General features: G+C 72.6%; 46 protein-coding genes and 4 pseudogenes (1 of these 50 running past the window's edge). 29 read left to right on the top strand and 21 right to left on the bottom strand.

Annotated elements, in window-relative coordinates; translation table 11 throughout:
- The 3 genes from ABZ154_RS22810 to ABZ154_RS22800 all read right to left on the bottom strand — a co-directional run.
- Positions 1-730 carry the start of a protein meaA gene (locus ABZ154_RS22810; protein WP_356835359.1) on the bottom strand. The gene continues 1,283 nt to the left of window position 1, outside the view, so 730 of the gene's 2,013 nt are visible here — the first part of the coding sequence; the start codon lies at positions 728-730; its stop codon lies off the left edge, out of view.
- A 9-nt stretch (positions 731-739) separates the two neighbouring features.
- Complete coding sequence (gene ccrA, locus ABZ154_RS22805; RefSeq protein WP_356835357.1) at positions 740-2,077, bottom strand: crotonyl-CoA carboxylase/reductase; 1,338 nt, start codon at positions 2,075-2,077, stop codon at positions 740-742.
- 357 nt (positions 2,078-2,434) lie between these two features.
- Positions 2,435-3,241: a GNAT family N-acetyltransferase gene (locus ABZ154_RS22800; RefSeq protein WP_356835355.1), complete on the bottom strand. Its 807-nt coding sequence runs from the start codon at positions 3,239-3,241 to the stop codon at positions 2,435-2,437.
- A 157-nt stretch (positions 3,242-3,398) separates the two neighbouring features.
- Here ABZ154_RS22800 and ABZ154_RS22795 point away from each other — a divergent pair, with 157 nt between their 5' ends.
- Positions 3,399-4,160 (top strand): restriction endonuclease, encoded by a 762-nt coding sequence (locus ABZ154_RS22795; protein WP_356835353.1) that lies wholly within the window; start codon positions 3,399-3,401, stop codon positions 4,158-4,160.
- Here ABZ154_RS22795 and ABZ154_RS22790 read toward each other — a convergent pair.
- Together ABZ154_RS22790 and ABZ154_RS22785 are read right to left on the bottom strand one after the other, a co-directional pair.
- Positions 4,147-4,962, bottom strand: a complete 816-nt coding sequence (locus ABZ154_RS22790; protein WP_356835351.1) for a TetR family transcriptional regulator — start codon at positions 4,960-4,962, stop codon at positions 4,147-4,149. The two genes, ABZ154_RS22795 and ABZ154_RS22790, sit on opposite strands and share 14 nt — an antisense overlap.
- Positions 4,963-5,053: 91 nt before the next feature.
- Positions 5,054-6,835 carry a 3-hydroxybutyryl-CoA dehydrogenase gene (locus ABZ154_RS22785; RefSeq protein ID WP_356835405.1) on the bottom strand — a complete coding sequence of 594 codons (1,782 nt, stop codon included), beginning with the start codon at positions 6,833-6,835 and terminating at the stop codon, positions 5,054-5,056.
- Between the two features lie 335 nt (positions 6,836-7,170).
- On the opposite strand from ABZ154_RS22785, the gene ABZ154_RS22780 reads away from it, so the two are divergent.
- Positions 7,171-7,761, top strand: coding sequence for an adenylosuccinate lyase (locus ABZ154_RS22780; RefSeq protein WP_356835349.1), 591 nt, complete (start codon positions 7,171-7,173; stop codon positions 7,759-7,761).
- A 26-nt stretch (positions 7,762-7,787) separates the two neighbouring features.
- On the opposite strand, the gene ABZ154_RS22775 is transcribed toward ABZ154_RS22780, so the two are convergent.
- Both ABZ154_RS22775 and ABZ154_RS22770 read right to left on the bottom strand, forming a co-directional pair.
- Positions 7,788-9,383 carry an alpha/beta hydrolase gene (locus ABZ154_RS22775; RefSeq protein ID WP_356835347.1) on the bottom strand — a complete coding sequence of 532 codons (1,596 nt, stop codon included), beginning with the start codon at positions 9,381-9,383 and terminating at the stop codon, positions 7,788-7,790.
- Between the two features lie 146 nt (positions 9,384-9,529).
- Complete coding sequence (locus ABZ154_RS22770) at positions 9,530-10,564, bottom strand: Rv2578c family radical SAM protein (RefSeq protein WP_356835345.1); 1,035 nt, start codon at positions 10,562-10,564, stop codon at positions 9,530-9,532.
- A 182-nt stretch (positions 10,565-10,746) separates the two neighbouring features.
- Between ABZ154_RS22770 and ABZ154_RS22765 the strand changes: the two genes are divergently transcribed.
- Together ABZ154_RS22765 and ABZ154_RS22760 are read left to right on the top strand one after the other, a co-directional pair.
- The gene (locus tag ABZ154_RS22765; RefSeq protein WP_015612512.1) at positions 10,747-11,190 is read left to right on the top strand and encodes an SRPBCC family protein; all 444 of its coding nucleotides are present in this window, start codon (positions 10,747-10,749) and stop codon (positions 11,188-11,190) included.
- 220 nt (positions 11,191-11,410) lie between these two features.
- Positions 11,411-13,828, top strand: a complete 2,418-nt coding sequence (locus ABZ154_RS22760; RefSeq protein WP_356835343.1) for an MFS transporter — start codon at positions 11,411-11,413, stop codon at positions 13,826-13,828.
- Positions 13,829-13,867: 39 nt separating this feature from the next.
- On the opposite strand, the gene ABZ154_RS22755 is transcribed toward ABZ154_RS22760, so the two are convergent.
- Entirely contained in the window at positions 13,868-14,791 is a 924-nt protein-coding gene (locus tag ABZ154_RS22755) for a LysR family transcriptional regulator (RefSeq protein ID WP_356835341.1), read from the bottom strand.
- A 111-nt stretch (positions 14,792-14,902) separates the two neighbouring features.
- Between ABZ154_RS22755 and ABZ154_RS22750 the strand changes: the two genes are divergently transcribed.
- From ABZ154_RS22750 to ABZ154_RS22705, 10 genes and pseudogenes are all read left to right on the top strand, one after another.
- Positions 14,903-15,904: an aldo/keto reductase gene (locus ABZ154_RS22750; RefSeq protein WP_356835339.1), complete on the top strand. Its 1,002-nt coding sequence runs from the start codon at positions 14,903-14,905 to the stop codon at positions 15,902-15,904.
- 335 nt (positions 15,905-16,239) lie between these two features.
- Positions 16,240-17,073: a M55 family metallopeptidase gene (locus tag ABZ154_RS22745; protein WP_356835337.1), complete on the top strand. Its 834-nt coding sequence runs from the start codon at positions 16,240-16,242 to the stop codon at positions 17,071-17,073.
- Positions 17,066-18,409: a M20/M25/M40 family metallo-hydrolase gene (locus ABZ154_RS22740; protein ID WP_356835335.1), complete on the top strand. Its 1,344-nt coding sequence runs from the start codon at positions 17,066-17,068 to the stop codon at positions 18,407-18,409. The genes ABZ154_RS22745 and ABZ154_RS22740 overlap by 8 nt, the downstream gene beginning before the upstream one ends.
- 66 nt (positions 18,410-18,475) lie before the next feature.
- Positions 18,476-20,491 (top strand): prolyl oligopeptidase family serine peptidase, encoded by a 2,016-nt coding sequence (locus ABZ154_RS22735; RefSeq protein WP_356835333.1) that lies wholly within the window; start codon positions 18,476-18,478, stop codon positions 20,489-20,491.
- Between the two features lie 17 nt (positions 20,492-20,508).
- Positions 20,509-21,447 (top strand): LD-carboxypeptidase, encoded by a 939-nt coding sequence (locus ABZ154_RS22730; RefSeq protein ID WP_356835331.1) that lies wholly within the window; start codon positions 20,509-20,511, stop codon positions 21,445-21,447.
- 175 nt (positions 21,448-21,622) lie between these two features.
- A complete protein-coding gene (locus tag ABZ154_RS22725; RefSeq protein ID WP_356835403.1) occupies positions 21,623-23,380 on the top strand; it encodes a CocE/NonD family hydrolase in 1,758 nt (585 codons plus the stop codon).
- A gap of 99 nt (positions 23,381-23,479) precedes the next feature.
- Positions 23,480-23,719 (top strand): LapA family protein, encoded by a 240-nt coding sequence (locus ABZ154_RS22720; protein ID WP_356835329.1) that lies wholly within the window; start codon positions 23,480-23,482, stop codon positions 23,717-23,719.
- 62 nt (positions 23,720-23,781) lie between these two features.
- A complete protein-coding gene (locus ABZ154_RS22715; RefSeq protein ID WP_356835327.1) occupies positions 23,782-24,399 on the top strand; it encodes a GNAT family protein in 618 nt (205 codons plus the stop codon).
- A 64-nt stretch (positions 24,400-24,463) separates the two neighbouring features.
- Positions 24,464-24,650, top strand: a pseudogene (locus ABZ154_RS22710) (arginase family protein); the annotation flags it as partial.
- Positions 24,641-24,769 carry a hypothetical protein gene (locus tag ABZ154_RS22705; RefSeq protein WP_356835325.1) on the top strand — a complete coding sequence of 43 codons (129 nt, stop codon included), beginning with the start codon at positions 24,641-24,643 and terminating at the stop codon, positions 24,767-24,769. The pseudogene ABZ154_RS22710 and the gene ABZ154_RS22705, both read left to right, overlap by 10 nt.
- A gap of 24 nt (positions 24,770-24,793) precedes the next feature.
- Here the strand turns inward: ABZ154_RS22705 and ABZ154_RS22700 are convergent, their stop codons facing one another.
- From ABZ154_RS22700 to ABZ154_RS22690, 3 genes are all read right to left on the bottom strand, one after another.
- Positions 24,794-25,147, bottom strand: a complete 354-nt coding sequence (locus ABZ154_RS22700) for a VOC family protein (RefSeq protein WP_356835323.1) — start codon at positions 25,145-25,147, stop codon at positions 24,794-24,796.
- Positions 25,148-25,271: 124 nt separating this feature from the next.
- Positions 25,272-26,081: a class I SAM-dependent methyltransferase gene (locus tag ABZ154_RS22695; protein WP_356835321.1), complete on the bottom strand. Its 810-nt coding sequence runs from the start codon at positions 26,079-26,081 to the stop codon at positions 25,272-25,274.
- A gap of 105 nt (positions 26,082-26,186) precedes the next feature.
- A complete protein-coding gene (locus tag ABZ154_RS22690; RefSeq protein ID WP_356835319.1) occupies positions 26,187-27,692 on the bottom strand; it encodes a phosphatase PAP2 family protein in 1,506 nt (501 codons plus the stop codon).
- 218 nt (positions 27,693-27,910) lie between these two features.
- On the opposite strand from ABZ154_RS22690, the gene ABZ154_RS22685 reads away from it, so the two are divergent.
- Positions 27,911-29,116 (top strand): aminotransferase class I/II-fold pyridoxal phosphate-dependent enzyme, encoded by a 1,206-nt coding sequence (locus ABZ154_RS22685; RefSeq protein WP_356835400.1) that lies wholly within the window; start codon positions 27,911-27,913, stop codon positions 29,114-29,116.
- An 18-nt stretch (positions 29,117-29,134) separates the two neighbouring features.
- Here ABZ154_RS22685 and ABZ154_RS22680 read toward each other — a convergent pair whose 3' ends face one another.
- Together ABZ154_RS22680 and ABZ154_RS22675 are read right to left on the bottom strand one after the other, a co-directional pair.
- Positions 29,135-29,785: a VTT domain-containing protein gene (locus ABZ154_RS22680; protein ID WP_356835317.1), complete on the bottom strand. Its 651-nt coding sequence runs from the start codon at positions 29,783-29,785 to the stop codon at positions 29,135-29,137.
- A complete protein-coding gene (locus ABZ154_RS22675) occupies positions 29,782-30,564 on the bottom strand; it encodes an MBL fold metallo-hydrolase (RefSeq protein WP_356835315.1) in 783 nt (260 codons plus the stop codon). Before ABZ154_RS22675 ends, ABZ154_RS22680 begins: the two co-directional genes overlap by 4 nt.
- Before the next feature lie 274 nt (positions 30,565-30,838).
- On the opposite strand from ABZ154_RS22675, the gene ABZ154_RS22670 reads away from it, so the two are divergent.
- Positions 30,839-33,043: a phage holin family protein gene (locus ABZ154_RS22670; protein ID WP_356835398.1), complete on the top strand. Its 2,205-nt coding sequence runs from the start codon at positions 30,839-30,841 to the stop codon at positions 33,041-33,043.
- Between the two features lie 19 nt (positions 33,044-33,062).
- Here ABZ154_RS22670 and ABZ154_RS22665 read toward each other — a convergent pair whose 3' ends face one another.
- A complete protein-coding gene (locus tag ABZ154_RS22665) occupies positions 33,063-34,112 on the bottom strand; it encodes a LacI family DNA-binding transcriptional regulator (RefSeq protein ID WP_356835313.1) in 1,050 nt (349 codons plus the stop codon).
- A 128-nt stretch (positions 34,113-34,240) separates the two neighbouring features.
- Between ABZ154_RS22665 and ligA the strand changes: the two genes are divergently transcribed.
- The 4 genes from ligA to secD all read left to right on the top strand — a co-directional run bounded on the left by ligA (position 34,241) and on the right by secD (position 40,727).
- The gene (gene ligA / locus ABZ154_RS22660; protein ID WP_356835310.1) at positions 34,241-36,487 is read left to right on the top strand and encodes an NAD-dependent DNA ligase LigA; all 2,247 of its coding nucleotides are present in this window, start codon (positions 34,241-34,243) and stop codon (positions 36,485-36,487) included.
- 441 nt (positions 36,488-36,928) lie between these two features.
- The gene (locus ABZ154_RS22655) at positions 36,929-37,690 is read left to right on the top strand and encodes a rod shape-determining protein (protein ID WP_356835396.1); all 762 of its coding nucleotides are present in this window, start codon (positions 36,929-36,931) and stop codon (positions 37,688-37,690) included.
- A gap of 38 nt (positions 37,691-37,728) precedes the next feature.
- Positions 37,729-38,373, top strand: a complete 645-nt coding sequence (locus tag ABZ154_RS22650) for a hypothetical protein (RefSeq protein ID WP_356835308.1) — start codon at positions 37,729-37,731, stop codon at positions 38,371-38,373.
- 35 nt (positions 38,374-38,408) lie between these two features.
- Complete coding sequence (secD, locus tag ABZ154_RS22645) at positions 38,409-40,727, top strand: protein translocase subunit SecD (protein ID WP_356835306.1); 2,319 nt, start codon at positions 38,409-38,411, stop codon at positions 40,725-40,727.
- Positions 40,728-40,787: 60 nt separating this feature from the next.
- Here secD and ABZ154_RS22640 read toward each other — a convergent pair whose 3' ends face one another.
- On the bottom strand, positions 40,788-41,612 hold the full coding sequence (locus ABZ154_RS22640) for a helix-turn-helix transcriptional regulator (RefSeq protein WP_356835304.1): 825 nt from the start codon (positions 41,610-41,612) through the stop codon (positions 40,788-40,790).
- A gap of 126 nt (positions 41,613-41,738) precedes the next feature.
- On the opposite strand from ABZ154_RS22640, the gene ABZ154_RS22635 reads away from it, so the two are divergent.
- Positions 41,739-42,044, top strand: a complete 306-nt coding sequence (locus ABZ154_RS22635; RefSeq protein ID WP_356835302.1) for a 4a-hydroxytetrahydrobiopterin dehydratase — start codon at positions 41,739-41,741, stop codon at positions 42,042-42,044.
- Between the two features lie 15 nt (positions 42,045-42,059).
- Here the strand turns inward: ABZ154_RS22635 and ABZ154_RS22630 are convergent, their stop codons facing one another.
- A complete protein-coding gene (locus ABZ154_RS22630; protein WP_356835300.1) occupies positions 42,060-43,022 on the bottom strand; it encodes a LysR family transcriptional regulator in 963 nt (320 codons plus the stop codon).
- A 198-nt stretch (positions 43,023-43,220) separates the two neighbouring features.
- On the opposite strand from ABZ154_RS22630, the gene ABZ154_RS22625 reads away from it, so the two are divergent.
- Positions 43,221-44,150: a class I SAM-dependent methyltransferase gene (locus ABZ154_RS22625; protein WP_356835298.1), complete on the top strand. Its 930-nt coding sequence runs from the start codon at positions 43,221-43,223 to the stop codon at positions 44,148-44,150.
- Positions 44,151-44,167: 17 nt separating this feature from the next.
- Here the strand turns inward: ABZ154_RS22625 and ABZ154_RS22620 are convergent, their stop codons facing one another.
- From ABZ154_RS22620 to ABZ154_RS22605, 4 genes and pseudogenes are all read right to left on the bottom strand, one after another.
- The gene (locus ABZ154_RS22620) at positions 44,168-44,638 is read right to left on the bottom strand and encodes an RICIN domain-containing protein (RefSeq protein ID WP_356835296.1); all 471 of its coding nucleotides are present in this window, start codon (positions 44,636-44,638) and stop codon (positions 44,168-44,170) included.
- Positions 44,639-44,776: 138 nt separating this feature from the next.
- Positions 44,777-45,613, bottom strand: a complete 837-nt coding sequence (locus ABZ154_RS22615) for an aldo/keto reductase (protein WP_356835294.1) — start codon at positions 45,611-45,613, stop codon at positions 44,777-44,779.
- A gap of 121 nt (positions 45,614-45,734) precedes the next feature.
- The gene (locus ABZ154_RS22610) at positions 45,735-47,534 is read right to left on the bottom strand and encodes a long-chain fatty acid--CoA ligase (protein ID WP_356835292.1); all 1,800 of its coding nucleotides are present in this window, start codon (positions 47,532-47,534) and stop codon (positions 45,735-45,737) included.
- Between the two features lie 307 nt (positions 47,535-47,841).
- A pseudogene (locus tag ABZ154_RS22605) lies at positions 47,842-48,415 on the bottom strand (LysR substrate-binding domain-containing protein); the annotation flags it as partial.
- Between ABZ154_RS22605 and ABZ154_RS22600 the strand changes: the two are divergent.
- Positions 48,415-49,235: pseudogene (locus ABZ154_RS22600) on the top strand (bile acid:sodium symporter family protein); the annotation flags it as partial. The pseudogenes ABZ154_RS22605 and ABZ154_RS22600 sit on opposite strands and share 1 nt — an antisense overlap.
- A 14-nt stretch (positions 49,236-49,249) precedes the next feature.
- Here ABZ154_RS22600 and fdhD read toward each other — a convergent pair.
- Positions 49,250-50,098, bottom strand: a complete 849-nt coding sequence (gene fdhD / locus ABZ154_RS22595; protein WP_356835290.1) for a formate dehydrogenase accessory sulfurtransferase FdhD — start codon at positions 50,096-50,098, stop codon at positions 49,250-49,252.
- A gap of 264 nt (positions 50,099-50,362) precedes the next feature.
- Here fdhD and ABZ154_RS22590 point away from each other — a divergent pair, with 264 nt between their 5' ends.
- The 6 genes and pseudogenes from ABZ154_RS22590 to ABZ154_RS22565 form a co-directional block, all read left to right on the top strand.
- The gene (locus tag ABZ154_RS22590; protein WP_356835288.1) at positions 50,363-51,322 is read left to right on the top strand and encodes a beta-ketoacyl-ACP synthase III; all 960 of its coding nucleotides are present in this window, start codon (positions 50,363-50,365) and stop codon (positions 51,320-51,322) included.
- A gap of 159 nt (positions 51,323-51,481) precedes the next feature.
- Positions 51,482-52,663 carry an ROK family transcriptional regulator gene (locus ABZ154_RS22585; RefSeq protein ID WP_356835286.1) on the top strand — a complete coding sequence of 394 codons (1,182 nt, stop codon included), beginning with the start codon at positions 51,482-51,484 and terminating at the stop codon, positions 52,661-52,663.
- 235 nt (positions 52,664-52,898) lie between these two features.
- Positions 52,899-54,422 (top strand): sugar ABC transporter ATP-binding protein, encoded by a 1,524-nt coding sequence (locus tag ABZ154_RS22580; protein ID WP_356835284.1) that lies wholly within the window; start codon positions 52,899-52,901, stop codon positions 54,420-54,422.
- Complete coding sequence (locus ABZ154_RS22575) at positions 54,419-55,474, top strand: ABC transporter permease (RefSeq protein WP_356835282.1); 1,056 nt, start codon at positions 54,419-54,421, stop codon at positions 55,472-55,474. Before ABZ154_RS22580 ends, ABZ154_RS22575 begins: the two co-directional genes overlap by 4 nt.
- 83 nt (positions 55,475-55,557) lie before the next feature.
- The gene (locus ABZ154_RS22570; protein ID WP_356835280.1) at positions 55,558-56,595 is read left to right on the top strand and encodes a substrate-binding domain-containing protein; all 1,038 of its coding nucleotides are present in this window, start codon (positions 55,558-55,560) and stop codon (positions 56,593-56,595) included.
- 71 nt (positions 56,596-56,666) lie between these two features.
- Positions 56,667-56,918 (top strand): annotated as a pseudogene (locus ABZ154_RS22565) (gfo/Idh/MocA family oxidoreductase); the annotation flags it as partial.
- Positions 56,919-56,990 lie beyond the last annotated feature (72 nt).

Genomic DNA, 56,990 nt, shown 5'->3' with positions numbered 1-56,990 from the left:
CACGGGTGACGCGGTCCCAGATGCGGCCGAAGGCGCGCATCTTGCACATCTCCTCGATGAAGCGGACGCCCGCGTTCACGAAGAACGAGATCCGGGCGACCACATCACCGAACTTCTCCTCCGGCACCTGCCCCGAGTCGCGGACCGCGTCGAGCACCGCGATGGCGGTCGACATGGCGTACGCGATCTCCTGGACCGGGGTGGCCCCCGCCTCCTGGAGGTGGTAGCTGCAGATGTTGATCGGGTTCCACTTGGGGATGCGGTTGACCGTGTACGTGATCATGTCGGTGGTCAGCCGCAGCGAGGGCACCGGCGGGAAGACGTGCGTCCCGCGCGACAGGTACTCCTTCACGATGTCGTTCTGCGTGGTTCCCTGGAGCTTGTCGGGGTCGGCCCCCTGCTCCTCCGCGACCACCTGGTAGAGCGCCAGCAGCCACATGGCGGTCGCGTTGATCGTCATCGAGGTGTTCATCTGCTCCAAGGGGATGTCCTGGAACAGCCGGCGCATGTCACCGAGGTGCGAGACGGGCACACCGACACGGCCCACCTCGCCGCGGGCGAGAATGTGGTCCGGGTCGTATCCGGTCTGCGTCGGCAGATCGAAGGCGACCGAGAGCCCCGTCTGGCCCTTGGCGAGGTTGCGGCGGTACAGCTCGTTGGACGCCTCTGCGGTCGAGTGACCGGCGTACGTCCGCATGAGCCAGGGCCGGTCCTTCTGACGTTCGGTCATGGGAGAACCTCAGACGTTGCGGAAGCGGTTGATGGCGTCGATGTGCTGCTCGCGCATTTCCTGGTTGCGCACGCCCAGACCCTCGCGGGGCGCCAGTGCCAGGACGCCGACCTTGCCCTGGTGGGCGTTGCGGTGGACGTCGTGGGCGGCCTGGCCGGTGTCCTCCAGGGAGTAGACCTTGGAGAGCGTCGGGTGGATCTTGCCCTTGGCGATGAGGCGGTTGGCCTCCCACGCCTCGCGGTAGTTGGCGAAGTGGGAGCCGATGATCCGCTTGAGCGACATCCACAGGTAGCGGTTGTCGTACTCGTGCATGTAACCCGAGGTGGAGGCGCAGGTGGTGATGGTGCCGCCCTTGCGGGTGACGTAGACCGATGCGCCGAAGGTCTCGCGGCCGGGGTGCTCGAAGACGATGTCGATGTCCTCGCCGCCGGTGAACTCGCGGATGCGCTTGCCGAAGCGCTTCCACTCCTTCGGGTCCTGGGTGCGCTCGTCCTTCCAGAACCTGTAGCCCTCCGCGTTGCGGTCGATGACCGCCTCGGCGCCCATCGCCCGGCAGATGTCGGCCTTCTCCGGGCTGGAGACGACACAGATCGGGTTGGCGCCGCCGGCCAGCGCGAACTGGGTGGCGTAACTGCCGAGGCCGCCGCTGGCGCCCCAGATCAGCACGTTGTCGCCCTGCTTCATGCCCGCGCCGTTGCGCGAGACGAGCTGGCGGTACGCGGTCGAGTTGACCAGGCCCGGGGATGCGGCCTCCTCCCAGCTGAGGTGCTGGGGCTTGGGCATCAGCTGGTTGGACTTGACCAGCGCGATCTCGGCGAGCCCGCCGAAGTTGGTCTCGAAGCCCCAGATGCGCTGCTCGGGGTCGAGCATCGTGTCGTTGTGGCCGTCGGAGGACTCCAGCTCCACGGAGAGGCAGTGCGCGACGACCTCGTCACCCGGGTTCCAGGCGTTCACGCCGGGGCCGGTGCGCAGGACGACGCCCGCCAGGTCGGAGCCGATGACGTGGTACGGCAGGTCGTGGCGCTTGGTGAGCTCGCTGAGCCTTCCGTACCGCTCCAGGAAGCTGAACGTCGACACCGGCTCGAAGATCGAGGTCCAGACGGAGTTGTAGTTCACCGAGCTGGCCATCACGGCGACGAGGGCCTCGCCGGGGCCGAGTTCGGGGACCGGGACCTCGTCCAGGTGGAGCGACTTGCGGGGGTCCTTGTCGCGGGATTCGAGCCCCGCGAACATCTCCGCCTCGTCCTTGTGCACGGTGATCGCGCGGTAGGACTCGGGGAGGGACAGGGCCGCGAAGTCCGCGGCCGTGCTGTCCTGCGATTGGATCGCGTCCAGGATTTCCTTCACGGTGTTGCCTCCGGTGATGCGGCGTCGAGGGAACGCTTGAGGGGCCCTGCTGGCAGGGGAGCGGTGCGGTGTGGAGGTGTATTGCCGTCGGTTCGGCGGGTGGAGCTTCGGCTTTGCTCGGGTGGAGCAGAAGGGTGCCTGTGACGCAGGCGTCCGGGCGCGCAGCACGGTGGTTGCGGGGACAGCCGGCGTACGTGAGATCCCAGCACGCCGGCCGCCCGGACACCTTCAACGTATGGCACTCCGTGACACCTGACAAGGCACCGAGTGCCAACAATTTCTCTCACTTGTCATCTCGTAGGCACGCATGAGCAACACGATGGGCGTTACGAGACGTTCTGTCCTGCTGGCATGCGGTTACCGCACCGGTCGGTACACATACGGCGTCGTCGTCCCGAGCTCGGTGAAGCCGAGCCGGCCCAGGATCGGGGCGGACATGTCGGTCGCGTCGACCTGGAGATAGCGGTAGCCGCGCTCGGCGGCGATCCGCGCCCGGTGGGCGACCAGGGCCCGGTAGATGCCCTTCCCGCGCCAGGCGGCCACCGTCCCGCCGCCCCAGAGCCCCGCGAAGCCCGTGCCCGGGTACAGCTCCATCCGCCCGGAGCACACCGGTTCCCCGCCGGCGTCCACCGCCATCACCGCCACGAAGTCCTCGGGGGCCTCCTCCAGCCGCCTCACCACCTGCTGGAGGAGCCGGGTCCCGTCGGTCCCGAACGCCCGCTCATGGGCCCGGGCCATCAGCTCCGCCCCCGCCGCGTCGGTCACCGGACGCAGGGTGACCCCCTCGGGCAGCTCGACCGGCCCGGCCGGCAGGGCGGCCGGCGCCACCAGCAGGGTCTCCGGCGGATCCGGCACGAATCCGGCCGCCAGCAGCCGTTCCCCCAGGTCGGCGGGGTGGTCGTGCGCGTACAGCTTCCACTCGAACTCCGGCAGGCCGAGAGCCGTGCAGTGCTCGATCTGGGCGGCGATCGCCGCGTCCGCCCCTGCCGCGTCCAGCTCCGGGTCCGACCACACCACCCCGTTCCAGTCGTCCGGGCCGCCCACCTGACGTACGACGGGACCGGTGCGCTCGACGCGTACGCCGGGCCCGTCCGGGCGGGCGTGTTCCCGCATCTCGCGGTCGAACAGGGCGCGGGTCTCGATGACGTTCTCACTTGATCGCATCCGCGCACCTCAGCACAGCGGTGATCGGTAGACCAGCGGATTTCGGCCGACGCCCGCACGGAACGGCTCGGCCCGCACGCGTCGAAGGCCCAGCTCGGGGCAGGTGTGCGGGACCAAGTGATCTTGAAGTGGTCAGGAAGACAGGGGTGGGGCACCGATGGGCATACCGATCCGCGGCGGGAGCATGCAGAAGCGCCGGCGTCCCTTCGACCTCCGCCGCACCAGCTTCGGCTTCGCCCTGATCGCGCTGGTCCTCGCGGGCGGCGGGATGGCCCTGCGGGCCGCCTGGCGGAGCGCCGCGAACCACCCGGTCGCCGCCGCGGCGCTGACCGTCCTGGCCTTCGCAGCCGTCTTCGCGGTGCTGCGCCGCCGCCGTCGGGCCCGGCGGCTCGCGGAGACCGTCACGGATGCCGCGTACGGGATCGTCGACGCCGGGCTCGCGGAGCTGGACGCCGCCGAAGCAGCCCGCCCGGAGAAGCGCCCGGAGCCCCCGGAGGCCGCCCCGGTCGACCACGCGGAGCTGGACCCGTACGCCTTCGAGGAGGCCGTGGCCGAACTGTGCCGACGGGACGGGTGCGCGGACGCCGAGGTGGTGGGCGGCGCCGGAGACCTGGGCGCCGACGTCCTGGCGACCACTCCGGACGGCCGCCGCCTGGTCGTCCAGTGCAAGCGGTACGGGCCCGGCAACCGGGCGGGCTCCCAGGAACTCCAGCGCTTCGGCGGCACCTGCTACGCGGTGCACGAGGCGGACGTCGCGCTCGTCGTGAGCACGGGCGGCTTCACCGAACCCGCGCTCGACTACGCGGAGCAGTGCGGCATCCTCTGCCACGGCCCCGAGGAGCTGGCCGCCTGGAGCGAGGGCGGTGCGCCGCCGTGGGCCCCCGCAGAAGAGCGGGCCCCCGGGCTCAGCGCTCCTTGAGGGCTTGCTGGATCGTCCGCATGACCTCGTCCAGCGGGGCGTCCGTACGCGCCACCGCGACGAGCACCTCGCCCTCCGTGGCCACCGTCGCCGCCGGGGCCTTGGCGGGCTCGGACTGCGCGGTCCGGCCCGCCCCGATGCCGGAGCCGAAGGTGTCGCGCACGATGGCGAAGGCCCGGTCGAGCTGGGCCTCCACATCGCCCTGGCCGTCCGCCCGGAGCCAGCGGCGCAGTACGTGGTTGTGCGCGGTGACCACGGCGGACGCGGCCACCTCCGCCAGCAGCGGGTCGTCGTTGCCCACGTGGTGGTCGCGCTCGTCGAAGTGGCCCAGCAGATAACGGGTGAACAGCCGCTCGTAGCGGGCCACCGACGCGATCTCGGCCTCGCGGAGGGTCGGCACCTCGCGGGTGAGCTGGTAACGGGCCACGGAGACGGCGGGCTTGGCCGCGTACATCTTCATGACTTCCTTGATGCCGCGGCAGACCGTGTCGAGGGGGTGCTCGTGCGCGGGCGCGGCGTTCAGGACGGCCTCGGCCCTGACGAGGGTGTCGTCGTGGTCCGGGAAGATGGCCTCTTCCTTGGAGCGGAAGTGCCGGAAGAAGGTCCGGCGGGCCACGCCCGCGGCGCCCGCGATCTCGTCGACGGTCGTCGCCTCGTACCCCTTCGTGGCGAAGAGCTCCATCGCCGCCGCGGCCAGTTCACGGCGCATCTTGAGCCGTTGGGCCGCGGCGCGCGTTCCCGCGGGGGTCTCCTGGGCGTCGGACGCGGCGGTGGCACGGGGTGACCTGGCGGGCTGGGACATGGCATGAACGTAACGCATCCGTGCAGGAGAGCGCGCCTTCGGGGGCGGGGAGCCGGAGGGTCCCAGCAGCCCGCCCCACCCGGCTCCCGGATCAGCGACGGGCATATTCGCGGAAGCCCCGGCCCGTCTTGCGGCCGAGGCAGCCCGCGGCCACCAGGTGCTCCAGCAGCGGTGCCGGAGCGAGCCCCGGGTCACGGAACTCCTTGTGCAGCACCTTCTCGATGGCGAGGGAGACGTCCAGCCCCACGACGTCCAGCAGTTCGAAAGGCCCCATCGGGTAGCCGCCGCCCAGCTTCATCGCCGCGTCGATGTCGTCCAGCGAGGCGTAGTGCTCCTCGACCATCTTGATCGCGTTGTTGAGGTACGGGAACAGCAGCGCGTTCACGATGAACCCGGCCCGGTCCCCGCAGTCCACGGGGTGCTTGCGGATCTTGGTACAGATCCCGCGGACCGTGGCGTGGACGTCGTCGGCGGTCAGGACCGTCCGGACGACCTCGACCAGCTTCATCGCGGGCGCCGGGTTGAAGAAGTGCATCCCGATGACGTCCTCGGGCCGCCCGGTCGCCCGGGCGATGGCGATGACCGGCAGGGACGAGGTCGTGGTGGCGAGGACCGCGCCCGAGCGGCAGACCTTGTCCAGGGTGGCGAAGAGCTGCTGCTTGATCTCCAGGTCCTCGGCGACCGCCTCGACGGCCAGGTCGACCTCGGCGAACGCGTCCAGCGACCCGGCGGCCGTGATCCGCGCCAGCGTCTCGTCCCGCGCCTCGGCGGTGAGCCGCCCCTTGCTGACCGAACGCTCAAGCGACTTCGCGATACGGGCCTTGGCGAGGTCCGCCTTCTCCTGGCCCCGCGCGGCCAGGACCACGGTGTACCCGGCCTTGGCGAAGACCTCGGCGATGCCGGAGGCCATGGTGCCGGAGCCCGCGACTCCGACGGAGGCGATCTCGCGCCCGGTACCGGCGGCCGCTTCCGGCGAAGGGGTCAGGGCGTCGGGCACGACACTCTGACCGCCCGGGGCGTCGTACGTGTAGAAGCCGCGCCCGGCCTTGCGCCCGGTCAGGCCCGCCTCGCTGAGCTGGCCGAGGACGGGGGCGGGGGCGTGGAGGCGGTCGTGGGAGGCGGAGTACATGGCCTCCAGGACCGTGCGGGCGGTGTCGATCCCGATCAGGTCCAGCAACGCCAACGGCCCCATGGGCAGTCCGCAGCCCAGCGTCATCGCGGCGTCGATGTCCTCGCGGGAGGCGTAGTTCGCCTCGTACATCGCGGCGGCCTGGTTCAGATAGCCGAAGAGCAGACCGTCCGCGACGAACCCGGGCCGGTCGCCGACCGCGACGGGCTCCTTGCCGAGCTCCCGGGCCAGCCTGGTGACGGTCTCGACGGCGGGCGGCGCGGTGAGCACCGAGGAGACCACCTCGACCAGCTTCATCGCGGGGGCGGGGTTGAAGAAGTGCAGGCCGAGTACGCGCTCGGGGTGCTGCGACTCGGCGGCGAGACGGGTCACCGACAGGGCGTTCGTCCCGGTGGCGAGGATCGCGGTGGGGGAGACGACGGCGTCCAGCTCCCGGAACACCTGCTGCTTGATCTCGTACGTCTCCGGCACGACCTCGATGACCAGCTCCGCCCCGGCGGCGGCCTGGACGGTGTCGTACGTACGGAACCGGGCGAGCGCGTCGGCCCGCTCCTGCTCGGTGATCCGCCCGCGCCCGACGGCCCGTGCGGTGGAGGCTTCGAGGGAGGTGACGGCCTGCCGGGCGGCCGCCTCGCTGATGTCGATGCCGATGACCTCGCGGCCCGCGAGAGCCAGGACCTCGGCGATGCCGGTGCCCATGGTGCCGAGGCCGACGACGGCAATGGTGGAGAGCGGGGTGTCCATCACGGGACTCCAGGGTGAGTGACGACTGTGGGAGCAGGCGCGCGCGGCGATGAGGGAGCGGCGCGTGTGCATGCGCGGATGCGTGTCGTGAAGCGCGGTGGCGGGGCGCTGGAAGCGCGCCCGGCCGTGAGGGGTGAGCGACTCTGTCCCGGAGTCGCGTCGCACGGAAACTGCCGAACCGACAAGCACTCCGGGTGGCTGCGTCACCAGGCCACCGGAGCCGCGGGGAGTGTGTTCCCGCTCAGATGAGATTAACCGGCGAGTAACGAGCGCGCCACCCCTGGGTCTTTGTGTGCTGGACCACATCACCTCTCCCGGCCCGTCCCGCACGCAGCGTGTTCGTGGATACGCTGAGCGTCATGGATGAGGAACTCCGTTCGCTCCTGGACCGGCTACGGGACGAGGCGGCCGGGTCCGCCGCGTACGACCTGCTCGTGGCGACCGACGACAACGAGGTGCTGGCCCGGGTCCTGGTGGAGCCCGGACGCCCCCTGTGGGCCCGCGAGATCGCCGCCTTCCGGCTCGGCTGCGCGGGCGACCGGCGGGCGTTCGAGGCGCTGGTGCTCCTGCTCAACCACCGCGACCCCGAGCGCTGTGTCTCCGCCGCCCACGCCCTGGCCGAGCTGGACGACCCCCGCACCCCCCGCGCCGCCGCCGCGCTCGCCACCAACACCCTGCGCACCGCGTACGCCCTGCACCCGGTCCGCCTGCTCACCACCCTGCGGGCCCCGGAGGCCGTCCCCGCCCTGGTGGCCACCCTCCACCGCCTGCTGGTGCCCGGGGAGCCGCACTGGAGGGTGGCGCTCGCCTGCGTCGAGGGCCTCGGCCGGCTCGGCGACGGCCGGGCCCGCCCGGTCCTCACGGCGGCCCTCCCGCATCCACGGCTGGGGGCGGCGGCGGAGGAGGCGCTGGGGCGGCTGCCGTAGAGGGTCCGGGGCCCGTCTTCCCGCGACTAGTGGCGCGGCCCCAGCAGTCCGTGCAGGCGGCTGCCCGCGCTGTTGTCCACCGACTGGGCCGCCGCCTTCGCGGCCGGCAGCGGCTTCGGGTCCGGGAGGGCCGCGCAGACCGCGTCCGCCTCGCCCTCGCCCCGGCCGCGCGGGACGGTCCCGTCGGTCAGATAGGCCGTCAGGTGCCGGTCCAGGCAGGCGTTGCCGCTCAGCGTGATGCCGTGGTTGCCGCCGCCCTGCTCCACCACGAAGCTGGAGCCCTTCAGCTTGCGGTGCATGCTGACCGCGCCCGCGTACGGGGTCGCCGCGTCGCCGGTGGCCTGGAGGATCAGCGTCGCCGGGAGGCGGTCGTTGGTCACCCGGACCGGGGCGAGCGGTGCCACCGGCCAGTTGGCGCACGGCGCGTTGTACCAGGTGTTGTTCCACGCCATGAAGGGCGCCTTGTCGTGGATGCGGCGTGTGTCGTTGCGCCAGGTGCTCCAGTGCCGGGGCCAGCCGGCGTCGCGGCACTGGACGGCGGCGTAGACGGAATAGCTGTTGTCGCCGCCCGTGCCGGTGGCGCCGAAGTTCTCGTACGCCTCGACCAGCGCCTCGGTGTCCTGGTCGTTCACGTACGCGGCGAACGCCTCGGCGAGGTAGGGCCAGTAGCCGTTGTAGTACCCGCCGGGCAGGAACGTGTCCTCCAGCTCGCTCGCCCCGACCTTGCCGTCCACCGGCTCGGCGGCGACGGCCGCCCGCATCCGGTACCAGGCGGCCTCGACCCCGGCCGGGTCGGTGCCGAGCCCGTACGTCGCGTCGTGCTGCGCCACCCAGGCCGCGAAGGCCTTGTGGCGGTCGTCGAAGGCGTAGTCCTGGTTGAGGTTGCCCTTGTACCAGACGTCGTCCGGGCCGACCACCGAGTCCAGGACCAGGCGCCGCACCCGCTCCGGGTACAGCTTCGCGTAGACGGCGCCCAGATAGGTGCCGTACGAGTAACCGAAGTAGTTGATCTGCTCCGAGCCCAGCGCCCGGCGGATCACATCGAGGTCCCTGGCGGCGCTGACGGTGTCCATGTACGGCAGCACGTCGCCGTGCTTCTCGCCGCAGGCGCGGGCGAAGGCGGCGGCCCGGTCGCGGTTGATCCGCTCGTCGCGGTAGGAGGCGGGCACCGAGTCCGGGCGCACCGGGTCGGAGTGGCCGGGCAGACAGTTCAGCTTCGGGGTGCTCTTCCCGACGCCGCGCGGGTCGAACCCGATCACGTCGTACTGGGACGCCACCTTCTTCGGCAGCGCCGACGCCACGAACCCGGCCATCGACAGGCCGCTGCCGCCCGGCCCGCCCGGATTGACCAGCAGCGGGCCCTGGAAGGTCTTCGCGGTGTGCGGGATCCGGGACAGGGCGAGGGTGACCCGGCGGCCCGAGGGGTCGGTGTGGTCCAGCGGGGCGTCGATCTTCGCGCACTGGAGCGTCGGATGGTTCTCCGTCGGACAGTCGGTCCACGCGACCTCCGGGGCGGCCGGCGCGCCCGCCCCGGCGGTGGCGGCGGCCGGGGCCGGAGCGGCGGCCAGCAGACCTGCGACCGTCGCGCCGGCGGCGACCAGAATTCCTGCACGTTTCGTCATGGGGCCTCCCGAGGTGGAGGGGACACGGCGGCGATCGGCCGGTCCCCGCCGCATGCTCCCCGAGATCCACGGGCCGGGGGCCGGTTCCGCGCGGAGTTGACCCGTACGGTCACGCGATCGGGCCTACGGGAGGTACCAGGGGGGTGTCAGAGCAGGGTGAGCTGCGTGGGCCCCGGCTCCGGCTCGTCCGGTGTCCGTACCGGCGTGATCCGGCGGGCCTCGCCCCGGTGTGCCGGGCCGATCCCGAACTCGTCCGCCAGCTCGTGCACCTGACGGGTGATCCGGCGCTGGTACCAGGTGGGGGCGTACGCCCCGTCCGCGTACATCCGCTCGTACCGCGGAACCAGGTGCGGATGGTGGAGCCCGAGCCACTGCAGGTACCACTCGCGCGCGCCGGGGCGCAGATGCAGGACCAGCGGGGTCACCGAGTTCGCCCCGGCCGCCGCGATGGCGGAGACGGTGGCGCGCAGTTGCTCGGGGCTGTCCCCGAGGAAGGGGATCACCGGGGCCATCAGGACCGAGCAGCCGATCCCGCTCTCCGTCAGGGCGTGTACGACGTCCAGGCGGCGCGCGGGGGAGGGGGTGCCGGGTTCGACCGTGCGCCACAGCTCGCGGTCCGTGAAGCCGACGGAGACCGAGACGCCGACCTCGGTGACCTCGGCGGCCTGCCGCAGCAGCTCCAGGTCGCGCAGTATCAGGGTGCCCTTGGTCAGGATCGAGAAGGGGTTCGCCCGGTCGCGCAGGGTGCTGATGATGCCGGGCATGAGCCGGTACCGTCCCTCCGCCCGCTGGTAGCAGTCGACATTGGTGCCCATCGCGATGTGCTCGCCCTGCCAGTGCCGGGAGGCCAGCTCCCGCTGGAGGAGTTCGGCTGCGTTGATCTTGACGACGATCTGGGAGTCGAACCCGATGCCGGTGTCCAGGTCCAGATAGCTGTGGGTCTTGCGGGCGAAGCAGTAGACGCAGGCGTGCGAGCAGCCCCGGTAGGGGTTCACCGTCCATTCGAACGGCATCCGCGAGGCCCCGGGCACCCGGTTCAGGATCGAACGGGCCCGGATCTCGTGGAACGTGATGCCCCGGAATTCCGGGGTGTCGAAGGTGCGCGTGGTCACCGCGTCCGCGGCGAAGAGCGCGCTGTTGCCGGTCATAGGACTGTTTTCGACCAGATTGTCCCAGCGCATGGACGCCTCCTCGGTAGCACTGGCCACAGAATAGAACACTTGTTCCCTTGATCGTGCGGGCCGCACCCCGGGTGACCCGTGGACCCCGATTTTGAGCGGCTGTACGGGAGGTGGTTGGCTCAGCCCAGGACACCCCCCAACCCCGGATCACCCCGAACAACCGAAGTGCTGGAGGAACAGCCATGGCGCAGGTCGAGGCCACCACGGAGCGGATCATCGCGGCGGACGCAGAGGCGGTGTTCGACGCGCTGGCCGACTACAAGGACGTCCGCGGCAAGGTGCTGACCGCGCACTTCAGCGAGTACGAGGTCCGGGAGGGCGGCGACGGCGAGGGCACCCTCGTCCACTGGAAGCTCCAGGCGACCAGCAAGCGGGTCCGCGACTGCCTGCTGGAGGTCACCGAGCCGACCGACGGGCAGCTCGTCGAGAAGGACCGCAACTCCTCCATGGTCACCACCTGGACCGTCACGCCGGCCGGTGAGGGGAAGTCCAAGGCCGTCGTCACCACCGTCTGGGACGGCGCGGGCGGCATCGGCGGCTTCTTCGAGCGGACCTTCGCCCCCAAGGGCCTCGGCCGGATCTACGACGAGCTGCTCCAGAACCTCGCCACCGAGGTCGAGAAGTAGGTCCCGTACGTACGCCGGGCCTTCGAACGGCCCGGCTCCCGCGGGTCGGCCGGCCTCACCGGAACGGGTGGTCTTCCGGGGCGGCCGGTCGTGCGCCGTAGCGGCTCCCACCGGCGCATAAGCCCTTCGTGCGCGCCCTGCGCTCCCCTCATCCCGTTTGCCCCGCCTTGCCGCGCGATGCGAGAAAGGGCGGCGCAGGTGCGACGGAGGGGAGCGTTACGTGGTGGGCGGTATCACGCTGGTGAAGGACGAGCCGGACGGTACGGCAGCTCTCGGGGGGGAGCCGCCACCACCGGCCGGCCCCGGCCCGCTCCCGGTGGCCGAGGAGATCAGCCCCCGCCGGGTCCGTTTGGTCTTCCTCGGGCTGATGCTCACCCTGCTGCTCGCGGCGCTCGACCAGATGATCGTCGCCACCGCCCTGCCCAAGATCGTCGGCGAGCTGCACGGCCTGGAGAAGATGTCCTGGGCGGTCACCGCCTACCTCCTCGCCTCCACCATCGTCCTGCCGCTCTACGGCAAGCTCGGCGACCTCTTCGGCCGCAAGGGCGTCTTCCAGTTCGCGATCGTCGTCTTCGTCATCGGCTCCGCGCTGTCCGGCTGGTCGCGGACCATGGACGAGCTGATCGCCTTCCGCGCGATCCAGGGCATCGGCGGCGGCGGTCTCATGATCGGCGTCCAGGCGATCATCGCGGACATCGTCCCGCCCCGGGAGCGCGGCCGCTACATGGGCCTGATCGGCGCGGTCTTCGGCCTCGCCTCGGTGGCCGGACCGCTCCTCGGCGGCTTCTTCACCGACCACGCCTCCTGGCGCTGGTGCTTCTACATCAACGTGCCGTTCGGGCTGGTCACGTTCGCCGTGATCGCCGTCGTGCTCAACCTGCCCAAGCCCGCCGCGCGGCCCCGGCTCGACGTCCTGGGCGCCGTGTTGCTGGCCGTCGCCTCCACCTGCCTGGTACTGGTGACCAGTTGGGGCGGCACCGAGTACGCCTGGAGCTCGCGCACCATCCTCGGCCTGTCGGCGGGGGCCGTCGTCACGACGCTCCTCTTCGTCGCGGTGGAGCACCGCGCGGCCGAGCCGATCATCCCGCTACGGCTGTTCCGTGACTCGGTCTTCAACATCACCGGCCTGGTCGGCGCGGTCATCGGCGTCGCGCTCTTCGGCGCCGCCAGTTATCTGCCCACCTATCTCCAGATGGTGGACGGGGCCAGCGCCACCGAGTCCGGGCTCCTGATGCTCCCGATGATGCTCGGCATCGTCGGCGGCTCCATCGTCTCCGGCCAGCTCATCACCCGAACCGGCCGCTACCGCGTCTACCCCATCGTCGGCGGCGCCGTCTCCGTCGTCGGCATGTGGCTGCTCTCGAATCTCGAGAGGGGCACCTCCCGCCTGGAGTACAGCCTCTGGCAGGCCGTCCTCGGCACCGGCATCGGCCTGGTCATGTCGGTCCTCGTGCTCGCCGTGCAGAACTCCGTACGTCCCGCCGACCTCGGCACCGCCACCAGCGCCAACAACTACTTCCGGCAGATCGGCGGCAGCGTCGGCGCCGCGATCTTCGGCACGCTGTTCGCCGGGAGGCTCTCCGACGCCCTCGACATCCGCCTGCCCACCGGCGTGGAGCTGCCCGCGCCCGAGTCGATCACCCCGCAGATCGTCCACGCGATGGAGCCCGCGCTGCGCGACGCCTACATCCAGGCGTACGTCGACGCGATGCCGCGCATCTTCCTCTACCTCGTGCCGGTGCTGGTCCTCGGCCTGATCCTCGCCTTCTTCCTCAAGGAGAAACCGCTGGTGTCCCACCACAGCCCCGAAGCGGCCACCGAGCCCTCGCCGATCCCCGCCGCCCGCACCGACTCCCCGCGGCCCTCCGCCGGTCACCTTTCCGGCCTGCCCGTGCGCGGCAGCGTCCAGCACCCCGACGGTACGAAGGTGGCACGGGCCGCCCTCACGCTCATCGACGTCCAGGGGCAGCAGGTCGGGCGCGGGGCCAGCGGTGAGGACGGCCGGTACGCGCTGAGCGTCCCGGGCGCCGGCAGTTACGTCCTCATCGCCGCGGCGGGCGGCCACCAGCCGCAGGCGGTCAGCGTCACCGTCGGCGAGCGCCCTGTCGAACTGGACGTGGTCCTCGGCGGCGCCGGCCGGCTCGCCGGGTCCGTCCTGACCGCCGACGGCGTGGCGGTCCGGGACGCGGCCGTCACCCTCACCGACGTACGCGGCGAGGTCGTGGCCTCCACCCGCACCGGGCGTGAGGGCGGCTACGTCATCAGCGAGCTGGTCGCGGGCGAGTACACCCTCGCCGCCAGCGCCCCCGCCCACCGCCCCGCCGCCCTCCCGGTCAGCGTCCAGGCGGCCCGCGAGACCCGGCAGGACATCGAGCTGGCGGGCGGGGCCGTGCTGCGCGGTGTCGTCCGGGCCACCGGCGGCCGGCCGGTGGAGGACGCCCGGGTCACCCTGCTGGACGCGGCGGGCAATGTGGTGGACACCCTCACCACCGGGCCGGACGGTTCGTTCCGGTTCGTGGACCTGTCGTCCGGGGAGTACACGGTGATCGCCGCCGGGTACCCGCCGGTCGCGACGGTGCTCCAGGTGGCGGGCGGGGGCCGCACGGAGCGGGACCTCCAGCTGGGGCACGAGGACTGAGGCGTACGGGGGTGAGCTGACCCTCCAACGGGGCTCAGCTCATTCCCGCGTCCTCTGCACCCCCGCCCCACGTCCCGCGTCCTCCCGCACCAGCCGCATCAGCGCTCGCGCCCCCGGGCTCAGGCTCCGCGCCGCCGGGAGCACCACCACGCTCTCGTACACCGCCTGCCGCCCGCCCGTCGGCTCCACCTCAACCGCCACCAGCCGGGCCGCCTCCGGCTTGCGGGAGAAGTGGTGCGGCACCACCGCGATCCCCAGCCCCTCCTGCACCAGCTCGAGCAGGCTGTGCACGTCGTTGACCTCAAGGCCCACCGTCCGCCGGGCCCCCGCCGCCGCGAACGCCTCGTCCGCCGCGCGCCGCGGCCCCCAGTCCGGGTGGAAGTCGATGAACGACTCACCCGGCAGCTCCTCCCACGCCACCCCGGCCCGCCCGGCGAACCGGTGGCCCGCCGCGCACAGCACCACCATCGGCTCGCGCGCCAGGGGCATCAGCTCCCCGCGCCACTCCGCCGGGCTGACCGTGGCGGCGAACGCGAGGTCCAGGCGCCCTCCGGCCACCCCGTCCAGCAGACTGCTCGTCCCCTCCTGGCGCAGCCGCAGCTCCATCTGCGGGTGCTCGCGGTGGAAGGCGGCCAGCAGCCGGGCGGGGCTCACCCCCGCCACGCACTGCTCGACGCCCAGGGTCAGCGTCCCGCGCAGCAGCCCCCGTACGGCATCGACAGCGTCCCGCGCCGCCCGCGCCCCCGCCAGCGTGCGCTCCGCCTCCACCAGCAGCGCCCGCCCCGCTTCGGTGAGCCGGACCGTTCGCGTGGTGCGGCTGAACAACGGGGTCCGCAGTTCCTGCTCCAGGGCCCGTACGGAGGCGGAGAGCCCGGACTGGGAGACGGCGAGGCGCTCGGCGGCGCGGGTGAAGTGCTGCTCCTCGGCGACGGCGACGAAGTGCTCCAGCTGACGCAGTTCCATGATTGAGGACTGTAAGTGATGAATCCGAGCGGAATCTCCTGTTGGACTGCTGGATCGATCTGCGGAAGCCTGAGGCCGTCCCCCGGCCCTTCTTCCCGCGGAGCCTTTCGCATGTACCTGCCGTCCGCCGACCGCTACTCCGCCATGCCCTACCGGCGCACCGGCCGCAGCGGCCTGCTGCTGCCCGCGCTCTCCCTCGGTCTCTGGCACAACTTCGGAGGAGACCGGACCCCCGACGAGCAGGGCCGCATCCTGCGCCGCGCCTTCGACCTGGGCATCACCCACTTCGACCTGGCCAACAACTACGGCCCGCCGCCCGGCTCCGCCGAACTCACCCTGGGCCGCGCGCTCGCCGGCGACTTCGCGAAGCTGCGCGACGAGATCGTCATCTCCACCAAGGCCGGCTACCACATGTGGGACGGTCCGTACGGGGAGTGGGGCTCGCGGAAGTATCTGCGCTCGTCCCTCGACCAGAGCCTGAAGCGCCTGGGCGTCGAGTACGTCGACATCTTCTACTCCCACCGCCCCGACCCCGGCACCCCGCTCGAAGAGACGATGGGCGCGCTCGACACCGCCGTACGCCAGGGCAAGGCCCTCTACGCCGGCCTCTCCAACTACTCCGCCGAGCAGACCCGCGAGGCCGCCGCGATCCTCAAGGACCTGGGCACGCCCCTGCTCATCCACCAGCCCCGTTACTCGATGCTGGACCGCCGGCCCGAGGACGGGCTGCTCGCCGCGCTGGACGAGCTGGGCGTCGGCTCCATCGCCTACTCCCCGCTGGAGCAGGGCATCCTCACCGACCGCTATCTGCACGGCATCCCGGCCGGCTCCCGGGCGGCGGGCGACAGTCCCTTCCTGACGTCCGACGCCCTCACGCCCCAGCTGGTGGAGCGGCTGCGGGCCCTGGACACCCTGGCGAAGGAGCGCGGCCAGTCCCTCGCCCAGCTGGCCCTGGCGTGGGTGCTGCGCGGCGGCCGTCTCACCTCGGCCGTGGTCGGCGCGAGCAGCGTCACCCAGCTGGAGAACAGCGTCGAGGCCGTCCGGAACCTGGAGTTCACCGAGGACGAGCTGACCCGGATCGAGGAGCTGCTGACCGAAGCCCCGACCGGCTGACGCCCCCGGCCCGACCGCACCGGCCGTCGCGCTCTTCTGAAGTGCGGTGCTCAACGGTCTGTCCGTCCAGTCCCGTGACGGCGTCCCGCTCCCGGGACTCCAGCAGACGGTGGCCGCCGCCATGGCCGCACGGGACAGCCTGGCCGCCCCCGACGACACGCCCTGAACCGGCAGATCAGCTCCTCCCATGTCAGGAGGCCATGTCAGGAGCTAATGTCGGGAGCCCTCGGCCGGAGCCCACGCAGAGCCCACTGGAGGGACCTTCGGCGGGCCGGAGCGGTGACAGGGGCACCCTCCCTGGCTCAGCCCGCCGCCGGGGCGTACGGTGTGGCGGCATGAAGATCCTCATCAGCGCCGACATGGAGGGCGCCACCGGAGTGACCTGGCCGGCCGACGTGCTGCCGGGCACCCCGCAGTGGGAGCGCTGCCGGCCGATGTTCACCTCCGACGTGAACGCGGCCGCCCTCGGCTTCTACGACGGCGGCGTTGACGAGGTCCTCGTCAACGAGGCCCACTGGTCGATGCGGAACCTGCTGCTGGAGCAGATGGACGAACGCGTCCAGATGCTGACCGGCAGGCACAAGTCGCTCTCGATGGTGGAGGGGATCCAGCACGGCGACGTGGACGGTATCGCCTTCGTCGGCTACCACACCGGTGCCGGGACCGAGGGGGTCCTCGCCCACACCTACCTCGCCAACTCCATCACCGGCGTCTGGCTCAACGGGGCCCGCGCCAGTGAGGGCCTTCTGAACGCCCATGTAGCCGCCGAGTACGGCGTCCCCGTCGTCCTCGTCACCGGCGACGATCTGACCTGCGTGGACGCCGAGGGGTACGCCCCCGACTCCCGCAAGGTCGCCGTGAAGGACCACGTATCGCGGTACGCGGCCGTGTGCCGCACCCCCGCCCGTACCGCCGCGGACATCCGGACGGCCGCGCGTGATGCCACCGCGCTCGCCGTCCGTCAGACCCCCGTCACCGGCGGGACGTACACCGTGGAGCTGGAGTTCGACGCCGAGCATCTGGCGGCCGCGGCGACCGTGGTGCCCGGCGTCGCGCCCAGCGGTGAGAGGCGCGTCGCCTACACCAGCGGGACGATGTACGAAGCTATCCGCACGTTCAAGGCGGTGACGACCATCGCGTCGTCCGCCGTGGAGGAACAATATGGCTGACGCCCTCGGCCCGCTCGGCCCCGTGGACGAGCAGGCCCTCGACGAAGTGGTCACGTTCACGTCCGAACTGATCCGCATCGACACGACCAACCGGGGCGGCGGCGACTGCCGGGAGCGCCCGGCCGCCGAGTACACCGCCGAGCGGCTGGCCGGGGCCGGTCTGGACCCGGTGCTCCTGGAGCGCAGCCCGGGCCGGACCAACGTCGTCGCCCGGATCCCCGGCACCGACCCGTCGGCCGACGCGCTGCTCGTCCACGGCCACCTGGACGTGGTGCCCGCCGAGCCCTCCGACTGGTCCGTGCACCCCTTCTCCGGCGAAGTCCGCGACGGGGTGGTGTGGGGGCGCGGGGCCGTCGACATGAAGAACATGGACGCGATGGTCCTCGCCGTCGTACGGGGGTGGGCGCGCGAGGGTTTCCGCCCCCGCCGCGACATCGTCATCGCGTACACCGCCGACGAGGAGGCCAGCGCCGAGGACGGCTCCGGATTCCTCACCGACCGGCACGCGGACCTCTTCGAGGGGTGCACGGAGGGCATCAGCGAGTCCGGCGCGTTCACCTTCCACGCCGGGCACGGCCTCTCCCTCTACCCGATCGCGGCCGGCGAGCGCGGCACCGGCTGGCTGAAGCTGACCGCCGAGGGCCGGGCCGGGCACGGGTCCAAGGTCAACCGGGCCAACGCGGTGAGCTCGCTGGCCGCCGCCGTCGCCCGCATCGGTCAGCACGAGTGGCCGATCCGGATCACCCCGACCGTACGCGCCGCGATCACCGAGATCGCCGCCCTGCACGGCATCACCGTCGACCTGGACGAGCCCGGCTTCGATGTCGCCCAGCTCCTGGCCAAGCTCGGCCCGGCCGCCGCCCTCGTCGAGAACACCGTACGCAACAGCAGCAACCCGACGATGCTGGCAGCCGGTTACAAGGTCAACGTGATCCCCGGCCACGCCACCGCCTACATCGACGGACGTACGGTGCCCGGTGGCGAGGACGAGTTCCGCGAGACCCTGGACCGGCTCACCGGGCCCGATGTCTCCTGGGAGTACGACCACCGGGAGGTCGCCCTCCAGGCCCCGGTCGACTCACCCACGTACGCCAAACTCCGGTCGGCCATCGAGAAGTTCGATCCCGACGGGCACACCGTCCCGTACTGCATGTCGGGCGGCACCGACGCCAAGCAGTTCTCCCGGCTCGGCATCACCGGCTACGGCTTCTCGCCGCTCAAGCTGCCCCCGGGCTTCGACTACCAGGCGCTTTTCCACGGCGTCGACGAGCGCGTCCCCGTCGACGCCCTCCACTTCGGCGTCCGCGTCCTCGACCACTACCTGCGCACCGCCTGACCAGCACCGCCGGACCAGCACTGTCCGACCGGTATCGTTCGACCGGACCCCGGGGGGATCTCCGCCGTGAACACCGTGCCCCAAGCCCCGTACGGCTCCTGGCCGTCGCCGATCGACGCGGCCCTCGCCGCCTCGCACGACGGCCGCCCCGACCACCTCGGCACCGTCGGCGACGAGGTGTGGTGGACCGAGCCGCGCCCGGCCGAGGGCGGCCGCCGCGTCCTGATGCGCCGCCGCCCGGACGGCACCACCGCACCCGCGCTGCCCGCCCCGTGGAACCCGCGCAGCCGGGTGATCGAGTACGGCGGACAGCCCTGGGCGGGCGCGGTGCGCGAGGAGGGCGGGCCGCTTGTCGTCTTCGTCCACTTCGCCGACCAGCGGCTGTACGTGTACGCCCCCGACGGGCCGGACGCGCCCCGGCCGCTCACCCCGCTCTCGGACGTCGGCGGCGGGCTGCGCTGGGTGGACCCCCAGCTGCACCTGGACCGCGGCGGCCAGGGCGAAGTCTGGTGCGTGCTGGAGGAGTTCACCGGACCCGGGCCGACCGACGTACGCCGGGTGGTCGCCGCCGTACCGCTGGACGGTTCCGCGGCCGAGGACCGCTCCGCCGTACGGGAACTCTCCGACGGAAGTCACCGGTTCGTCACCGGGCCCCGCGTCTCGCACGACGGGCGACGGGCCGCCTGGATCGCCTGGGACCACCCCCGGATGCCCTGGGACGGCACGGTGGTGATGCTGGCGGAGATCACGGAGAGCGGTGAACTCACCGGCGTACGGCCCCTGGTGGGCGATGTCGACGAGTCGGTCTGCCAGATCGAATGGGACCGCGACGGCAGCCTTCTATTCGTCTCCGACCTCGCCGACTGGTGGGAACTCCAGCGCATCCGCCCCCACGCCGTGGCCGGAAGCGTGGTACCCAGCAGCCGTCTTCTGCCGCCCCGCGGCGAGGAGTTCGGCGGGCCGCTGTGGAAGATCGGGCTGCGCTGGTTCCATCCGCTGGAGAACGGGCTGATCGCCGTCCTGCACGGCCGGGGCTCCCAGCGGCTGGGCATCCTCGACCCGGAGACGGGCGAACTCGCCGACGTGCCGGGCCACTGGGACACCTGGGCCGACACCCTCGCCGTGCACGGCAGCCGGGTCGTCGGCGTCGCGGCGAGCCCGCGCACCGGCTACGAGGTCGTGGAGCTGGACACGGCGACCGGGCGTACCCGCGTCATCGGATCGGCCCACCGGGACGCCGTCGACCCGGCCTACCTCCCCGCACCGCAGGACCGGACGTTCACGGGCTTGGACGGCCGCGAGATCCACGCCCACATCTGTCCGCCGCACCACCCCGGGCTCACCGGGGCCGAGGGCGAACTGCCCCCGTACATCGTGGCGGCGCACGGGGGCCCCACCGGCCACGCACCGCTCGTTCTCGACCTGGAGATCGCCTACTTCACCTCGCGTGGCATCGGGGTCGCCGTAGTGAACTACGGCGGCTCCACCGGCTACGGCCGCCGCTACCGCGAACGGCTCCGCGAACAGTGGGGGGTCGTCGACGTGGCGGACTGCGCGGCCGTCGCCGACGCCCTGGTCGCGGAGGGCGCGGCCGACCCCCGCCGGCTCGCCGTCCGGGGCGGCAGCGCGGGCGGCTGGACCGCCGCGGCCTCGCTCATCGGCACCGACCGCTACGCCTGCGGCACGATCCTGTACCCGGTCCTGGACCTGGACGGCTGGTCGACGGAGGGCACGCACGACTTCGAGTCGCAGTATCTGGAGTCCCTGATCGGACCGGCCGCCGAGGTGCCCGAGCGCTACCGGGAGCGTGCGCCGATCAACGGCACCGACCGGCTCACCGCACCGTTCCTGCTGCTCCAGGGGCTGGACGACCTGGTCTGCCCGCCCGCCCAGTGCGACCGGTTCCTCGCCGCCGTCGCGGGCCAGGGTGTGCCGCACGCGTACATCGCCTTCGAGGGGGAGGGGCACGGGTTCCGGCGGGCGGAGACCCTGATCCGGGCGCTGGAGGCCGAACTCTCCCTCTACGTACAGACATTCGGTATCGACCGGAGTGACGTGCCGCCGCTGGAGCTGAAGAAGTGACGCCGGCTCCTTCGCGGGTGGCCCCATCGGCCCGTCCGCCCCGACTGCGCCCGGGCGCGCGCGTCGCCGTCGTCGCTCCCAGTGGTCCCGTCCCCGCCGACCGGTTGGAGGAGGGGCTCGGTGTGCTGCGCGGCTGGGGGCTGGAACCGGCCGTGGCCTCCCATGTCGCTGACGTACATCCGGCATTGGACTACCTGGCGGGGGCGGACGCGGACCGGGCGGCCGACCTCCAGGCGGCCTGGTGCGATCCGTCCGTGGACGCCGTGTTCTGCGCCCGGGGCGGGTACGGCGCGCACCGGATGGTGGACCTGATGGACTGGGCGGCGATCCGGGCGGCCGGGCCCAAGGTGTTCGTCGGCTACAGCGACATCACCGTGCTGCACGAGGCGTTCGCTCTACGGGCCGGATTCTCCACTCTGCACGGCCCGATGGTGGCCACCGAGGCGTTCCTGGAGGACGCGGTCACCCGTGAGCACCTGCGCGCCACGCTCTTCGAGCCGGAGACGACCTCGACCCTCGGTCTGGACGCGGCCGCCGCCCTGGTACCCGGACGGGCCCGGGGAGTCCTGTACGGGGGCTGCGTCAGCCTGCTCGCCGCCACCGCCGGCACTCCGCACGCCCGGACCGGCGCCCGGGACGGCCTGCTCGTCATCGAGGACACCGGGGAGGAGCCCTACCGGCTGGACGGCATCCTCACCCGGCTGCTGCGCTCCGGCGTCCTGGAGGGGCTGTCCGGGGTGGTCTGCGGCTCCTGGCAGGAGTGCGGACCGTACGAGAAGATCCGCGCGGTGCTGGCCGACCGGTTCGGCCCGCTGGGCATACCGGTGATCGAGGAGCTGGGGTTCGGTCACGGTCCGACCGCGCTGACGGTCCCGCTGGGAGTGCCCGCGGTGCTAGACGCCCCTGCGGACGGCGGCCGGTGCACGCTGACCGTCGAGGTCCCCGCGCTCCTCTAGGCCCGGGCGCTGCGGGTCCGCCCCCGGGCATCCTCATGTGAAGGTCCGTCAACAACCGCTGTCCTGAGCGTTGACACGGCTATGACACGTGTCACAGCATGAGCGCGGCCAAGTGCTTACCGGTCGGTAAGGTGTCCTCGGTGTGGAGGTCTTCGTGTCAGGTGCTGTTTCCAGCTTGCGCCACCCGCTCGTCGCGGTCGCGGGCGCTGCCCTCGCCGCCCCCCTCGCCCTCTCCGGCCCGGCCCACGCCGAAGCCGCCCCGTACACCGTCACCCCGCTCAAGTTCACCGTCCAGGCGGGCGGCCGCTCCTGCGTGGTCGACGCCGACCTGTACCGCCCCGCCGGTGTCGACGCGGACCGCCCCGCCCCCGCTGTCCTCGCCACCAACGGCTTCGGCGGCAGCAAGTCCGACGGGTCGACCGACGCCATCGGCAAGGCCGTCGCCTCCCGCGGCTATGTCGGCCTCGTCTACTCCGGCCTCGGCTTCGGCAAGTCCGGCTGCCTGATCACCCTGGACGACCCCGCCATCGACGGAAAGGCCGCGAGCGGGCTCCTCGACTTCCTCGGCGGCATCCGGGCGGCGGACGACGGCACCCGCGCGGACTACGTCGTCCGCGACGGCGGGGGCGACCCGCGCGTCGGCATGATCGGCGGCTCGTACGGCGGCGCCATCCAGCTCGCCACCGCCTCCACCGACCCCCGCGTGGACGCCCTCGTCCCGCTCATCACCTGGAACGACCTCGCCTACGCGCTCGCCCCCAACAACACCGGGGCGGCCGCCGGCGTCACCTCCGACACCCTCGGCGTCTTCAAGTGGCAGTGGACCAACGGGTTCTACCTGATCGGCGAGGGCCAGCCGCTCCTCAACCCGAGCCTGGACCCCTCCCGCTTCAACCGGCTGGACTGCCTGCACTTCGCCGCCCAGGCCTGCGAGACCGTCCGGCTCCTCAACTCCGGCCGCTACCCGGCCGACAAGGCCGAGGCGATGCTCGCCTACGCCCGCAGCGTCTCGCCCGTCTCCTATCTCGACCGGGTCAAGGCCCCGACCCTGATCGTCCAGGGCCAGGCCGACAGCCTGTTCAACCTCAACGAGGCCACCGCCACCTACAAGACCCTCAAAGCGCGGGGCACCACCGCCAAGATGATCTGGCAGTCCTGGGGCCACAGCGGCGGCCAGGTGCCCGGCGAACTCGACCTGAGCGAAGGCAACCTGGAGACCAGCTACGTCGGCCGGCGGGTGCTCGCCTGGTTCGACCGGTACCTTCGGAAGAGGACGGACGCCGACACCGGACCCGAGTTCGCCTACTACCGCTCCTGGCAGAGCGGTTACGGGACCGCCGCGGCCGTGCCCGCCCTGTCGCAGAAGATGTACCTCTCCGGCGACGGCAAGCTCGTCGACAACCGCTCCAAGGTGATCCGCGGCAGCCGCCGGTACACCAACTGGCCAGTGCCGACCAGCCATTCGGAGAGCTCGATCGCCCCGCTGATCGGGCTGCCCGACCCCAAGCCGTACGACACGAAGGGCACCTACCTCGGCTGGCGCAGCGCCCCGCTCACCGCACCCCTCGACGTCGTCGGCGCCCCGAAGGCCACGCTGAAGGTCCTCTCACCGAAGGCGGAGCGGGTCCAGAACAGCGGGGACGCCTCCGACAAGCTCGTTCTCTTCGCCAAGGTGTACGACGTGGCCCCCGACGGCACCAGGAAGCTGGTGAACCGCCTCGTCTCACCGGTCAGGGTCCCCGATGTCACCCGGCCCTTCACGGTGGAGCTGCCCGGCATCGTCCACCGGTACGAGAAGGGGCACCGGCTCGAGTTCGTGATCGCCGCCAGCGACACCGCGTACTTCGGCAACCGGGGCATCAAGCCCGTCACCGTGGTCAGCGCCCCCGAGGACACGGGTGTGCTGGAGCTGCCCGTGGTCCCGGCCGGCTGAGACCGCTCTCTTCACCCGAACGGCGGAACACCACCGCCCCCCGGACCTGGCAGCGAGCCATGCTGGGGACCCCCCGGGGGGCGGCGAAAGGACCGGACCATGAGTCCCAAGGACGCGAGGAGCGACGGCAGGCGCAGCACCGGGCTGTGGACTCCGGGGCGCATCGCCGTCGGCGTGCTGGTCGTACTCGTCCTGGTGTTCATCTGCGTGAACACCGGGAAGGTCACCATCCGGGTGCTGATCCCCGAAGTGACCATGCCGCTCTGGCTGGCCCTGCTCGCCATGTTCCTGATCGGGCTGGTGTGCGGCGGCTACCTGTTCCGCCGGAAGGGCAAGTGACGCCGGGAGGCCGGCGGGAACGTCTCCCCGCCGGCCGCCCGTACCCGTCGTACGCTGGGACGGTGCCCGAACCGAACGGTCACCGGACACCGACCGCCCCGTACCTCGCCGAGGGCCGGAGAACGGCCCTGCGTCGCTTCACCGAGGCCGACGCGGCGGAGTTCACGGCCCGCGCCCGGGAGAGCCGCGCCCACCAACGCCCCTGGCTCTTCCCGCCGGAGCGGGCCGACACCTATGCCGCGTACGCCGACGCCCTCGCCCGGGACCCGGCCCGTGAGGGCTTCCTCGTCTGCGAGCGCGGCGACGGCGGCGACGGCGGGGCGGGCGGCGAGAGCGGCACGGGCGGCGCGGACGGGGCCATCGCCGGGTTCATCAACATCAACAACATCGTCCTCGGCGGCTTCCGCAGCGGCGCCCTCGGTTACGGGGCCTTCGCGCACGCGGCCGGGCGCGGACTGATGGGCGAGGCGCTCGGCCTCGTCATGGACCTGGCCTTCGGGCCGCTCGGTCTGCACCGCCTGGAGGCCAACATCCAGCCCGGCAACGCGGCCTCCATCGCCCTGGTCCGGCGGGCCGGGTTCCGCCTGGAGGGGTTCTCGCCCGACTTCCTCCACATCGACGGCGCCTGGCGCGACCATGAGCGCTGGGCGATCACGGCACCGGCCGCCGAAGCCTCGTGAGCCCCTCTCCGCGGCCCGCCGAAACCTCTTGAGGCTGCGCGGAGCGGCGGCGAGGATGAGTCGCATGCGTTCCATCGTGGTTCTCGAAGCCCCCTCCAACCTGGGCCTCCGGCCCCCCGCCCCCCGGCGCCGTCCCCGGCTGCTACGAGCTGGCGGGAGCCCTGCGTGAGCAGCGGATCGTGCAGCGGACCGGCGCGCTGGAAGGCGGAGTCGTGGTCCCGCCGCGCTACGACCTCGGCGAGTGGCAGGAGTCTCCTCCCCGCGCTGCGTCGGGCTCAACGTCACCATCTACGACCCGGACCTCGACCCGGACGGCACCGCGGGCGCCCTGCTCGCCGACCTCGTCGTCAAAGCGCTCGCGCCGGTCTGACACGCCTGTCCCGGGCCTGGCACGTCAGACCGTCACGTTGCGGTCCACGTACTCGAAGACCGAGCCGTCCGGGTGCAGCGCGATCAGGTTGCGCCCCGCCGGGGTCGGCACCGGCCCCGCGACGATCCTGGCGCCCGCCCGGGTCAGCGCTGCGTTCGCCTCGTCGACGTCCTTCACGGCGATGGTCGCGCTCACCTTGCGCAGCACCTCCAGCTCCGCCTCGGGCCCGCTCATCAGCAGGAAGCAGCCGATGGCGGCGACCGACACCCCGCCGCGCTCGAAGCGGTGGGCCGGGGTGCCCGTCAGCCCCTGGTAGAAGGCGACCGCGGCCTCCAGGTCGTCGACGCAGATACGCAGCGTGGTTCCGAGGATCTCCATGCGTACGAGGGTAGTCGGCGTCCGCCGTGCGTGTGATCGATTCGGGCCTGCTCCGGTCCGCCGGAATCCGGTAGCCGGAATACGATCCCCCGGCGCTGGCGCGGTGCGAGGGCCCGCCCGGACGTCACCCCCGGCAGAGCACCTCGCCGTGCGGGACCATGAACCAGCCGTCGCCCTCCTCGCCCCAGCCGCGCCACGTGGCCGCGATGGCCGTCAGCTGCCCGGCGCTCGCATGGCCGCCCCGGACCGCCAGTTCGGCGTAGACCGAGGCCGTCGTACGGTCCGCCCACAGCCCGCTCCACCAGGCGCGGGTCTCCGGGGTGGCGAAGCACCAGGCGGCGGCGGTCGGGGTGATGTCGGTGAACCCGGCCTGCCGCGCCCAGGAGAGCAGCATCCGCCCGGCGTCCGGCTCGCCGCCGTTGGCGCGGGCCACCCGTCGGTACACCTCCTGCCACTCGGACAGCCCCGGCGTCTTCGGGTACCAGGCCATCGCCGCGTAATCGCTGTCGCGCGCCGCGACCACCCCTCCCGGCCGGCAGACGCGCCGCATCTCGCGCAGCGCCTGGACCGGGTCGCCCACATGCTGCAGGACCTGGTGGGCGTGGACGATGTCGAAGGAGTCGTCGGGGAAGTCCAGTGCGTGGACGTCGGCGACCGTGAACGCGACGTTCTCCACGCCGCGTTCGGCGGCCACCGCAGCCGCCTGCTCCAGGATGCCGGGGCCGGTGTCGACGGCGGTCACCCGGCCCGGCGCGACCAGGGCGGCGAGGTCGGCGGTGATGGTGCCGGGGCCGCAGCCGATGTCCAGCACCGCCATGCCGGGCCGGAGTTCACCGAGCAGGTAGCCCGCCGAGTTGGCGGCGGTCCGCCAGCGGTGCGAGCGCAGCACCGACTCGTGGTGGCCGTGGGTGTAGACGGCGGTCTCTTTCGGCATGCAGCGTCCCTTCTCGGTACGGCGGTTGCGCGCTGCGACCACCGTACGCCGCCATGTCGTATGGTGAGATGGGTGTCTTGGTATGCGGACAGCTCCGGACGGCCGCTACACGGGCATCGGGCAGTAGACCGTCAGCGCCTCCGGCAGCTTGTCGATCAGCAACTCGGTTCCGGAGTGGGCCACTTCACCGTCGTACGCATACGGAGTCCCCGGCGCCAGCCCGGCGATCCGCACCCGGCGCCGCCGCACCGCCGCATGCGCGGGGGAGCGGGTCAGAGGTCCGGCCACCGCCGCCGCCAGCATGCGCAGCCCCGGGCTCCGGCCGCCGTGCACCACCCGGACGTCCAGCAGCCCGTCCGCCAGGTTGTGGCGCCGGCCGGGCGCCGGGCCGACCCGCTGGAAAAGGCCGTTGCCGACGAACAGCAGCCACAACGGGCGCCTGCGGCCCTGGAGTTCTGCCTCCAGGGGGCGCTGGCCGCGCAGCACGTGCAGGGCGGCGAGCACCCCCGCCGGCCAGCCGCCGATCCGGGGCGACCAGTGCTCCCGGGCCCGTACGAGATCCGGATAGGCGCCCAGGCTGAAGGCGTTGAGGAAGTAGCCGTCCGCCCCCTCGGGGCCCTTCGGGCCCGGGCGGAACCGGCCCAGGTCGACCTTTATGGCATCGCCCGCCGTGAGCGCCGCCGCCGTTTCCTGGACCGTCTCGATGCCCAGGTCGTAGGCGAAGTGGTTGAGCGTCCCGCCGGGGAAGACGGCCAGCGGCATCCCGTGCGTCGCCGCGACGGAGGCCGCCAGGTTCACCGTGCCGTCGCCTCCGCAGACGCCCAGGGCCTCGCCCCGGCCGGCCGCCTTCTCCATGGCGGTGGACAGGCCGGCGGGCGCGCACTCGACCACCTCGGCGAGCGGCAGTGCCTCGCGCACCATCGCCGCGGTCGCGGTCGCCGTGCCGGACGCCTGGTTCACCACCACCACGAGACCCTTGCCGCCGGGCAGTGCGGGCGCCTCACCGGGCGGCCGGCCGGGCGCCGGGAGCTGGCCCCGGGTGGGGACGACCCCGCGCAGGGCGAACGCGGCTCCTATGCCGAGGGCGGCCCCGGCCAGGACATCGCTCGGATAGTGGACTCCCGTGTAGACGCGGGAGGCGGCCACCGCCACCGCCACGGGGGCGACGACCGCGCCCCACCCCTTCGACTCCAGAGCCACCCCGGTGGCGAAGGCCGCGGCCGAGGCCGCGTGGCCGGAGGGGAAGGACGTGGTCACCGGCTGTCGCTTCAGCTGCCGCATGGCCGGCACATGATCGAGTATCGGCCGCTGCCGGCGGACCGCACCCTTGCCGACGGTGTTGATCGCCGCCGACGCCACGGCCAGCGACGCGACCCCGCGCAGGGCGGCCCGGCGGGAGCGCGCGCTGGAGCCGAGGGCCGCGATGCCGACCGCCGTCCCGAACCAGAGCAGCCCGTGGTTGGCGCTCCGGCTCATCTTGGGCAGCAGGGGATCGGCACCCGGCCAGTGCCGGCCCGCAACGCTCTGGAAGACGGCGAGGTCCCGTCCTTGCAGCCAGTTCCGCACCCGTCCGGCGGCGGAGGAGGCGGATGAGATGTTCGGTGACGACATGGGCGACATGGCTCAGCGAATACCCGTCCGCCCGCCGATGAACCAGCAGGCGCGCTGAGAGCCTCACCACGTGGCGCCGACCAACCGGCACAACGGCCCAAGGCTCGCCCCGCCGCGCAATTGGGCGGGCGGCCCGGCCCGAACCTCCGTATAAAGGGCCCAGAGAGCGCCCCGGAGCCGTGGAAGGGGCGGTGGCGGTGACAGCGGAGGAGGCCGGGATGCACGAGGACCACGGGCCCGTACGCTACGGGCCGCCCGCCCCCGACCCCGGCCTCCCGGTCCTGCCCGAGCTGGCCGCCGTCCTGGCCGCCGCTGCGGACCGCACCCGCCCCGAGCCGCCCGGCGGCGGCCGCGGCCTGCGCGAGGCGGCCTGCGCCTACTGGGCGCGGCGCGGGCTGCACGGCGGGCCGGAGAACATCGTGGCCGCCCCCGGCGACCAGCCGCTCCTCCTCGCGCTGATCGCCGCACAGGGCGGCGACGTCCTCATGCCCCGCCCCTGCCCGGCCACCTGGATGCCGCAGGCCCGGCTGCTCGGCAGGCCCGCCTACCAGGTGCCGACGCCGGCCGAGTGCGGGGGCGTGCCCGACCCGTACGCGCTGCTGGAGACCGTGCGCCGGGTACGGGCCGAGGGCGGCCGGCCGAAACTGCTGGTGCTCTCCGTCGCAGACGACCCCACCGCCACCGTCGCCCCGCCCGAGCTGGTGCGGGAGGCCTGCGAGGCAGCGGTCGGCGAGGGGATGCACATCATCAGTGACGAGACCTGGCGCGACACCGTGCACCGGCCGCGCGACACCGTCCTGCTCAGCCCCGCCGAGATGTGTCCCGACGACGTCACCGTCATCAGCGACCTCTGCGGCGCCTTCACCCCCGCCGCCTGGCCGGTCGCCGTCGCCCGCTTCCCCGAGACCGCGCGGGCAGCCGTACGCCGGGCCCGCACGCTGGACATCCTGACCGCCCTGGGCGCCCTGGTCGCCGGCCCGCTCGCGCCCGCCGCCGCCCACGCCCTCGGCGAGCCGGAGGCCGTACGGGAACGGATCCGGCAGGCCGCCGGGCTCCAGGCCCAGGTCGCCGCCGCAGCCCACCGCGCGGTCCTCAGCTCCGGCGCCCTGGCCCGCCCTCCGCAGGCGGGCCGCCACCTCTACGCGGACCTCGGCCCGCTCCGCCCCCGGCTGGCGGACCTCGGCGTCACGGACTCCATGGAGCTGGAGGAGTACCTCACCGACCGGCTCGGCGCCCCCACCCCGGGCGGCCACCGCTTCGGCGACGAGCTGGGCGCCCTGCGCGTACGCCTGGGCACCGGGCCGCTGCTGGGGGCGACGCCCGAGGACCAGCGGGCGTCCCTGACGGCGGCGGAGCCGCTGGAGCTGCCGCATGTGGAGCGGGCACTGAGCACGTTCGCGGCAGCCTTCGGCGAGCTGAGGTGAGCCGCGGGAGATGAGGCTTCAGACCGTCGCGCCGCCCGTCCCGTGCCCGAACCGCGCGCGCAGCCTCCGCCACACCGCCGGAGCCCCGCTGATCACCACGGTCAGCGTCACCGCCGCGACCACGCCCTGCCACGGCTCCGGGAAGAGCGACCCGCCCAGGATCCCGATCAGCTGGTACGTCGCCGCCCACGCCAGGCACGCCGGCACATCGCCCCGGGCGAACGTCTTCAGCTCCATCTTCCCCAGCAGGCAGGCCAGCATCACCGGGATCCGCCCGGCCGGCACCAGCCGGGACAGGATCAGCACCGTCCCGCCGTGCTCGTCCAGCTTCTCCTGGGCCTGCGCGAGCCGCTCCGGCGCGGCCCGGCGGGTGAGCGCCGCCAGCCACTTCGAACCGTTTCTCGAGCGCACCCCGCGCTGCCCCAGCCAGTACAGGCAGACATCGCCCAGGAACGCCGCTCCCGAGGCCACCGCGAAGACGAACAGCAGCGAGAACGGTGACGACTGGTGGAGCGCCACCACCGCCGCCGAACTCACCAGCGCCCCCGTCGGAATCACCGGGACCAACGACCCCAGCGCCACCAGGAGGAACAGCGTCGGATAGCCCACGGCCTGCTGGGTCGACTCGGTGGGCAGCGCCCCCACCACCGACTGGAGCTCCGGGATCACCGGCGGGCCTCCGGCCGGATGCGCTCGCCGTGGGACAGCAGGTGCACCGCCACCTCCGGCGCCCGGATGCCCGCCTGCCGGACGAACTCGTCGCCCGGCCCGTGGAACTCGTGCGGCCGCACCCCGTCAAGACCGATCGGCCAGTACGTGCCGAAGTGCACGGGCACCGCCGAGCGCGGCTCCAGGAGCGTCAGCGCCTCGGCGGCACGGGACGGGTCCAGATGGCCCTGCCCGAGGTACGGGCCCCAGCCGCCCACCGGCAGCAGCGCCACATCCACCGCGCCCACCGCCTCCGCCATCTCGTCGTAGAGCCCGGTGTCCCCGGCGAAGTAGGTCCGCGCCTCGCCCTCGACCACGTAACCGAGCGCGGGCACCTTGCGCGGCCCGACCGGCAGCCGCCGCCCGTCGTGGAGCGCCGGTACCGCCCGCACCCGCACCTCGCCGACCCGGACCTCGTCGCCCGCACGGACCTCGGTGACGGCCAGCTCCCGCCTCCGGAGCAGCGTGCGCAGCCCGGGCACGGCCGCGACCGCTCCGTTCGGCACGACCAGCCGGGTGCCGGGGGCCAGCCGGGACAGCGACGGCAGATGCAGATGGTCGGAGTGCAGATGCGAGACCAGCACCACCTCGGCGAGCGCGGCCTGCGGCGGCGGCACCTCACCCCGGCGGCGGCGCAGATGCGCGAAGCGCCGTACGAAGAGGGGGTCGGTCAACACGCGTACCCCGGAGTCCTCGATCGTGCAGGTGGCATGACCCCACCAGGTGACCTCCACCGGCACGTCCCGCCTCCTCGTTCGGCCTCCGCGACCCCGTGCCCCGGAGCGGCCCGCCCACACCCGCACAGGGCAAGCGCTGCCGGTACGAGCCTATGCGCCCCCGGGCCTCCACCACGACGGCCCCTGACCGGGCCCGACGCTGTGAAAAGCTGGGGAGCGGACTCCTGACGTACGGGTCCGCAGCCAAGAAGGCGTGAGGTGGACCGGCGTGGACGAGCGGAGACGGCGTACGCCGGGGTGGCGTACGGCGCGATGGCGTACGGCCGGCGGCGCGCTGATGCGGGTCGTCGCGGTCTGGGCGGTCTCCACCCTCACCATGCTCGCGCTCGCCGGCATCCTGCCCGACTTCCAGCTCCAGTCCGACGACGGCGACACCATCACCCGCACCGCGTTCACGGCGGCCTGGGGCGCGGGGGCGTTCGGCCTGCTCTCCGCGCTGGTGTGGCCCGTCCTCGTCCGGGCCCTGCTCATCGTCCCCGCGCTCGTCCTCGGCGCTCTTGTCTTCTTCCTCAACGGTTCGCTGCTGCTGATCGCGCTGCGCCTCATCCCGGACGGGCGCGGGGACGCCGCCCCGGAGACCGCGGTCGTCGTCGCCGCCGTGATGTCCGCCGTCGCCTCCGCCACCTCCACCGCGCTCGCCGTCCGCGACGACGAGGCCTACCGCCGCAGGCTCTCCCGCCTCGCCGACCGGCGCCGCCGACGCGGCTCCCCGGACGTGCTGGGACCCGACCGCGACGGACCGCCCGGCACCGTCTTCCTCCAGCTCGACGGAGTCGGCCACGACGTCCTGGTGAGGGCGGCCGCCGACGGGCTCATGCCGACCGTCGCCGACTGGCTCGCCGACTCCTCCGGACACCGCCTCACACCCTGGCGCACCGACTGGTCCAGCCAGACCGGCGCCAGCCAGCTCGCCATCCTGCACGGCTCCAACCACGACGTCCCCGCCTTCCGCTGGTACGAGAAGGAGACCGGCACCCTCATGGTCTCCAGCCGCCCCGCCAGCGCCCTGGAGATGCAGCGCCGCGCCATCGCCCGCACCCGGGACGGCGGCCTGCTCACCATCGACGGGGCGAGCCGCGGCAACCTCTTCAGCGGCGGCGCCGGACAGCTCGCCCTGGTCCTGTCCATGGCCGCCCGCCGAGGCAAGGGCCGGCGCTCCCGCTCCGGGTACTTCGCCTACTTCTCCGACCCGGCCAACGCCGTCCGTACCGCCCTCTCGTTCGCCGCGGAGGTCGGCCGCGAGATCGGCCAGTCGACCCGGGCCCGCGTCCGCAAGGACACCCCGCGGGTCAAGCGCGGCGGCCTCTACCCCTTCATCCGGGCCTTCGCGACCGTCGTGGAGCGCGACGTGGTCGTCTCCGCCGTCCTCGGCGACATGTTCGCCGGACGTACCGCCGTCTACGCCGACCTGGTCGCCTACGACGAGGTCGCCCACCACTCCGGACCGCACAGCCGCGACGCCGAGAAGGTCCTCCAGCGCCTCGACCGCTCGCTCGCGCTCATCGCCGAGATCGCCGACCACACCCCCCGTACGTACCGGATCGTGCTCCTCTCCGACCACGGCCAGAGCCCCGGCGAGACGTTCGCCGGGAGGTACGGGCTGACGCTCAAGGACCTCGTACGGGCGGGGTGCGGGCTCCCCGTGTCGCGCCGGGCCCGCGGCACGCACAGCGCCTCCGAGGCACGCGACGCGGTCCGGATCGCCCTGCACCGCCCGCCCGTGGAGGTGGAACCGGAGGCGGAGCAGGCGGTCAAGCGCTCCGAACCGATCGTGCTGGCCTCCGGCAACCTCGGCCTGATCTCCTTCCCCGACGTCGAAGGGCGAGCCTCGCGTGAGCAGATCGACCGCCGCAACCCGGCGCTGCTGTCCACGCTCGCCAACCATCCGGGGATCGGCTTCCTCCTCGTCCGCAGCGAGGAACACGGCTCCGTCGTGATGGGGCCGGGCGGGCTCGAGGTCCCCGTCGCCGAACTGGCCGACGGCGAGGGCCCGCTCGCGGGCTTCGGCCCCGGCGCGGCCGCCGCCGTACGGCGCACCGACACCTTCCCGCACGTCGCCGACATCATGGTCAACTCCATGTACGACCCCGAGACCGGCACCGTACACGCCTTCGAGGAGCAGATCGGCTCGCACGGCGGTCTCGGCGGCGAGCAGTCCCGGCCGTTCCTGCTCTGGCCGCGCGGGATGACGGACCCCCTGGACATCGTGGCCGCGGAGAGCGCCGAAGGCACGCCGACGCCGCCGGGCGGCGGGCTGGTGGGCGCGGAGGCGGTGCACCGGGTGCTCAACCGCTGGCTGCTGGAGTTCTCCGGGCCGCAGGTGCCGGTGCGGACGGAGGGCTTCACGGGGGCTGCCCGGGCGGACGAGCCGTTCCCGGAGCAGGGGGCCGTCGACGGTCAGGGGCGGGCCGGGGTGCCGGACCCGGACGTGCGGACCCCATCGGTGCTCAGCGAGATCCCGCTGCCAAAGACACCGGGCTGAGCATCGGGCGCCTCCCGGATCAGGCCGACTGCCGCCGTACCAGTGTCGGCGGGAAGAGCACGGAGGGCGACGGGCCGCCCGGGCCGCCGATCTGCTTCAGCAGCAGCCGGGCCATCTCCGCCGCCATCTCCTCCACCGGCTGCCGCACCGTCGTCAGCGGCGGGTCGCAGGCGGCCGCCGCGCTGCTGTCGTCGAAGCCCACCACGGCCACATCGGACGGCACGTCGCGCCCGGCCCGCTGCAGCACCGGGAGCGCGCCCAGGGCCATCAGGTCCGAGGCGATGAACACCCCGTCCAGGCCGGGCTGTTCCTCCAGCAGCCGGCGCATCGCCGCCGCGCCGCCCAGATGCGTGAAGTCCCCCTCCGCGCAGGCCACGTCCTCGATCCCGTGCGCGGCGAGGGCCTCCAGGAAACCCGCGAGACGGACCTGCCCCGCGGGCCTGTCCTGCGGACCGGAGACGGTCCCGATACGGCGCCGCCCCAGCGCGGCCAGATGGTCGGCCGCGAGCCGCGCCCCGGCCTGCTGGTCGACCTCCACGTAGGCCAGCGACGACGGACGCGGGGGGCGGCCGGCGAGTACGGCGGGCAGCCGGGTCTCCTGGAGCAGATGGGGCAGCGGGTCATCCGCGTGCGAGGTGACGAGGACGACACCGTCGACGTGGCCGTGGCGCAGGTAGGAGAGCAGCTGGGTCCGGGACGCCTCGTCGTCCGCCAGCATCAGCACCAGCTGGACGCCCGCCGGACGCAGCACTTCTAGGAGCCCGCTGACGACCCGGCCGAAATAGGGGTCGGAGAACATCCGGCCGGCGAACGGCTCGGAGACCGCCGGCCGTTCCCGCTCCGAGATCACCAGGGCCACCGAGTCGGTGCGCCGGGTCACCAGCGAGCGCGCCGCCCGGTTGGGCACGTACCCGGTCGTCGCCACCGCCTCCTCGACCACGGTGCGCAGGGCGGGGTCCACCGTGGTGGCTCCGTTGACCACCCGGGACACGGTGGCCCGTGAGACACCGGCCACGGCCGCCACGTCCTCCAAGGTCGGGCGTACGGGCGGCTCCACTTCGGCTGTCATGCGGCCCTTTATACCCGCAGCCCAGGGCGCCGGTCAGCCGAGGGCCCGTGTAGCCCCTGGGAGCGCTTCCAGCTCGGTGAGCAGAGGCCACCGCCTCGATGTCAGTGGTGGGCGGCAGGATGGTCACCATGACGAACCCAGCCGCTGTGCCCGCCGATGCCGCCGCCTATGCCGCTGCGGTCGAAGAGGCCTCCCAGGCCGCCGCCGCGTACTACGCCACGGGGGAGAGCACCCTCGACGACGACGCGTACGACCGGCTGGCGCGGGGGATCGCCGCGTACGAGGCGGGCCATCCCGACGAGATACACGAGTCATCACCGACGGGCAAGGTGGCGGGCGGGGCCGCCGTCGGCGACGTGCCGCACACGGAGCCGATGCTCTCGCTGGACAACGTGTTCTCGGCCGAGCAGTTCGCGACCTGGACGGCCTCGCTGGAGCGACGGATCGGCAGACCGGTCGCCGCCTGGAGCGTGGAGCCGAAGCTCGACGGCCTCGCGGTCGCCGCCCGCTACCGGGAGGGCCGTCTGGAGCGGCTGATCACCCGCGGCGACGGCACGGCGGGTGAGGACGTCTCGCACGCGGCCCTCGCGGTCGTCGGACTGCCCGAGCGGCTGGCCGCCCCGGTCACCATCGAGGTGCGCGGCGAAATACTCATGACGAACGAGCAGTTCGACCAGGGCAACGCGACCCGCACGGAGCACGGCGGCGCCCCCTTCGCCAACCCGCGCAACGGGGCGGCGGGCACCCTGCGCGCCAAGGACCGGGCCTACCGGGTGGAGACGACCTTCTTCGCCTACGGAGCCCTGCCGCTCGTCGGCTCCGGTGAGCTCGCGGAGACCCTCACCGAGCTGCCCCACAGCGAGCTCCTCGGGTACGTCGCCGGCCTCGGCGTGCACACGGCCGCGACCACGGAGGTGGCGCCGGTCCGGGTGACCACCGTGGAGGCGGTGCAGGCGCGGGTGGCCGAGATAGGCGCTCTGCGCCCTGAGTTGCCGTTCGGCATCGACGGCATCGTGATCAAGGCGGACCTCGCGGCCGACCGGCGTGAGGCCGGTTCCGGCACCCGGGCGCCGCGCTGGGCTATCGCCTACAAGCTCCCGGCCGTGGAGAAGATCACACGCCTGCTCTCCGTCGAGTGGAACGTGGGGCGCACCGGGATCATCGCGCCGCGCGCCGTCCTGGAGCCCGTCGAGATCGACGGATCGACCGTCGGCTACGCCACCCTGCACAACCCGGCCGACATCACCCGCCGCGATCTGCGCCTGGGCGACCAGGTCATGGTCTACAAGGCGGGCGACATCATCCCGCGCATCGAGGCCCCCGTGGCCCACCTGCGCACCGGCGACGAGACGCCGATCGAGTTCCCGGCGAGCTGCCCGCAGTGCGGTTCCGACATCGACACGAGCGAGCAGCGCTGGCGCTGCACCCGAGGCCGCAACTGCCGCCTGGTCGCCTCCGTGTCGTACGCCGCCGGCCGGGACCAGCTCGACATCGAGGGCCTCGGGTCCACCCGGGTCGTCCAGCTCGTCGACGCGGGCCTCGTCACGGACTTCGCCGACCTGTTCACCCTGGAGCGGGAGCAGCTGCTCGCCCTGGACCGGATGGGCGAGACCTCCACCGACAATCTCCTCGCCGCCATCGAGACCGCCCGCTCGCGCCCGCTGTCCCGGGTCTTCTGCGCCCTGGGTGTACGGGGGACGGGACGCTCCATGTCCCGCAGGATCGCGCGGTACTTCGCGACCATGGACCACATCGTCGCCGCCGACACCGAGTCGCTCCAGCGGGTCGACGGCATCGGCAGGGAGAAGGCCACGGCGGTCGTCGCCGAGTTGGTGGAGCTGGCCCCGCTGATCGACAAGCTCGTCCGGGCCGGGGTGACGATGACGGAGCCGGGAGCCACCCCGCCGCCCGAGCCCGGCACGGAGGAGGAGGGCGGCGGCGGGACCGGCGCGGAGCTGCCGCTGGCGGGGATGAAGGTGGTGGTCACGGGAGCCATGACCGGGGCGCTGGAGAAGCTGTCGCGCAACCAGATGAATGAGCTGATCGAGCGGGCGGGCGGGAAGTCCTCCTCCAGCGTCTCCGCGCGCACCAGCCTGCTGGTGGCGGGGGAGAAGGCCGGGGCGAAGCGGGCCAAGGCGGAGGAGCTGGGGATCAGGATCGCGGCGCCGGAGGAGTTCGCGGAGCTGATCGCCGACCTCCTGAGCGGGCGGACAGGAGAGACGGGGCAGGTTCCCGAGGCCGACGAGGCGGAGGAGATCGTTGCGGTGACTGCCGTGGAGACGGCGGCCGTGGCTGTCCTGGCGGTGGAGGGGAAGGCTACGGCGGGCGTGCGGACGACGGAGGTCGCTGACGCCGTGGGGGTCGTGGAGGTCTGATCCGGCCGGGGGCGCCGATGAATCTCCGGGGCGCCTGTGAATCGGGAGGGAAGTGGCTTTCCCTCACCCGGTATTGCATAGTGATGACTTGGTCATGCCTCGCTATCAGCGGGCCGATGGGTGCGTGGGCGGCTGCGGGTGGCCGGCCGGGGGTGAGGGGCGATGCGTTCTCCGTACGACGGACAGCGACGCGGTCGTGGAGTCCCTCTGCCGGGCCGGCTTGGCGGCGAGCTCCCCGACGCTCCGCACCATGACCCTCTGGCCACACGCGGGACCGGCCGGTCCGGCGAAGGGCGCGGGCCGCTCGGCGAGGGACCCCGCCCCTCCGGCGAGGGTCCCGGACCGCTTCGTGACGGAAGCGGTGCCGAGGGGCCCGGAACCGGGCGTGAGCCCGGGGCGCTCCGGGTGCGCCACGGATACCGCCGGCTCGGCGGCAGGACCGTGGCCGCCCGGGGACTCGCCCTGGACCTCGGCAGCTCCCGCACCCGGGCCTGGGTACCCGGCCACGGCCTGGTCGCCGACCTGTTCCTCGGCCGCGCCCTCGACGGGGACGCCGAGCGGCCCGTCCGGCGCGGGCGCATCGTCGACCCCGAGTCCTGCGGGCGGCTGCTCGGCCGCATCGCCGACGCGGCCCTGGGTCCCGACCGCACGGACAGCGTGATCGTCCTCAGCCACCCCGTCCTCGCCGGTCCCGTCCACCGCAGCGCCGCCCGGGAGCTCCTCGCCGGTCTTGGACCGACGCGCGCCCTCGTCCTCAGCAGCGCCCGGGCCGCCGCCGCGCACGCCGGGCCGCGCGACGCCGGCCCGCTGCTCGTCATCGACATGGGCGCCGAGCTGACCGAGGTCACCCTCCTCGTCGGTGGCCGGATCGCCGACGCCCGGCAGGCCGAGAGCGGGCTCAGCGACCTGGACCCGGCGACGCTGCCCGCCACCCTCGTGGGTACGGTCCTCGACATGGTGAAGTCCATGTGGCGGCAGGACCGGCACGGCGCGATCCGCGGCGCTCTGCGCAAGGGCCCGGTGCTCGCCGGTGGCGGAGCGCTGCGCCCCGACGTCACCGACCGCCTCGTCCGGTGCCTCGGCGCGCCCGTGCGGCTGGCGGAGGACCCGTCGACCACCGTCGTCCGCGGCGCCGGACAGATCCTCAGCTCCGTGCTCCGCCACGGGGTGCCCACCTCCGCCCTGCCCGGCCGACCGAGGTGACCCCGCACCCGGGGCCGCCCCGGGGGAACGCGCTCCCGGTGCGGCCGGGACCGGCGCACCGGACGCGGAGCGTGCTGGCCGCGCTGGTGCTCGCCGTCCTCACCCTGGTCGGCGGCGCCCCCACCGCTGGGGCCGCGCTCCCCGCCGGCGCCCTCAGCAGTCGCGCGTCCACCGTCGCGTACACGCCGAACGCCCCGCCACCCGCCCCGCGGACCGACCGCACCGCCCACCCCGGCGGCCCCCATCACGACCTCCGGCGCACCCGCACGGCCCCGATCGCCGCCGGCCCAGGCGCCGGCGGCCGCAACGCCCGCGACCAGCAGCCCCGCCCTCACCGGCACACCGCCCGGCCCAGCCCCGTCCGGCCGCACACGCACACCCCCCACTCCCTCCACGAGCGGTCGCCGGCCGCCGACCCGACCACCCAGACCCCCCGCGCAGCCATCAGCCGCGCCCACCTCTCCGGCCACGCGCCCCCGCCCTCCTACGAAGGGCTGCTGCCCTGCCCGCCCGGCCCGGTCGTGCCGCGCGGGCATGTCGAGCGGGTCACCGCGGCCTTTTTCTCCACGCCCTCCGGACGCCGGGGCGCGCTGCCCGGCGTCCGTGGTCCTCCGGGCACGAGTGCCGGTCCCCCGACCGGCCACCGGCTCTGCTCTGCCGATCCGGCGTCGCGTCCTCGCTGAGGTGAGGGCGGCCGACGCCCCACCGGAGGATTCCCATGACTCGCGCCACCACGGTGCGAGCGGTTCTGGCCGCCGCCGTGCTGCTCGTCTCCGTCTTCATCACGCTGACCATGTCACCCAGACTCGGCCTCGACCTCCAGGGCGGCACCCGTATGGTGCTCCAGGCCGAGGACTCCGCCACCGTCGAGGCGAACCGGGAGACCACCGACCGCACCCTGGAGGTCCTGCGCCAGCGCATCGACTCCCTCGGGGTCGCCGAACCCGTCCTCACCCGCTCCGGCGAGGACCGGATCATCGTCGAACTGCCCGACGTCCAGGACCCGCGCCAGGCCGCCGCCGTCATCGGCCGCACGGCCCAGCTCAGCTTCCACGCCGTGCAGGGCGCCGCGCCCCCCGGCACGGACCCCGAGTCCCAGTCCAAGCCCGAGAAGGGGGCCGGCCGGCTGATCCTCCCCGACGAGCAGGGGACGCGCCTCGACCTCGGCCCCACCCGCCTCTCCGGCGCGGGTGTCAAGGACGCCACCGCCTTCTTCGAGGCCCAGCAGGCGGCCGGCTGGACCGTGAAGCTGGACTTCCACAAGGACGCCGGCAAGGACTGGACCAGGCTGACCGGCGAGGCCGCCTGCCACCCCGCCGGGGACGAGCGGCGGCGCGTCGCCATCGTCCTGGACGAGAAGGTCATCTCCTCGCCCCAGGTAGACCCCTCGGTCGGCTGCCAGGCCGGACTGCCCTCCGGCGGCACCCAGATCACCGGCTCCTTCACCGCGAAGGAGGCCCGTGACCTGGCCCTCCTCATCAAGGGCGGCGCCCTGCCGGTCCCCGTCGAGATCGTCGAGCAGCGGACCGTCGGCCCGACGCTCGGTGCCGCCGCCATCGACGCCAGCGCCCAGGCGGCCCTGATCGGCGCCGCCGCCACCGCGCTCTTCATCACCTTCGTCTACCGCCTCTTCGGCGCGCTGGCCGTCGTCGCCCTCGCCGCGTACGGCGTGATCTCGTACGCCGCGCTCGTCGGCCTCGGCGTCACCCTCACGCTCCCCGGACTCGCCGGATTCGTCCTGGCGATCGGGATGGCGGTCGACGCGAACGTCCTGGTCTTCGAACGGGCGAGGGAGGAGTGCCAGGCTCAGCCGAAACGCTCCCTGCGCTCGGCACTGACCACCGGCTTCCAGAAGGCGTTGAGCGCCGTCGCCGACTCGAACGTGACCACGCTCCTCGCGGCCGGGCTGCTGTTCTTCCTGGGCTCGGGCCCGGTCAAGGGCTTCGGTGTCACCCTCGCCATCGGCGTCATCGCCTCGATGTTCTCCGCGCTGGTCATCGCCCGCGCGCTCACCGAGATCGCGGCGGGCTCGCGCTTCGTCAGCAACTACCGGGGCGTCAACGGCATCGCGCGTCCCGGCGGCGTACGGACCTGGCTGACCCGCAAGGACCCGCAGCTGTTCCGCAAGCCGGTCCGGTGGCTCGTCGTCTCCACCGCCCTGGTGGCCGTCGCCGTCGCCGGGATCGTGGTGCGCGGGGTCGACCTGGGCGTCGAGTTCACCGGGGGCCGGCTCGTGGAGTACTCCACCAGCCGCCCCGTCGACGTCGAGACAGCCCGCTCCACGCTCGCCGACGCCGGCTTCGGTGACGCCGAGATCACCACGGCGGGCGACGGCGACATCTCCGTACGCACCGGAAAGCTCGACAACGACGGGGAGCACGCCCTGCGGACCGCCCTGGCCACCGAGGGCGGTGAGACCACGAAGCTCAGGGACGAGCTGATCGGCCCGAGCCTCGGCGACGAGCTGCGGCGCAACGCGCTGATCGCCCTGGGCGTCGCCGTATTCGTGCAGCTCGCCTATCTCGCGGTCCGGTTCCGCTGGACGTTCGCCGTGGGGGCGGTGGCCGGGATGGTGCACGACGTGATCCTCGTCGTGGGCGCCTTCGCCTGGCTGGGGCGGCCCGTGGACGGCATCTTCCTGGCCGCCCTGCTCACCGTCATCGGCTATTCGGTCAACGACTCGGTGGTGGTCTTCGACCGGGTACGGGAGCTGTGGACCGGCAACCGGAAGGCACCCCTGGCCACCATCGCGCGCCGGGCGGTGCTCCAGACCGTTCCCCGCACGGTGAACACCGGGGTGGGAGCCCTGTTCATCCTGGTCGCCCTCGCGGTACTGGGCGGCGACTCGCTGGCCGACTTCGCGCTCGCCCTGCTCATCGGCATCGTCGTGGGCACCTGGTCCTCGGTGTTCGCCGCCGTACCGGGCGCCCTGGTTCTGGAGCGCACCACCAGCGCACCCCCGCCCGTACCGGGCAAGGGCTCCCGGCGCGCCGGCGCACCCCGGCGCGAGCCGCTCGACAACGGGGCCCGCGTCTGACCCCGTACCGGGGAAGCGCCCGTCCGCCCCCTGCCCGGCCTCCGGGCAGGGGGCGGACGGTTACGGAAGGCGCTCGCGCAGATAGGCCGCGGTCTCCCGGTCTGCGGGCAGGAACGTCTCGATGGCCAGCTCCGCCACGGTCACGTCCATCGGCGTGTTGAACGTCGCGATCGAGGCGATGAACGAGAGCACCCGGCCCCCGTGCTCGATCACCAGGGGCAGCGCGAACGACGGCGTCCGCTCCCGGGCCCGGCCACCCGCGCCCCTGCCGTCGGCACGCCGGTCCGCCAGGTCCGCCACGGGGTAGGCGGTCACCTCCTGGTACAGCGTGTTCAGTTCCGGCGACCGTACGAGCGCGATCTGACGTTCCATCTGTGCCAGCAGATCCGCCCGCCACTCCCGCAGGTTCAGGATGCGCGGTGCGAGCCCCGCCGGGTGGAGGGTGATCCGCATGGCGTTGAGCGGCGGGGTGAGGAGTTCCTCGGAGACCCCCTCCATGAGCAGGGCGATGCCCCGGTTGGCCGCCACCACGTCGTACGTGCCGTCGACGACGAGCGCGGGAAACGGCTCGTACCCGGCGAGCAGCCGGTCCAGGCCTTCGCGGACCGAGGCCATCGCGGGGTCGTCGAGCGGGGTCTGCGCGTAGCGGGGCGCGTAACCGGCGACCACCAGCAGGGCGTTGCGTTCCCGGACGGGGATGTCCAGCTGCTCGGCCAGGCGCAGGACCATGTCCTCGCTGGGGCGCGAGCGGCCCGTCTCGATGAAGGAGATGTGGCGGGCCGAGGAGTCCGCCCGCAGCGCCAGATCCAGCTGGCTGATCCGCCGCCGCTCCCGCCAGCCGCGCAGCAGCGGACCCACCCCCGTGTCGGGGGAGACAGTCGTCATGGGAAGACCGTAACGTCACCGGCGGGCCGGTCCGCCGACGGCCCCGGGGCCGCATCGACTCCGCCGGCGCCCCGAGGCCGAACCGACCGGTCGCACGCCGATATCCGAGACCCACGGGAGCCGTCCATGTCCGCCGAACCGCTGTCGAAGACCGAGACCGAACACCGGCTGCGGTCGCTGCCCGGCTGGGCGCTGGAAGGGGACCGGATCACCCGGACCTACCGGCTGTCCTCGCACTTCGCCGCCGCCGCGCTGACCGTCCACATCGCGCACATCCAGGAGGAGCTGAACCACCACTCCGATCTGACGCTCGGGTACAACACCGTGGCCCTGTCCGTCCATACGCACGACGCGGGTGGCAAGGTCACGGAGAAGGACCTGGAGCTGGCCACCCGGGTCGAGTCGGCCGCACCGGCCCACGGCGCGCAGTAGCGGGTACGACGGAGGTCAGCTCACCAGCCCGAACCGCGGATTCCCGGCGAGCCACCGTGCGTAGACGGGGCTGCGTGACACGGCCTCCGCGTACGCAGCTCGGGTCTGACCGGCCACCGCCACCGCCGCGGCGTCCGCCGCGGGGGAGTGCGGGTGCCAGCCCAGCAGGTGCCGCCAACTGAGCGGCGCACCGGCGAGCGGCCGGGTCACCAGGCCGGGGACCGGCGGGAACGTCGCCCGGCACAGCCCGATCGCCCGCCCGACCTGCACCAGATGGACGACGGACGAGGTGTCCGTCTCGTACACCGACACCGGGGTGAAACCGGCGCGAGCGCAGGCCGTGGCGAAACAGTCGGCGAAACAGCCGTCCCCCGGAACGTCGGCCCAGCACTGGTCCGCCAGCGAGGCGAGGTCCAGCTCCTCCTCACCGGCCAGCGGATGGTCCTCCGGCAGCATCACGAAGACCGGGTCCACCCCCACCACCTCCCAGACCAGCCGCTCGGCCAGGGGCGGCGGGCTCTCGCCGCACGTGCCGATCAGCGCGAAGTCCAGGCGCCCGTCGATCGTCAGGGCGGCGATCTCGTCCACCGACCACGCGGTGTACGTGGTGACCGGCGCCGCCGGGTGCGCCGTGGCGATCCGGTCGACCAGACCGCCGAGCAGCGGGCCGTGCGTACCACCGAGCCGGAACCGCTCCAGCGGACCGGTGGCGTTGGCGAACCGCACCGCCTCTGCCTGGAGTTCGCTCACCGCGGGCAGCACGACCCGGGCCCGCTCCAGCACCAGCTCCCCGAGCGGAGTGGCGCGGGCACCGGTGTGATCACGCTCGAAGAGCGTGCCGCCCAGGGCCTTCTCGATCCGCCGCAGCTGGGCGCTGAGAGCGGGCTGGGCGAGGCCCAGCGTGGCGGCTGCCTTGGTGAGGCTGCCGGTTTCGGCGATGGCACGGACGGTTCTCAGATGGCGCAACTCCAGCTCCATAAAGGCAAGTTATGGCCCCCGGCCCGTCCGGGCAATATGCCGGTCACTCTTCTGTCCGGGCAATGTCTGCGGGCTCCATCTCCCGCCCGGAAGGGGTGGAGGGTTCTGTTCCGGTCCAGTGGAGCGGGCGTGCCACGAAAACTTGCCGGATCGGCAACGGAACTTGCCCGCACGCTGCCCCCTGGGGAGGGTGGTGCCATGAGCAGCCACGCCGGACACGGCCACCACGACGCGCACGCCCACTCCCCCACCCACAGTCACGGATCACGCGCCGCGGGTGCGGGCACGGAGTTCGACTGGAACGTCATGGGCCCGATGCTGGAGCAGGAGGCCGAGCTCAACAGCGGCCCGTACGAGGAGGCGGCCCGCTGGATCGCCGCCCTGCCGACCGCCCCGAAGGTAAGCCGGGTACTGGACATCGGCAGCGGCCCCGGAGTCGTCACGTGTCTGCTGGCCGAGGTCTTCCCCGAGGCGGAAGTCGTCGCCGTGGACCCCACGCCCGCCCTGCTGGAGCGGACGAAGGGCCGCGCCCGGCGCCTCGGCCTGAGCGACCGCGTACGCACTCTGGAAGCCGAGCTCCCTCAGGACGCCGCCCGGTTGGGCGAGGCCGACCTCATCTGGGCCGGTAACTCCCTCCACCACATGGGCGACCAGCGCGCCGCCCTCGCCGGCTTCGCCGGGCTCCTGCGCCCCGGTGGGACCGTGGCGCTCCTGGAGGGCGGGCTCCCCACCCGGCGGCTGCCCCGGGACCTCGGCATCGGGCGGCCCGGGCTGGAAGCCCGGATGGACGCGGCCTCCGCCGCCCGGTTCGACCGGATGCGGACCGAGCTCCCGGACGCCAGGCGGGAGGCGGAGGACTGGAGCGCCCTGATCGCGGCGGTCGGGCTGACCCCGCAGGGCACGCGCAGCTTCCTGCTGGACCTGCCGGCCCCGCTCTCCGCGCCCGCCCGCGACCATGTGATCACCAAGCTGACCCGTGAGTACGAGGTCTTCGGCGAACTGCTCGACGCCGAGGACCGCGCCGTACTGGAACGGCTGCTGGACCCCGATGACCCGGCAGGGATCCACCACCGGTCCGACGTCTACCTGCTCACCGCCCGCACGGTGCACCTCGGCCGCCGCGACTGACAGCCCTCGGGTCGCCGTCAGGACGACACCGGCTCCAGCTGCCACCACTGGAAGGGGGAGTCGGTGTCCTCCCACTGCTGAACCGTCCCGCCCTCCTCGGCGGAACGGTCGGCGACCTCCATGACGAGCCCGCTGATGAAGCTCACCAGCGTCACCGTCCCCGGCGCCTCCAGGTGCTGCTCGATCAGCCACTCCTGGGCGCCGAAGTTGTTGGCCTTCCACTGCTGGATGCGGACACCGTTCTCCGTGTGCGCGTTCGCCACGTCCAGCCGCTTCCCGCTGTGCGCGTTGACCAGGTGGTAGAGGGCCGCGCCCTCGTGCACCGGGGACAGCCGCCACTGCTGGGCCGCCGTCCCGTCGTCCTTGCCCTGCTGCACCCGGGCACCGCTGCCCTTGGCCGCGCCGTACACCTCCAGCACCAGGCCGCTGCCGACATTGCGCAGGCGGTACGTGCCCGCCTCGACGACGGGCGCCGGATCGCTGCTCATCTTGCTTCTCCCCCGGGGAGTCGGAGTGGGACGGTCCGCTGAGCGGAGTGGGCCGGACTGCCGGCCGGACGGCCGGGACCGGATCGACGACGGCGCCCCCACCGCGGTCGGGGTGGGGGCGCCGGGCGAACCTGACGCTCAGGCGCCGAGGTTGAACTCCGCCGGGTTGGGGCCGAGCCGCTTGCCCTCGTCCAGCGCAGCGAAGGCGGCGAGGTCGTCGGCGTCCAGCTCGAAGCCGAAGACATCGAGATTCTCCTCGATGCGCGACGGGGTCACGGACTTCGGGATCACGATGTTTCCGGTCTGCAGGTGCCAGCGCAGGACGGCCTGGGCGGGGGTGCGGCCGTGCTTCTGGGCGATGGCCACGACCGTCGGCACCTCCAGGAGGCCCTTGCCCTGGCCCAGCGGCGACCAGGCCTCGGTGGCGATACCGTGCTCGGCGTGGAAGGCGCGGGCCTCGCCCTGCTGGAGCTGGGGGTGCAGCTCGATCTGGTTGAGGACGGGGACCACGGAGGTCTCGTCCAGCAGCCGCTTCAGGTGCTCGGGGTGGAAGTTCGACACGCCGATCGCCTTGGCGCGGCCGTCGGCGTAGATCTTCTCCAACGCGCGGTAGGTGTCGGTGTACGCGTCCTTGGCCGGGACCGGCCAGTGGATCAGATACAGGTCGACGTAGTCCAGGCCGAGCTTGTCCAGCGAGGCGTCGAAGGCGCGCAGCGTGCTGTCGTGGCCCTGCTCGCTGTTCCACAGCTTTGTGGTGACGAAGAGCTCGTCACGGGCGACACCGGAGGCGGCGATGGCCCGGCCGGTGCCCTTCTCGTTCTTGTAGATCGCGGCGGTGTCGATGGACCGGTACCCGGACTCGATGGCCTTCGCGACCGCCTTCGCCGCCTCGTCGTCCGGCACCTGCCAGACACCGAAACCGAGCTGCGGCATTTCGAGGCCGTTGTTGAGGGTGATGGAGGGGACCTGGCTCACGAGCGGTCGATCCTTTACGTTGTCGGTCGGTACTCCCGAGGACAACGAACGGGCGCGTCCAGGCATTCCCGTCCCATGATCCAAAAATCGCCGGGCCCGGTCGGTGAACGAGCCGGTCCGGTCAGTGGTAGAGCGCGTCGACCTCGACCTCGTACGCCGTCTCGATCGCCTTGCGCTTCAGCTTCAGGGAGGGCGTCAGCAGCCCGTGCTCCTCGGTGAAGGGGTGGGCCAGTATCCGGAACGTACGGATCGACTCGGCCTGCGAGACAGCCGTGTTGGCGGCCACCACCGCCCGGCGGACCTCCATCTCCAGGTCCGGGTCGCGCACCAGTTCGGCGGGTGGGAGCGGCATGCGGCCCTGCATGGAGAGCCAGTGGTCGACGGACTCCTGGTCGACGGTGACCAGGGCCGCGATGTACGGGCGGTCGTTGCCGACGACGATGCACTGGGCGACCAGCGGATGGGCCCGTACCCGCTCCTCCAGCCCGGCCGGCGACACGCTCTTGCCGCCGGAGGTCACCAGGATCTCCTTCTTGCGCCCGGTGATCGTGAGATAGCCGTCCTCGTCCAGCGCACCGAGGTCCCCGGTGGCCAGCCAGCCGTCATCGAGCGTGGCCCGGGTCGCCGCGGGATTGTTCAGGTACCCCGAGAAGACGTTGGGGCCGTGCACCCACACCTCTCCGTCGTCCGCGATGTGCACCGACGTGCCGGGAACGGGCTGCCCGACCGTGCCGTACCGGGTGCGTTCGGGCGGGTTGGCGGTGGCCGCCGCGGTGGACTCGGTCAGCCCGTACCCCTCGAAGACGCTCACCCCGGCACCCGCGAAGAACAGGCCGAGCCGGCGGTTCATGCCCGAGCCGCCCGACATCGCGTGCCGCACCCGGCCGCCCATCGCGTCGCGGACCTTCTTGTAGACGATCTTTTCGAAGAACTGGTGCTGCATCCGCAGCCCGGCGGACGGCCCGGGGCCCAGGCCGAAGGCCTTCTGCTCCAGCGCCTCGGCGTACTTCACCGCGATGTCGACCGCCTTGTCGAACGGCCCCGCCCTGCCCTCCGCCTCGGCCTTGCGCCGGGCGCCGCCCAGGACCTTCTCGAAGATGTACGGCACCGCCAGGATGAAGGTGGGCCGGAACGTCACCAGGTCCGGCATCAGGGCGTTCGCCGACAGCTCCGGCTGGTGACCGAGCTTGACCCGTCCCCGTACCGCCGCGATCTCCACCATCCGGCCGAACACGTGCGCCAGCGGGAGGAAGAGCAGGGTGGCCGCCTCGTCGCCGGGCTTGGAGTGGAACACCGGCTCCCAGCGGGCGACCATCGTGTCGCTCTCGAACATGAAGCTCGCGTGCGTGATCACACATCCCTTGGGGCGGCCCGTCGTGCCCGAGGTGTAGATCACCGTCGCCACGGACTCGGGCGTCACCGCGCGCCGGTGCCGGTGCACCACCTCGTCGTCGACCATCCCGCCCGCGCCGACCAGCTCGTCCACCGCACCGGCGTCCAGCTGCCACAGCCGCTTGAGGTGCGGCAGCCGGTCGATCACCGAGCCGACGGTCATCGCGTGGTCCTCGTGCTCGACCATCACCGCCACCACTTCGGCGTCGTGCAGCATCCAGTGGACCTGCTCGGCGGAGGAGGTCGGATAGACCGGCACCGACTGGGCCCCCACCGACCAGAGCGCGAAGTCGAAGAGCGTCCACTCGTACCGCGTACGGGACATCAGGGCCACCCGGTCCCCGAACCGGATCCCGTGCGCGATCAGCCCTTTCGCCAGAGCCAGCACCTCGTCGCGGAACGCCTGCGAGGTCACATCCCGCCACTGTCCGCCCGCGTCCTTGCGGCTGAGCGCGACCCGCTGCGGATCGTCCTCCGCGTAGGCGAAGACCGCATCGGCCAGACCGCCGACCTGAGGCGGCGCAGCCATGGGTGGGACAGTGAATTCACGCAATGACCTGCTCCTCGTGGCGCTCCGCACAGCGCCGCGACGCTACCCCAACCGGGGGCCCGGCGGGAGGGTCCGAACCCCGCGTAGACATGGCATTCGCGGAGGTCAGCCGTCGAAATCCGGCCAGATGGGCAAGGCTCGGGCGCACTTCTGACCGAGGAGTAAGCGGGTCGCGGCCAAATCTCCACCGAATCCGACCGTGGTGATCACTCCCACTATGCGGCGGTACGGGGTGCCTCACCCCCGTTTCGCGTCCTTGGTGCCAGCCGCTTCCGTGTCCTCCGCGTCAGCCGCCGGCTCCCCGGTGCAGCCGGTCCCCGCCCGCCAGGATCGCCGCTGCCAGCGCGTCCGCCGCCTCCTGTGCCGCGCCCCGGCGGTCCCCGTGCAGCAGGACGAAGTCGACGCCGCCGGGCTCCGGCAGCCCCGCCCTGGCCGGAACCGGTACGAGCCCCGGCGGGATCAGCCCCCGCGAGTGCACCATCACGCCAAGACCCGCCCGCGCCGCCGCGACCAGGACGCTCAGGCTCGTACTCGTACAGGCGACCCGCCAGGCCCGCCCGTGCTCCTCCAGCACCTCCAGGGCGCGGGCCCGGGTGACGCCCGGCGGCGGGAAGACGATGAGCGGCACCGGGCGTTCGGGATCGATCCGCAGCTGCGGGGCGCCGATCCAGTCCAGCGCGTCCTGCCACACCAGCTCGCCGTGCGTGTCGCCCGTCCTCCGCTTGGCCAGCACCAGGTCCAGCCGGCCCGCCTCCGGCTGCCGGTGCAGCGTCCCGGACAGCTCCACCGTAGGTTCCAGCTCGACCTCCGGATTCGCGGCGGAACGACTCCAGGATCTCCGGCAGCCGGGTGAGCACGAAAGCACTGGCGACTCCACCTCACCGTCCTGGCCTGCACGTTCCTCGTCTTCCCGCTGCTTGGGCTGGCGAGCAAGGGGCTGGTTCCGTACGTGCTGACGCCCGAGCTGCAGGCGGGCTTCCTCTTCCTGTGCCTGGTGCCGTCGACGATCCAGTCCTCGATCGCCTTCACCTCGATCGCCCGGGGCAACGTACCCGCCGCGATCTGCGCCGGCTCCTTCTCCAGCCTCACCGGGATCTTCCTCACGCCACTGCTGGCCGCACTCCTGCTCGGCTCCGCCGGCGGCGGGTTCTCGGCGGACTCGCTGCTGCAGATCGTGCTTCAGCTGCTCGTGCCGTTCCTGGCCGGACAGCTCCTGCGCCGCTGGGTCGGCGGTTTCCTGACCCGTCACAGGAAGGTGCTCGGTCTGGTGGACCGCGGCTCGATCCTGCTGGTCGTCTACACCGCGTTCAGCGAGGGCATGGTCGCGGGCATCTGGAGCCAGGTCACCCCGGCCCGGCTCGGCGCCCTGCTCGCGGCCGAGGCGGTCCTGCTGGCCGTGATGCTCGCGCTGACCTGGTACGGGGCACGGCGGCTGGGCTTCGGCCGGGAGGACCGGATCGCCATCCAGTTCGCCGGGTCGAAGAAGAGCCTGGCGGCGGGGCTGCCGATGGCGAGCGTGCTGTTCGGGGCGCACGCGAGCCTCGCCGTGCTGCCGCTGATGCTCTTCCACCAGACGCAGCTGATGGTCTGCGCGGTCATCGCCAAGCGGCGCTCGCGGGATCGGAGCCGGTGCGGGACCGGGAGGACTCCGCGCCACAGGCGCAGGCCACGGTGACCTGACCCCGCAAAGAACCTCACCCCTGCCGGACCCGCGCCTCCAGCGCGATCCGGTGCTCACCCGCGTACACGTTCATCGAAGGCCCCCGCAGGAACCCCACGAGGGTCAGCCCGCTCTCCGCCGCCAGGTCCACCGCAAGCGAGGACGGCGCCGAGACGGCGGCGAGCACCGGGATCCCGGCCATCACCGCCTTCTGCGCCAGCTCGAACGAGGCCCGCCCCGAGACCAGCAGCACCGCCCGCGACAGGGGCAGCCGGCCGTCCGTCAGCGCCCGGCCCACCAGCTTGTCCACCGCGTTGTGCCGCCCCACGTCCTCCCGGACGTCCCACAGCTCGCCCTCCTCGGAGAAGAGCGCCGCCGCGTGCAGCCCCCCGGTCCGGTCGAACACCTTCTGCGCGGCCCGCAGGCGGTCCGGGAGGACGGCGAGCAGCTCCGGGCTGACGCGGACCGGGGGAGTGTCGCCGACCGGGTGACGGGTTGTGGTGCGTACGGCGTCCAGGCTGGCCTTGCCGCACAGACCGCACGAGGAGGTGGTGTAGACGTTCCGCTCCAGCGTGACGTCGGGCACCACGACCCCGGGCGCGAGCTTCACGTCCACCACGTTGTACGTGTTCACGCCGTCAGCCGTTGCCCCGGCGCAGTAGACGATGGACTGCACCTCGTCGCTCTCGGCGATCACGCCCTCGCTCACCAGGAACCCGGCCGCCAGCGCGAAGTCGTCACCGGGTGTGCGCATCGTGATGGCCAGCGGCTTTCCGTTCAGCCGGATCTCCAGGGGCTCCTCCGCGACGAGCGTGTCGGCGCGGGAGGAGACGGCCCCGTCCCGGATGCGGAGGGTGCGGCGGCGCTCGGTGACCCGTCCCATGAGGCTGAACCCGATTCTGTCGGTGTGCGGAGCTTCCGGCCGTGGTTCGGGCCGGGCCTGGCCCTGTCATTGTCCTGCACACGCGGTGCCGTCACCGCTCGCTCCGCCGTCCACCCGAACGGACGGTCGGGGGGAGCACGCAGGTGAGGCTGTTGTCAATGCTCCAACGTGCGGGCCGGATTCCTGTGGGATCACGTGCCCCCGTACCGGACGGTAGCCACCAAGACTGGATGTTTCCTGCCCTACGTAACGATGGGAACCCGTATGACCGGCTCACGTGTCGTGGCGCTCGGCCACTATCAGCCCGCCAAGGTGCTCACCAACGACGATCTGGCGGCCATGGTCGACACGAGCGACGAGTGGATCACGAGCCGGGTCGGCATCAAGACCCGGCACGTGGGCGGCCCCGACGAGCCGGTCGACGAGCTGGCCGCGCACGCCGGCGCCAAGGCGCTGGCCGCCGCCGGACTCCAGCCCTCCGACATCGATCTGGTACTGGTGGCGACCTCCACCGCGATCGACCGCTCCCCGAGCATGTCGGCCCGGGTCGCGGCGCGGCTCGGCATGGAGTCACCCGCAGTGATGGACATCAACGTGGTCTGCTCGGGCTTCACCCACGCCCTTGCCGTCGCCGACCACACGATCAGGGCCGGTGCGGCGACCCGGGCGCTGGTCATCGGTGCCGACAAGATGGGCGACATCGCCGACTGGACCGACCGCACCACCTGCGTCCTGCTCGGCGACGGCGCGGGCGCCGCCGTCGTCACCGCCGACCCGTCCGCCCCCGACACCCCGGGCGGCCCGGGGATCGGGCCGGTGCTGTGGGGTTCGGTGCCGGAGATGGGCAACGCCGTACGGATCGAGGGGACGCCGCCGCGCTTCGCGCAGGAGGGCCAGTCCGTCTACCGCTGGGCCACCACCCAGCTGCCCCCGATCGCCCGCAAGGTCTGCGAGAAGGCGGGCATCACCCCGGAGGACCTGGCCGCCGTCGTCCTCCACCAGGCCAACCTGCGGATCATCGAGCCGGTGGCCCGGAAGATCGGCGCGGTCAACGCGGTCATCGCGCGGGACGTGGTCGACTCCGGCAACACCTCCGCTGCCTCCATCCCCATGGCACTCTCCAAGCTCGTGGAGCGCGGTGAGGTCGCCTCCGGCGCACCCGTGCTGCTCTTCGGTTTCGGCGGAAACCTCTCGTACGCCGGACAGGTGATCCGCTGCCCCTGAGCGCTCCCCTCCCACGTCTGCGAAGGCTTTGTCCTGGGTGTGGAGAAAGTTCGGGCTGATTCCTGCGCAACTTCTTCCCACTCCGGGAAAGCGCTGCTACGTTCCCCTCGAAAGCCCGACGGACTGGCCGGATGTGGCGGGGAGGGACGCGTGAGACGTATGACGGCACGACCCGCAAACACACATCAGGCGCGGCTGCTCCGGCTGCTGCGCGACGGGGGCCCCAACTCCCGTGCCCAGCTGGGTGACCAGGTCGACCTCTCGCGCTCCAAGCTCGCCGTCGAGGTGGACCGGCTGCTGGAGACCGGCCTGGTCGTGGCCGACGGGCTCGCCGCATCCCGTGGCGGGCGCCGCTCGCACAACATCCGGCTCGCCCCCGAACTGCGCTTCCTCGGGGTCGACATCGGCGCCACCTCCATCGATGTGGCCGTCACCAACGCGGAGTTGGAGGTCCTGGGGCACCTCAACCAGCCGATGGACGTGCGCGAGGGCCCAGTCGCGGTCTTCGAGCAGGCCCTGGCGATGGCGGCCAAGCTCCGGGCCTCCGGCCTCGCCGAGGGCTTCGACGGCGCGGGCATCGGGGTCCCCGGGCCCGTCCGCTTCCCCGAGGGCGTGCCGGTCGCGCCGCCGATCATGCCCGGCTGGGACGGGTTCCCGGTCCGCGAGGCGCTCAGTCAGGATCTGGGCTGCCCCGTCATGGTCGACAACGACGTGAACCTCATGGCGATGGGGGAGCAGCACGCGGGCGTCGCCCGCTCCGTGGGCGACTTCCTGTGCGTCAAGATCGGTACGGGCATCGGCTGCGGGATCGTCGTCGGCGGTGAGGTCTACCGGGGTACGACGGGCAGCGCCGGGGACATCGGGCACATCCAGGTGGAACCGGACGGCCGGGCCTGCGCCTGCGGCAACAAGGGCTGCCTGGAAGCCCACTTCAGCGGGGCCGCCCTGGCCCGCGACGCGGAGGACGCCGCCCGTGAGGGCCGCTCACCCGAGCTCGCGGCCCGGCTGGAGGCGGCCGGACGCCTCACCGCCGCCGACGTGGCCGCCGCCGCGGCGGCCGGGGACGCGGCCGCGCTCGACCTGATCCGCGAAGGCGGCAACCGGGTCGGGCAGGTCATCGCCGGCCTCGTCAGCTTCTTCAATCCCGGTCTGGTGGTGATCGGCGGCGGGGTCACCGGTCTCGGTCACAACCTCCTCGCCAGCGTCCGCACCCAGGTCTACCGGCAGTCCCTGCCCCTGGCCACCGGCAACCTCCCCATCGTGCTGGGCGAGCTGGGCCCCACCGCCGGAGTGATCGGCGCGGCCCGGCTCATCAGCGACCACCTCTTCTCACCGGCCTGACGACGCCGACACGCCCACCGGAACACCGACTCCAGCACCCGCCCCACCCGCACCCAGCACCGTCCGCACCACCGCTTTGGTCAGGTACGCCTCACGTACCGCTGTCCGCAGCCGCTCGCGATGCCGCCGGCTCCACGGCACCTCCAGCCCTGCGCCCGCCCGCTCACCGGCCCTCCCCGAACGCCCGGCACCTGCCAAGGCCAGGGGAGACCCCGTTCGCCGAGGGGATCTCGTCATGGCACCAGAACCACCCCTGCTCACCATGTCCGGCATCACCAAGTCCTTCCCCGGCGTACGCGCCCTGGACGGCGTCGACCTGGAGGTCCAGGCCGGTGAGGTCCACTGCCTCCTCGGCCAGAACGGCGCGGGCAAGTCCACCCTCATCAAGGTGCTCGCCGGGGCCCACCAGCCCGACGGCGGCGAGATCACCTGGCGTGGCGAAGCCGTCCGCCTCAAGTCCCCGATCGCCGCCATGCGTCTGGGAGTTGCCACGATCTACCAGGAACTCGATCTGGTGGAGGGGCTGTCGGTCGCCGAGAACGTCTTCCTCGGCCACGAACCGACCAGCGTGGGCTTCATCGTCCGTACCGGGGAAGGTCGTTCGGCCGCGAAGGCCCTCCTCGCTCGCCTCGGCCACCCGGAGATCGACCCCGCCCGGCCGGTCGGCTCCCTCTCCGCCGCCCAGCAGCAGATCGTCTCCATGGCACGGGCGCTCTCCCACGACGTACGGCTCATCGTGATGGACGAGCCCTCCGCCGCGCTCGACCCCGACGAGGTCGACAACCTCTTCCGGATCGTCGACAGCCTGACCGCCGACGGGGTCGCCGTCGTCTACATCTCGCACCGGCTGGAGGAGATCCGCCGCATCGGCGACCGGGTCACCGTACTGAAGGACGGCCGGGCGGTCGCGGTCGGGCTCCCCGCCGCCGGCACCCCGACACGCGACATCGTTGCCATGATGACCGGCCGCGATGTCGAGTACGTCTTCCCGCCGCGTCCCGAAGAGGCGGCCGCGAATACCACCGAGCCCGTCCTTCGGGTCCAAGGCCTCTCCCGCAAGGGCGAGTTCGCCCCCGTCGACCTCGAACTGCGCCCCGGCGAGATCGTCGGCCTCGCCGGACTCGTCGGCTCCGGCCGCTCGGAGATCCTGGAGACGATCTACGGCGCCCGCAAGGCGAGCACCGGGACCGTCACCGTCGGCGGCAAGCAGCTCAGGCCCGGCAGCGTCCGCGCCGCCGTCGCCGCCGGGATCGGCCTCGCCCCCGAGGAGCGCAAGGCCCAGGCCCTGCTGATGACCGAGTCCGTGACCCGTAACGTCTCCGTCTCCTCCCTCTCCCGGTTCGCCCGGGCGGGCTGGATCGACCGGGGCGGCGAGCGGCGGTCCGCGCGGAAGGCCACCCGCGAGCTGTCCCTGCGGCCGGACAACCCGGACACCCCCATCCGCACCCTCTCCGGCGGCAACCAGCAGAAGGCCGTCCTCGCCCGCTGGCTGCTGCGCGGCTGCCGGGTCCTGCTGCTCGACGAACCCACCCGCGGTGTCGACGTCGGCGCCCGCGCCGAGCTCTACGCCGTGATCCGCCGGCTGGCCGACGAAGGCCTCGCCGTCCTGCTCGTCTCCAGCGAAGTGCCCGAAGTCCTGGGCCTCGCCGACCGGGTGCTGGTGCTCCGGGAGGGACAGGTCGTCCACACGGCCCCCGCCCAGGAGCTCGACGAGCACCGCGTACTCGACCTCGTGATGGAAGGGAGCCCGACGCCATGACACAGCCCGCCCCGTCGGCGCAGCACAACGGGCCGGACAAGGGGGCCCTCACCGGCCCCGTCACCACGCCGCCTCCGAAGGCGGGCGGTGGCGGCCGGCCCGGACTCGGTCTGCGGCTCGACGTCCGGATCCTGTCCCTGCTCGGCGTCCTGGCCGCCCTCGTACTGGTCGGCGGTATCACCGAACCGGACGCGTTCCTGGACACCGGGAACCTCCAGCTGATCCTGACCCAGGCCTCCGTCATCGGGGTCGTCACCGTCGGCATGACCTTCGTCATCACCAGCGGCGGCATCGACCTCTCCGTCGGGGCGATGGTCGCCCTCGCGTCGGTCTGGGCGACGACCCTGGCCACCCAGGAGTACGGCTTCGCGGGCATCGCCTTCACCGCCGTGGTCGTGGGCCTCGCCGCCGGACTGGTGAACGGTGTGCTCATCGCGTACGGGGGGATGGTCCCGTTCATCGCGACGCTCGCCATGCTCGCCTCGGCGCGCGGTCTCGCCCTCCAGATCACCGACGGCAAGACCCAGATCGTCACCGTCGACTCGGTCCTGAACCTCGGCCTGCCGGACTCCTACATCCTCGGGATCCCGCCGCTGGTCATCATGTTCGCGGCCGTCACCGTCATCGGCTGGCTGATCCTCAACCGGACCACCTTCGGCCGCCGCACCGTCGCCGTGGGCGGAAACGCGGAGGCGGCCCGGCTCGCCGGGATCGACGTCCGGCGCCAACGCCTCTACCTCTATCTCCTCTCCGGGCTGTGCTGCGGCATCGCCGCCTTCATGCTGATCGTGCTCTCCGGCTCCGGCCAGAACACCAACGGCAACCTGTACGAACTCGACGCCATCGCTGCCGCGATCATCGGCGGCACCCTGCTCAGCGGCGGCCGCGGCACCATCGTCGGATCCGTCCTCGGCGTCCTGATCTTCACCACGATCACCAACATCTTCGCGCTCAACAACCTCCAGAGCGATGTCCAGCAGATCGCCAAGGGCGCCATCATCGTCGCCGCCGTCCTCGTCCAGCGCCGTACCCTGCGCGGCGGCGAGACCTGAGCAACTGCCCGCTTCTAAAGACGCACTTACCCGTCCTGAGTCGCACCCCGCACGTCACCCACCGGATGAAGGGTCAGACCGCCATGCCAGAAACCAGCCGCAGAGGGCTGCTGTTCGGAGCCGCAGCCGTCTCCACGGGCGCGCTCCTCACCGCCTGCACCAGCAACGAGCCGAAGAACGCGGAGCCGGCCGGCAACAGCCAGCCCGCCGCCGACGACAAGTCCGGCAAGCCCGTCACCATCGGCTTCGCCGGACCGCAGGCCGACCACGGCTGGCTCAACGCCATCAACGTGAACGCCAAGTCGCGGGCGGAGAAGTACAGCGAGGTGACGCTGGAGATCACCGAGGGCTCCAATGACACCGCCGCCCAGATCGGGCAGGTCAAGACCCTCATCAACAAGAAGGTCGACGTCCTCGTCATCCTCCCCGCCGACGGCAAGGCGCTCACCCAGGTCGGCCTGGAGGCGATGCGGGCGGGCATCCCCGTCGTCAACCTGGACCGCATCTTCGCCTCCCCGCAGGCGTACCGCTGCTGGGTCGGCGGTGACAACTACGGGATGGGCCTCAACGCCGGTCACTACATCGGTGAACAGCTCAAGGGCAAGGCGAACGCGAAGGTCGTCGAGCTCGCCGGCATCGATAACCTGGAGCTGACCAAGCAGCGCAGCCAGGGCTTCGCCGACGCGCTGAAGAACTACTCCAACATCAAGCTGGTGGCCCGCCAGGCCGCCGAGTTCACCGTCGAGTCGGGCCAGGCGAAGATGGCCCAACTCCTCCAGGCACAGAAGCAGTTCGACGCACTGTGGAACCACGACGACGACCAGGGCGTGGGTGCGCTCCGCGCCATCCAGCAGGCGGGCCGCGACGAGTTCATCATGGTCGGCGGTGCCGGCGCCAAGTCCGCGATGGACGCCATCAAGGTCGACAACTCGGTCATCAAGGCGACCGTCCTCTACCCGCCGACGATGGCCGCGTCCGCGATCGACCTGGCGCGCGCGCTCGGCCAGAGCAAGGGCGTCAGCGGCCTCTCCGAGATGGAGATCCCGACCTCCCTGACCCTGTACTCCGCGGTCGTGACCAAGGACAACATCGACCAGTACCTGCCGACGGGCTTCAACTGACCGGGTCTCCGGGGGACGCGGCGAGCGCGTCCCCCGGCCCGTTACCGCACACCGACGAGGAGGAAGTCCGCATGGCCCGTAGTCAAGAGCAGGAGACGGAACCGCAGAGCGCGACCACGACACCGCCGCCGCAGCAGGCGCGAGGGACGCTCGGGGTCGGCATGGTCGGGTACGCGTTCATGGGCGCCGCCCACTCCCAGGGGTGGCGCACCGCGGGACACGTCTTCGACCTGCCGGTGCGGCCGGCTCTCGCCGCGATCTGCGGACGCGACCGTGCGGCGGTCGACGCCGCCGCCGCCCGGCACGGCTGGGCCAGTGCGGACCTTTCACCGTGCAGAACCACGGCCAAAGTCTGACAACTCCCTTCAAGCGCACCAGCACCGACCCCAACTACC

Source organism: Streptomyces sp. NPDC006261, assembly GCF_040613515.1.
Lineage (GTDB): Bacteria > Actinomycetota > Actinomycetes > Streptomycetales > Streptomycetaceae > Streptomyces.
This window is presented reverse-complemented; position numbering and strand designations above follow the sequence as displayed.

Bases quoted from the DNA above. Each gene is read 5' to 3' on its own strand.
- ABZ154_RS22800 (WP_356835355.1), bottom strand. From the start codon at position 3,241: ATGCGATCAAGTGAGAACGTCATCGAGACCCGCGCCCTGTTCGACCGC.
- ABZ154_RS22795 (WP_356835353.1), top strand. From the start codon at position 3,399: ATGGGCATACCGATCCGCGGCGGGAGCATGCAGAAGCGCCGGCGTCCC.
- ABZ154_RS22790 (WP_356835351.1), bottom strand. From the start codon at position 4,962: ATGTCCCAGCCCGCCAGGTCACCCCGTGCCACCGCCGCGTCCGACGCC.
- ABZ154_RS22785 (WP_356835405.1), bottom strand. From the start codon at position 6,835: ATGGACACCCCGCTCTCCACCATTGCCGTCGTCGGCCTCGGCACCATG.
- ABZ154_RS22775 (WP_356835347.1), bottom strand. From the start codon at position 9,383: ATGACGAAACGTGCAGGAATTCTGGTCGCCGCCGGCGCGACGGTCGCA.
- ABZ154_RS22770 (WP_356835345.1), bottom strand. From the start codon at position 10,564: ATGCGCTGGGACAATCTGGTCGAAAACAGTCCTATGACCGGCAACAGC.
- ABZ154_RS22765 (WP_015612512.1), top strand. From the start codon at position 10,747: ATGGCGCAGGTCGAGGCCACCACGGAGCGGATCATCGCGGCGGACGCA.
- ABZ154_RS22755 (WP_356835341.1), bottom strand. From the start codon at position 14,791: ATGGAACTGCGTCAGCTGGAGCACTTCGTCGCCGTCGCCGAGGAGCAG.
- ABZ154_RS22750 (WP_356835339.1), top strand. From the start codon at position 14,903: ATGTACCTGCCGTCCGCCGACCGCTACTCCGCCATGCCCTACCGGCGC.
- ABZ154_RS22745 (WP_356835337.1), top strand. From the start codon at position 16,240: ATGAAGATCCTCATCAGCGCCGACATGGAGGGCGCCACCGGAGTGACC.
- ABZ154_RS22740 (WP_356835335.1), top strand. From the start codon at position 17,066: ATGGCTGACGCCCTCGGCCCGCTCGGCCCCGTGGACGAGCAGGCCCTC.
- ABZ154_RS22720 (WP_356835329.1), top strand. From the start codon at position 23,480: ATGAGTCCCAAGGACGCGAGGAGCGACGGCAGGCGCAGCACCGGGCTG.
- ABZ154_RS22700 (WP_356835323.1), bottom strand. From the start codon at position 25,147: ATGGAGATCCTCGGAACCACGCTGCGTATCTGCGTCGACGACCTGGAG.
- ABZ154_RS22695 (WP_356835321.1), bottom strand. From the start codon at position 26,081: ATGCCGAAAGAGACCGCCGTCTACACCCACGGCCACCACGAGTCGGTG.
- ABZ154_RS22690 (WP_356835319.1), bottom strand. From the start codon at position 27,692: ATGTCGTCACCGAACATCTCATCCGCCTCCTCCGCCGCCGGACGGGTG.
- ABZ154_RS22685 (WP_356835400.1), top strand. From the start codon at position 27,911: ATGCACGAGGACCACGGGCCCGTACGCTACGGGCCGCCCGCCCCCGAC.
- ABZ154_RS22670 (WP_356835398.1), top strand. From the start codon at position 30,839: ATGCGGGTCGTCGCGGTCTGGGCGGTCTCCACCCTCACCATGCTCGCG.
- ABZ154_RS22665 (WP_356835313.1), bottom strand. From the start codon at position 34,112: ATGACAGCCGAAGTGGAGCCGCCCGTACGCCCGACCTTGGAGGACGTG.
- ligA (WP_356835310.1), top strand. From the start codon at position 34,241: ATGACGAACCCAGCCGCTGTGCCCGCCGATGCCGCCGCCTATGCCGCT.
- secD (WP_356835306.1), top strand. From the start codon at position 38,409: ATGACTCGCGCCACCACGGTGCGAGCGGTTCTGGCCGCCGCCGTGCTG.
- ABZ154_RS22640 (WP_356835304.1), bottom strand. From the start codon at position 41,612: ATGACGACTGTCTCCCCCGACACGGGGGTGGGTCCGCTGCTGCGCGGC.
- ABZ154_RS22635 (WP_356835302.1), top strand. From the start codon at position 41,739: ATGTCCGCCGAACCGCTGTCGAAGACCGAGACCGAACACCGGCTGCGG.
- ABZ154_RS22630 (WP_356835300.1), bottom strand. From the start codon at position 43,022: ATGGAGCTGGAGTTGCGCCATCTGAGAACCGTCCGTGCCATCGCCGAA.
- ABZ154_RS22625 (WP_356835298.1), top strand. From the start codon at position 43,221: ATGAGCAGCCACGCCGGACACGGCCACCACGACGCGCACGCCCACTCC.
- ABZ154_RS22620 (WP_356835296.1), bottom strand. From the start codon at position 44,638: ATGAGCAGCGATCCGGCGCCCGTCGTCGAGGCGGGCACGTACCGCCTG.
- ABZ154_RS22610 (WP_356835292.1), bottom strand. From the start codon at position 47,534: ATGGCTGCGCCGCCTCAGGTCGGCGGTCTGGCCGATGCGGTCTTCGCC.
- fdhD (WP_356835290.1), bottom strand. From the start codon at position 50,098: ATGGGACGGGTCACCGAGCGCCGCCGCACCCTCCGCATCCGGGACGGG.
- ABZ154_RS22590 (WP_356835288.1), top strand. From the start codon at position 50,363: ATGACCGGCTCACGTGTCGTGGCGCTCGGCCACTATCAGCCCGCCAAG.
- ABZ154_RS22585 (WP_356835286.1), top strand. From the start codon at position 51,482: ATGACGGCACGACCCGCAAACACACATCAGGCGCGGCTGCTCCGGCTG.
- ABZ154_RS22580 (WP_356835284.1), top strand. From the start codon at position 52,899: ATGGCACCAGAACCACCCCTGCTCACCATGTCCGGCATCACCAAGTCC.
- ABZ154_RS22575 (WP_356835282.1), top strand. From the start codon at position 54,419: ATGACACAGCCCGCCCCGTCGGCGCAGCACAACGGGCCGGACAAGGGG.
- ABZ154_RS22570 (WP_356835280.1), top strand. From the start codon at position 55,558: ATGCCAGAAACCAGCCGCAGAGGGCTGCTGTTCGGAGCCGCAGCCGTC.